The organism is Aureimonas sp. Leaf454 (assembly GCF_001424685.1).
In the GTDB taxonomy this organism is placed as follows: Bacteria; Pseudomonadota; Alphaproteobacteria; order Rhizobiales; family Rhizobiaceae; genus Plantimonas.
The window spans coordinates 281,781-339,451 of record NZ_LMQT01000019.1 but is presented as its reverse complement, the minus strand read 5'-3'; the positions used below and the strand labels follow the sequence as shown (position 1 = coordinate 339,451).

Genomic DNA, 57,671 nt, shown 5'->3' with positions numbered 1-57,671 from the left:
GACGCGGCTTTCCCTATTTCTGGCTGCGCTTCGGTCGGCAGGCCGGACCCGAGGTCGAAGGCTCGGATCTCGGCGCGCTTCTCGCCGGCCGCGTGTCCGTGACGCCGCTTCATCTGGACCTGACGCATCACGCGCTTCGCGATGAGATGCGCCGGTCTTTCGTCTGAGGGAACGACGTCGATGGCGCCCACAGGTTCCCAGGCATCCTTCTCGACCGGCGGTCCGCGCGACCGGGAGGATTTCGCCTCCTTCATCCTGCGCCTCCGGTCCGATCAGATCAGCCAGCCGCGCCTCCTGGAAGCGCTGGAATTGGTGCCGCGGCGCCTCTTCCTGCGCGGTGGGATCGCGGATGCCTATGGAGACCGATCCCTTCCGATCGACTGCGGCGAGAGCATGCCGGGCGCGAAGTCGGCGGCCCGCCTCGTTCATCTTCTCGGCGTCGAACCGACCAGCCGGATCCTCGAGATCGGGACCGGAACCGGTTACGTGACGGCGCTGCTCGCCCGCCTCGGCACCCGCGTGACGACGCTCGAGCGCTACAAGACGCTCATCTCCGCGGCGGAGGAGCGTCTGCGGGGCCTCGGACTGACCAATGTCGTCTTCGTTCAGGAGGACGGACGGGAAGGGTACCGCGATGGGGCCCCCTACGACCGGATCATCGTACACGCCGCGATGGAAACACTGCCGCGCACGTTTCTGGAGCAGCTGGCCCAGCATGGTCAGATCATCTGCGCGCTGGGACCTGCGACCGGCGCGCAGAGCCTCGTCCGCCTTCTGAAGGTCGGCAGCCGCCTGGAACGGGAGGATCTGGGACCGGTACGCTATCAGCCTCTTTCTTTCGGCGTGGCGACCGTCCTCTGAATTGCTCGGAACGTGATTTTTGCGCGTATGATGAACGAAAAATGCATTTAGATGCCCGGTGCTTAACGCGTCGGTAAGTTTAACGCGGTTGAATGAACCCATGATCTTGTTGGATCCCATGGGGACGTCAATGCGTATGGATGTGCTGAAACCCTTCCGAGTCCGTCTTGTCCGCTCCGTCGCGCTTCTGACGGTGGCGGGACTCACGGCCGGCTGCAGCGCTGATGTCGCGCGCTTCGACGACGGTTTCTACACGGGCTCCGTGCCCCAATCGATTCCGCAGTCCCGGGTTGCCCGCGGCGCGCCCGCCAATCTCGACCAGATGGCGACGGGCTCCGTTCGACCGAGCGGCATCGGCAACAATCCGGGTGCCGGCATGCGCGAGACGGCGATGCCATCCTACGGGCAGGGCGGTGACGGCCAGGACGGCGGATACGGGCAGGCCGCGCCGGTCCGAACCGCTTCGGTCGAACGCACCATGTTGCCGCCGCCGGCCGCGGCCTCGAGCCAGCCGGAACCGGTCTATGCCCGGCCCGCCGAACCCGCGATGGCGCCCGTGACCGCGGCGCAACCCATGCCGGCCTCGCAGCCGGCGCCGGTTTCGCAGTCCATGCCCGCCGCGTCGTCCGCCCCGGGCAAGCCGGCGAAGGCGGGCTGGAGCGACACCGGCAACCGTGTCGCGCTTCGGGGTGGCGAGACGATCGACACGCTGGCCGACCGCTATGGTGTTCCGGCGAAGGCGATTCTCGCCGTCAACGGGATGAAGAGCGCCGCCGACGCGCAACCCGGCCAGTCCATCGCGATCCCGACCTATTCCTATGGTCAAAGCTCCAAGCAGGCCGCCAGGGGACCCGCCGGCCAGACGCTCGGCGCGCCGCCCAGCCCCTTGCGCGTTCCCTCAGCCTCGGAGCCGGCGCCGGCGCCGGTGATGGCCGCCGCCCCGGTGAAGCCCGCCGTGAAGGGCTCGACGATCGTCGTGGAGTCCGGCGATTCGGTGCTCGGCATCGCCCGGCGCAACGGCGTTTCGGCGAAGGCGCTGCGCGAGGCGAACGGTCTCACCGACGACCAGATCCGGATCGGGCAGAAGCTCGTCATGCCGAATGGCGCGGCTCCGGCCAAGCGTGTCGCGGCCCTCGAAACCAAGCCCGCACCTGTCAAGCCCGCGACCGCCGTGGCGGCGACCGCTCCGGCCAAGCCGCAGCCCGCAGCGGCTCCGGTCGCGGCAGCCGAGCCGGTCGTCAAGACGCCGAAAGCCTACGAACCGCCGCGCGCCGCCGAACCGGCCAAGGCGGAACCGAAGGCTTCCAAGCCCGTCGTCGCCGCCGTCGAAGCGCCGGCTCCGGCCGCCACGGCGCCGACCTCCACCGTCGAAGACGAGGCCGACACCGAGGTGGCGACCGCGACGCCGTCGGGAACCGGAATCGACCAGTTCCGCTGGCCGGTCCAGGGTCGCGTCGTCAAGCGCTTCGGCGAGAAGTCGGGCGCGCGCCGCAATGACGGTCTCGACATCTCCGTTCCGCGCGGCACGCCCATCAAGGCGGCCGAGAACGGCGTCGTCATCTATGCCGGCGACGGTTTGAAGGAGTTCGGCAACACCGTTCTCGTCAAGCATTCCAACGGCCTCGTCACGGTCTACGGCCATGCGGACGATCTGAAGGTGAAGCGCGGAGCGACCGTCAAGCGCGGCCAGGAAATCGCGACCGCCGGCATGACCGGCGACACCGAGACGCCGCAGGTCCACTTCGAGGTCCGCAAGGACTCGGCCCCCGTCGATCCGATGAAATTCCTGAAATAGGGGCCTCCAGACCCTATCGTCCGGCGCCCGGTCCTTTCTCGAAAGGCCGGGCGTCGGCATTCGCATCAGGTGTCCGCATCAGGCGTCAGGCCGTCGGGATCGCCGTCCCGAGCCGCCCCGCCAGATCCTGCACGAACTGGAACGCGACGCGACCGGACCGGCTGCCGCGGGTCGTCGCCCATTCCAGCGCGTCTCGTCGCAGGAGTTCGGCATCGACCGTGAGTCCATAGGTCTCGACATAGCCGTCGATCATCGCGAGGTAATCGTCCTGGCTGCACTTGTGGAAGCCGAGCCAGAGACCGAATCGATCGGAGAGGGAGACCTTCTCCTCCACCGCCTCGGCCGGATTGATGGCCGTCGAACTCTCGTTTTCGATCATGTCCCGCGGCAGGAGATGTCGGCGATTCGAGGTCGCGTAGAAGAGGACGTTGTCCGGCCGCCCCTCGACGCCGCCATCGAGCGCGGCCTTCAGCGACTTGTAGGAAGCGTCGCCCGCATCGAAGGATAGGTCGTCGCAGAAGAGGACGATGCGAAAGGGGGAGGCCTTCAGGAAGCTCATCAGGACGGGCAGCGCCTCGATGTCCTCGCGATGGATCTCGATCAGCTTGAGAGGCAGGGCGGACCGGGTCGGCGCCGCGTTCACCTCCGCATGCACCGCCTTCACGAGCGAGGACTTGCCCATTCCGCGAGCGCCCCAGAGAAGGGCATTGTTCGCCGGAAGGCCGGCGGCGAAGCGCGCGGTGTTGTCCGACAGGATGTCGCGCGATCGGTCGATGCCTTTCAGAAGGGAGATTTCGACCCGGTTGACGCGCAGCACGGGCAGGAGACGGGCCGGAGGCTCGAAGACGAAGCAGTCCGCGACCGTGAGATCGGGTGCGGTTCTCGGCGGCGGGGCCAATCGCTCCAGACTGGTCGCGATTCGCTCCAGAAGTCCTTCCAGCCGCTCGATCTCTGCTCCATCCATGTCCAGCATCCCCGTTGCATTCGCCGGAACCGTTCGTATATTCCGCGCAACCCGTAAAGGGGGCTCGGGAAGCCTCCGTCATCGAAGGATTTCCGGATGTTCGTTTCGCAGGCGTTCGCTCAGGCCACGGTCGCACCCTCAGTGGGAACCGGGGGCGCTTTCGGCGGAGGAAGCGACATCCTCATCTCGATCCTTCCGTTCGTCGCGGTCTTCGCGATCATGTACTTCCTCATCATTCGGCCGCAGCGTCAGCAGCTGAAGCAGCGCCAGGACATGCTGAAGAACATCCGCCGCGGCGACACCGTCGTCACCGGCGGCGGCATCGTCGCCAAGGTGACCAAGGTCATGGACAATGGCGAACTCGAGGTTCAGATCGCCGAGCAGGTTCGCGTCCGCGTCATGCAGGCCACCGTCGCGGACGTCCGCGTCAAGGGCGAGCCCACCGCGGCGAACACGAAATAGTCGTCTTTTCGGCGACTTGAACGATTGAAACGGGCGCGTGGGGCGTCCGGCGGGCTCTCTGCCCAGCCGGTCGTTCCGCGCCTTCGGCATTAGGCTGACTGGCCGGTCTTGGATCGCCAGTCCCGGGATCCGGAACGACCATGCTTCACTTCGCGCGTTGGAAGACGATCCTGATCTGGCTCGCCGTCTTCGTCGGCTTCCTCTTCGCGGCTCCGAACGTCGTTCCGCAGAGATATCTCGACCAGATGCCCGGCTTCGTGCCGAAGCAGCCGATGACCCTCGGCCTCGATCTGCAGGGCGGCTCCTACATTCTTCTCCAGGTCGATCGCGCTTCGCTCGTCAATGCGCGCCTTCAGAGCGTACGGGCCGATGCCCGCCAGGCCTTGCGCACCGCGAAGATCGGCTTCACCGGCCTCTCCGACAGCGGCAGCGTCATCGACGTGACGATCCGCGATCCGGCGCAGCTGGCAGCCGCCAGGGCCGCGCTGCAGCCTCTCGTCCAGCCCGTTTCCAGCAATCTCCTGTCCGGCACGTCGGTGACCGAGATCGCGATCGCCGAGCCGCGTCCCGGCACGCTGCGTCTGTCGCTGACGGACGAGGGCATCGAGTATCGCCTGTCCTCGGCCTCCCAGCAGTCGGTCGAGGTGGTGCGTCGCCGCGTCGACGAACTCGGCACGACCGAACCCCTGATCCAGCGCCAGGGTTCGGACCGGATCATGGTTCAGGTTCCGGGTCTCCAGGATCCGCAGCGTCTGAAATCCCTGCTCGACCAGACCGCGCAGCTGACCTTTCGCCTCGTCGACACGTCGACCTCTCCGGAGGAGGTCGTTCGCGGAGGACGGCCGCCGGCCGGCACCGAGCTCCTCTACACGAACGACACGCCGCCGCAGCCGATCATCGTCCAACGCGACGTCATGATCTCGGGCGAGAATCTGAACGGCGCGAGCGCGGGCTTCGAGAGCCAGTCCAACCAGCCGATCGTCAACATCAGCTTCGACGCCCGCGGCGCTCAGCGCTTCGGGGCCGTAACGCAGCAGAACGTCGGCAAGCCCTTCGCCATCGTCCTCGACAACACGGTCTTGTCCGCGCCGAACATCCGCGAGGCGATCCTCGGTGGACAGGCGCAGATCTCGGGCAATTTCACGGTGGAAAGCGCCAACGATCTTGCCGTTCTCCTGCGCGCCGGCGCGTTGCCCGCGACCCTCGACATCATCGAGGAGCGAACGGTCGGGCCGGGTCTGGGAGCCGATTCCGTCGCCGCCGGCCAACTGGCGGGCGTGATCGGTGCGATCCTCGTCGTCGGCTTCATGTTCGCGACTTACGGCTTCCTCGGCTTCCTCGCCAACATCGCGCTGCTCGTGAACGTCGTCCTGATGATTGCGCTCCTCTCGGTGCTCGGCGCCACGCTGACCTTGCCGGGAATCGCCGGCATCGTCCTCACCATGGGCATGGCCGTCGATTCCAACGTCTTGATCTACGAGCGCATCCGAGAGGAGAGGCGGCTCGGCGCCAGCGTCGTGAAGGCGCTGGATTCGGGTTTCCACAAGGCGCTCGGCACCATCATGGACGCCAACGTCACGACGCTGATCGCGGCGGCGGCCCTGTTCTTCCTCGGCTCGGGACCGGTGAAGGGCTTCGCGGTCACGCTGGCCATGGGCATTCTGACCACGATCTTCACCGCGCTCACCTTGACCCGCTGGATGGTGGCCTTCTGGTACAAGCGCCAGCGTCCGAGGGAGGTCCCGAACGGCTTCCTCCGGATGGTTCCCGACAACACCAAGTTCGGCTTCATGCGCATCCGCAAGATCGCATTCGGCACGACCGCGGCTTTGTCGCTGCTCTCGATCGTGGGCGTCGGCCTCTTCAACCTCAATCTCGGCATCGATTTCACCGGCGGAACCGTCATCGAACTGAAGTCGAAGGGCGAGGCGGCGGACATCGGCGCGCTTCGCGAGGAGTTGCAGCCGCTGCTCGAGGGCGAGGTTCAGGTGCAGGAGTTCGGCTCCCCGCGCGACGCCTTGGTCCGCTTCGCCGCGCAGCCGGGTGGAGAGCTCGCGCAGCAGGACGCGCTGAACAAGGTGCGGGGCGTCCTGCAGGACGGGTATGACTTCCAGCGAACCGAGGTCGTCGGTCCGACCGTTTCCAACGAATTGGCCTATGCCGCCGCCTTCGGCCTCCTCGGCTCGATGGCCCTGATCTTCCTCTACATCTGGTTCCGCTTCGAATGGCAGTTCGCGCTCGCGGCGATCGTCGCCACCATGCACGACGTCATCATGGCGGTCGGGTTCCTCGTCGTCACCCGCTTCGAGTTCAATCTCTCGACCATCGCGGCACTTTTGACGATCGTCGGCTATTCGCTGAACGACACCGTCGTGGTGTTCGATCGAATCCGCGAAAACCTGCGCAAGTACAAGAAGATGCCGCTGACGGACCTGATTGACCTCTCGATCAACGAGACGCTCGGTCGCACGATCCTGACCGCTGCGACCGCCGTGCTCGCCCTCCTGGCGCTGTTCCTGTTCGGCGGCGACGTCATCCGCACCTTCGTGGCGCCGATGCTCTTCGGCATCCTGGTAGGCATCTATTCCTCGGTCTTCGTCGCCGGTCCGATCCTCGTCTACTTCAACCTGCGCGCCGCGCTCGACAAGCCTGTGGCGAACAAGCCGGTCGGCACGACGGCCGTGACGCCGAAGGCTTGAGCGGCGGCATGACGAAGGGCATCGAGATCCGGCAGGCGCATTTCCCCGGCCGGGCGCCGATCGAGGCATACGGAAACGGAGGTTTCCGCTTCGCCTCCATGTCGCACCGCGGATCGATCCTCTGCCTTCCGTCCGGCATATACGGATGGGAGGCGACGGCCGGAGAGCCATTCTCGGGCGAACGGCTTCTGAAGCTCTTCGAAGAGGCGGACGAGCTGAAGTTCGTCCTGTTCGGCACCGGGGCCGACATCCGGCGCATTCCGCCGGCACTCGCCGAGCGTCTGCGGCGCGCCGGCCTTTCCGCCGATCCGATTTCGACGGGCGCGGCCGTGCGGACCTTCAACATCATGCTGTCCGAAGGGCGTCCCGTCGCGGCCGCCCTCGTCGCGGTCGACTGACCATGGCGGACGCGGGCTCGACGCCGGGACAGGCAGGCAGCGCCGTCGCCTATTGCAAGGATCTGGTGCGGCGTGAGGATCCCGACCGCGCCGTCTCGATCGCCTTCGCAACAGCGGACCGGCGCGAAGCTCTGACGGCGCTCTACGCGTTCAACATCGAGACGGCCCGCATCCGCGAGCAGATCAGCCAACCCTTGCCGGGCGAGATCCGTCTGCAATGGTGGCGCGACACGCTGGAGGCTGCGGGTGCCGCCGATGGCGGCTCGCCGGGCCACCCCGCTGCCGAGGCATTGGGGAAGGCGATTCGGCAGCACGGCTTGCCGTTCCCGGCCTTCGACCGCTTCATCGAGCAGCGCATCTTCGATCTCTATGACGATCCCATGCCCTCCCGCAGCGAATTCGAGGCCTATGCCGGCGGCACCGCCTCGACGCTGATCACGCTCGCCTGTCTCGTTCTCGATCCCGCCAGCGCCCGGCAGGCGTCCGATGCGGCGGGCCATGCCGGCGTCGCGCAGGCGGCCGCGGGTGCCCTTCGGCTCCTGCCGATCCACCGCAGGCGGGGCCAGGTCTACCTGCCGGCCGATCTCCTCGACGCAGCCGGCTGTTCGCGGGACGCGCTGCTGGCCGGTGAGGGGGAGCCGACGGCGCGTGCCGTCGCCGCCATGGCGGCGTTCGCGCGCGAGCACCAGTCGGCCTATCGCGCGGCGGCGTCCGGCCTTCCCGCATCGCTGCGTCCGGCTTTTCTTCCGGCCGAGTTGACGTCGGCCTATCTCGACCGGCTCGAGGCTCAAGGGGCAGGGGTGGCGACCGCAGAACGTCCCGTCGCGATGGGTCCTTTCAGGAGAAGCTGGCTCTACTGGCGCGCCATGCGGCGTCCGTCCAGCAGGCCGACGTGAGGAAGCATCGCGGGCTCGCCGGACGTCTGGCGGCCTCGCTCGCCAGAGGGGCGACCCTGGCATCGTCGCGCTTTCCGGTGGCCGCGGCGCTGGTCGTCTTCCTGTCGCTCGTCCTCAATGCGGGGATCGCCGACATCTCGATCCTGCCGGACGCGACCGTCGATGTCTGGTCGATCGCGATCTTCACCGCGGCCGCTGTCTCGGTTCTGGTGCGCCTTTCCCTCGAGGCTCGCGGAGCCGGGACGTTCGCTCTGTCCCTCGGCCCCTTGGCGGCGGCGGTTTCGACGGGGTTCGTCGTTCGCTATGCCGAACCTCTCGGGGTCAACGCGCCGGCCCTCGTCGCGTCCCTGACCCTCGCCGTCCCGCTCGCGCCCTTCGTCGGGCGGTCGGACAACAACCGATTCTGGACCTTTGTCCTCTGGACCTTCGTCGGCATCGTCCTCGCGTTTCTCGCGGTCCTTCTCTTCGCGCTCGGCCTGACGGCGATCCTTGCCATGGTTCGCTTTCTCTTCGAGGTCCACGTCTCGTCGGATGCCTACGAACACATCTTTGCAACCGCGCTGACGCTCGTCGGACCGCTGATGGCGCTCGGACGCGTCCCGACGGATTTCGACGAAACGACCGAATTGTCCGCCGGCGACCGGATGGCGCAAGGCGTCCGCCTGCTCGTCGACTGGGTCGCGGCACCGTTGGCGCTTGCGACCGCGCTCGTTCTCCATCTCTACGCCGCCAAGATCATCCTCATCGGTGCGTTGCCGCGGAACGAGGTCGGCTGGATCGTCACCTCCTACGCCCTGTTCGTGCTGTCGTTGCGCGTCGCGGCTGATCCGTTTCTCAGGGACGGCCGGCTTTTCACACGCGGCTTTGCCCGGGCCTGGGCCTGGCTGCTCGTCATGCCCCTCGCGCTTCTCGGCATGGCGGCCGCGCAGAGGATCTCAGCGGAGGGCTGGACGGTCGAGCGCTACTATCTCGCGCTCGGCGGCCTCGCCATCGGCGTCTGCCTCGCAGCGCAGCTCGTCGCGCGGTTCCGGGCAAACATCCGGTTGATGGCGGCGATTCCCCTCACGCTGCTGGCGCTGTCGTCCTTCGGCCCCCTGGGGGTCGCCGATGTCGTCGGCCGCAGCCAGTCCGCGCGTCTCGGCGCTCTGCTCGACGGGACGGGTCGTGTGCAGCCGGGCCGGGCGAACGAAGCGAGGAGCCGGATCCAGGCTCTGTCCGAGGTGGACGAACTCGCGCGGATGGCCGAGCTCCTTCCGTTGGAGCGGCGACGCGAGCTCGCGACCGCGACCGGAGACAGGGACCTCACGGTTCGGGACGCGGCGGAGCGCGCCATCGGCGCCGGTCCCGAGATCGCGCCACCGGAGACGGCGACGAAGGTCTTCGCTTCGACCGGTTCGACGATTCTCGCCATCAACGGTTTCGACATCGCTCTGACCGATCGCACGATCCTGCGCGGCGGCTCGGGCGCGGGCATCGACGGCGTCACCGCTTTTCTCGACGGCTCCGATCTCGTTCTTGCCATCGGCGCGTCCACCCGACGCTTCACGCTCCGACCCCTCCTGTCGGCGGTGACGTCCGAGGCCTTCGAATCCGCGGCGGACGATACGGACCCTGTCACGCTCGATCTCAGCAGCGCCGAGGGACACGTCGTCCGTCTCGCTCTGCAGCGCTTCGTCGTCGAGGGTGACGCGGAGATCGTCCAGGCGACCGGAACGATTCTCCTGCGCAAAGCGGACTGGCCGGGTTCGAGCCTATTCGGCGGCGGCCCGAAATCCGGAATCGCCCAGCCAGGCGGCGCAGTCGGCGAGCGCACGCGCTGACATCGCACGGCGGCGCTGGATCACCTTCTCGCGCCCGCGCATCCGAACGCCCTCGACCTTCGGAGCGGAGACCGGCGGGAACAGCCCGAAATTGACGTTCATCGGTTGGAACGAGCGTTTGCCGCCGTCTTCTTCCGCCAGGAGATGCCCCCCCGTGATGTGGGCGAGAAGCGCGCCCATCGCGGTCGTCGGTGGCGGCGCGACCGCGACCCCGCCGACCGCTTCAGCGGCTGCGAAACGGCCCGCGAGGAGGCCGATCGCCGCCGATTCCACATAGCCCTCGCAGCCGGTGATCTGTCCGGCGAAGCGGAGCGAGGGACGGGAGGAGAGGCGCAGGGTGCGGTCGAGCAGGCGTGGGGAATCGAGATAGGTGTTGCGGTGAAGACCGCCGAGCCGGGCGAACTTGGCCTCCTCCAGCCCGGGAATCGTGCGGAAGAGGCGGACCTGCTCGGCATATTTCAGCTTCGTCTGGAAGCCGACCATGTTGTAGAGCGTTCCAAGGGCATTGTCCTGGCGCAGCTGCACCACCGCATAGGCCTTGATATCCGGCTGATGCGCGTTGGTCAGGCCCATCGGCTTCATCGGGCCGTGGCGAAGGGTCTCCGCGCCACGCTCGGCCATCACCTCGATCGGCAGGCAACCGTCGAAATACGGCGTGTTCTCGAAGTCCTTGAAACCGGTCTTCTCTCCGGCCACCAGACCCGCGACGAAAGCCTGGTACTGCTCCTTGTCGAGAGGGCAGTTGATGTAGTCCTTGCCCGTGCCGCCCGGCCCGACCTTGTCGTAGCGCGACTGGAACCAGGCCTTCGACATGTCGATGGAATGGGTGTGGACGATGGGCGCGATCGCATCGAAGAAGGCGAGCGCATCCGCGCCCGTTTCCGCGCGGATCGCGTCGGCCAGCGCCGGCGACGTCAGGGGGCCCGTCGCGATGATCGTCGGACCCCACGCCTCGGGCGGCAGGCCGTCGATCTCCTCGCGGCGAACCTCGATCCGTGGATGGGCCGCGATCGTGCGGGAAACGTCCTCGGCAAAGCCGTCGCGATCGACCGCCAGCGCACCGCCGGCCGGCACCTGGTTGGCATCGGCGCAGCGCAGGATCAGCGAACCGGCCAGCCGCATCTCCGCATGGAGCAGGCCGACGGCATTGGTCTCGGCGTCGTCGGACCGGAACGAGTTGGAGCAGACGAGTTCGGCAAGACTGGTGGTCTTGTGCGCTTCGGTTTCCCGGACCGGCCGCATCTCGTGCAGAACGACGGAGCAGCCGGCTTCGGCAGCCTGCCAGGCGGCTTCGGATCCGGCGAGCCCGCCGCCGACGATGTGGAGAGGTGTGTTTCGCATGACGGGCAGTCTACCACCCGCCACGCGGCGAGGAAACGTCGGCCCGAAAACAACAACACCCGCCGGGGGAGGAGCCGGCGGGTGTCGTTTGTGAAGTCTGCGGTGGGAGGAGGAAACCGCAGACTCTGATTCGCATCGGTTCAGGGAGGAGATGAACAGACGCGAAATCCGGAAAGGTTCAGCCGATCGACTGACGAGCGATCGAGGGAATGTCGGTGCGCGCGATGCCGAGATCGGACAGTTCGCGCTGCGAAAGACGGTTCAGCTCCGAAACTGTCTCGCGGTAGCGACGCCAGTTGCTGTAGGAGCGGACGATGTTCATGTTACACCTTGATTAAATCGATTGAAGCGGTTGAGATCTCTCGTTCGCTTCGATGATTTGAAGTTAGGTTTGCTGGACCCTTTTCACCAGCGCATATCCTGCATAGCTGAATTGCGCGTTGTGCAATGCAGCAAGGGTCGAAGAATCCAGCAATTCCGGGCCTCGTCGTCACGCAACGTGTCAGTTGCGTCAAAGACGTGAGGCTACCTTCATACGATCTTCATCAATTTCAGGGCCGTGTCTTGAAAGAGACGTCGGGAATGGTTCGCCGAGAGTGCAGCGCAATCGGATCGTGCGAGCCCCTGGGCAGCCGTAAGGCCATGCCGTCAGACCGAATGGGCCTTTAATCTCCCGGATGCCGGTGATATGGAGGCGCGCGCTGCAGAGCCATGGGTTCCGCGGCGTGTCGCGGGTGTGGCGGAATTGGTAGACGCACTAGATTTAGGTTCTAGCGCCAAAAGCGTGGGGGTTCGAGTCCCTCCACCCGCACCATGCGCAGAGCCGCTCGACGGCTCGCACGGCATGATGGTGCGCTCGTCGTCGGGGCCTGCGCGGCACATGAGGGTTTCGGTTTTCGCGGGTCCGGTCGGGCTTCGTCGAAGGCGGTTTGACACATCGGATGGACCAGGCGGGCCGAGGGGTTCGCCGGTCGCAAGAGATCGAAGGTTCTGAGATGCAGGTGACTGAAACCAAGGCCGAGGGCCTGAAGCGCGAGATCGAGATCGTCGTCCCGGCGTCGGACCTCGAGGCGCAGCTGCAGACCAAGCTTCACGAAGCGTCGGGTCAGGCCAAGCTGAAGGGTTTCCGTCCGGGCAAGGTGCCGCTCGCGCATCTGCGCAAGATGTACGGCCGCTCCATGATGGCCGAGATCGTCAACCAGATCGTCAACGAGACGCCGCGCTCGGTGATCGCGGGCCGGAACGAGCGTTCCGCGATGCAGCCCGAGATCGGCATGTCCGAGGACGAGGGCGAGGCCGAGAAGGTTCTGGCCGGAAAGCAGGACTTCCGCTTCACCGTTTCCTACGAGACGCTGCCGACCTTCGAGCTGAAGGAGACGAGCGGCATCAAGATCGAGCGGCCGATCGTCGAGATCGCGGACGAGGAGGTCGAGGAGCAGGTGAAGCGCATCGCCGAGAATGCGCGCGAATACGAGCCGAAGGACGGCGCCGCCGAGAGCGGCGACAAGCTGACGATGAGCTTCGTCGGCAAGATCGACGGCGAGGCCTTCGAAGGCGGCTCCTCCGAGGAGTCCAGCCTCGTCCTCGGCTCGAACACGTTCATCCCCGGCTTCGAGGATCAGCTCGTCGGCGCCGCAGTCGGCGAAGCGAAGTCTCTGACGGTCACGTTCCCGGATGACTACAGCGCGCCTCATCTCGCCGGCAAGGAAGCCGTGTTCGATGTCGTCGTGAAGTCGATCTCAAAGCCTAGCGATCTCGAGCTCGACGACGAACTGGCCAAGAAGCTCGGCATCGAGTCGATCGAGCGGCTGCGCACCGTGGTTCGCGAACAGATCGAGAGCCAGTACGGAATCCAGACCCGTCAGAAGGTGAAGCGCCAGCTTCTCGACGCGCTCGACGGCGAGTACAGCTTCGAGCTGCCGCAGAAGCTCGTCGAAGCCGAGTTCGGCAACATCTGGAACCAGGTGACGCAGGAACTCCAGCAGAACGGCAAGAGCTTCGAGGACGAGGACACGACCGAGGAGAAGGCGCGTGAGGAGTACCGGCGCCTCGCCGAGCGCCGCGTCCGTCTCGGCCTCGTCCTGTCGGAGATCGGCGAGAAGGCCGGCGTCCAGATCACGGACGAAGAGCTGCAGCGCGCCGTCTTCGAGCAGGTTCGCCGCTATCCCGGCCAGGAGCAGCAGATCTACGAGTTCTTCCGCTCCAACCCCGAGGCGGTCGCGAGCCTGCGCGCCCCGATCTACGAGGAGAAGGTCGTCGACCACCTCCTCAACGAGGTCGAGGTGACGGACAAGACCGTCAGCAAGGAAGAGCTGATGAAGGACGAGGGCGAGGACGACGTTCTCACGGCCTGAGACGAGGACAGCCCATCACGACGAGAGGCCGGCCCAGCGCCGGCCTTTTCGTTTGCCGGTGCCGGGACAGAAAGAGACGTCAGGATGACGTCTTCTCATCGCTCGTTCACCTCGTCGCAGGAGGAGGGGCGCACGTCCCTTGCATCGACGCGGGCCCAAGCCCTATCTACGGCGAAGATTCCCGCCTCATGATTCGAAAGGGGCGCAGGTCCTGCGCCCGCCACACCAGAAGCTGAGAGACCCTCATGATCCATCCCGTGGAAAGAGCGATGAACCTCGTTCCGATGGTCGTCGAACAGACCAACCGCGGCGAACGCGCTTACGACATCTTCTCCCGGCTTCTCAAGGAGCGCGTGATCTTCATCACCGGCCCGATCGAGGACGGGATCGCGACCCTGGTCTGCGCGCAGCTTCTCTTCCTCGAGGCCGAGAACCCGAAGAAGGAGATCGCGCTCTACATCAACTCGCCGGGCGGCGTGGTGACCAGCGGCATGGCGATCTACGACACGATGCAGTTCATCCGGCCCGCCGTCTCGACCCTGTGCATCGGTCAGGCCGCGTCGATGGGCTCGCTGCTTCTTTGCGCCGGGCACAAGGACATGCGCTTCGCGACCCCGAACGCCCGCATCATGGTGCACCAGCCCTCGGGCGGCTTCTCCGGCCAGGCCTCCGACATCGAACGCCACGCTCAGGACATCATCAAGCTGAAGCGTCGCCTGAACGAGGTCTACGTCAAGCACACGGGCCAGGATTACGAGACCATTGAGAAGACGCTCGACCGCGACCATTTCATGACGGCGGACGAGTCGCAGGCGTTCGGCCTGATCGACAAGGTTTACTCCTCCCGCGACGAGCTGGAGGCGGCGGTACCCGCTTCCTGATCGATCAGACGGGGCGCCCGCTTCGTGGATCGGACCGGGCGCCGCTTCGTTTCGTTGAAATGACGGGCTCGCCTTCAGGATCGCTCAAGGTTCCTGTTGCAGCATCGAAACTGAGAAAAAGTGTCACATAGGCGCGTTTCAGCCGCTGAGCGCCGCAGTTGCAATCGATGCGACGTGGCATAACATGTGGGTCTGGATGGCCGTCGTCGGATGCGACGATGCCCGGACGGACCGGACCGGAAGGATAGACGGATGAGCAAAGTGAGCGGCGGCGACTCCAAGAATACGCTCTATTGCTCTTTCTGCGGAAAGAGCCAGCATGAGGTCCGCAAGCTGATCGCGGGTCCGACCGTGTTCATCTGCGACGAATGCGTCGAGCTCTGCATGGACATCATCCGCGAGGAGAACAAATCCTCGATGGTGAAGTCCCGCGAGGGCGTGCCGACACCGCAGGAGATCATCGCGGTCCTCGACGATTACGTGATCGGCCAGTCCTTCGCCAAGAAGGTCCTCTCCGTCGCGGTCCACAATCACTACAAGCGCCTCGCGCATGCGGCCAAGAACAACGACGTCGAACTGGCGAAGTCGAACATCCTGCTGATGGGCCCGACCGGCTGCGGCAAGACTCTGCTCGCCCAGACGCTCGCCCGCATCCTCGACGTGCCCTTCACCATGGCCGACGCGACCACGCTCACCGAGGCGGGCTATGTCGGCGAGGATGTCGAGAACATCATCCTGAAGCTTCTGCAGTCGGCCGACTACAACGTCGAGCGCGCGCAGCGCGGCATCGTCTACATCGACGAAATCGACAAGATCTCGCGCAAGTCCGACAATCCCTCGATCACCCGCGACGTATCGGGCGAGGGCGTTCAGCAGGCGCTTCTGAAGATCATGGAAGGCACCGTCGCCTCCGTGCCCCCTCAGGGTGGCCGCAAGCATCCCCAGCAGGAATTCCTGCAGGTCGACACCGCGAACATCCTCTTCATCTGCGGTGGCGCCTTCGCGGGCCTCGACAAGATCATCTCCGATCGAGGCCGCAAGACCTCGATCGGCTTCGCGGCCAACGTCTCGTCCCCGGAGGACCGCCGCACCGGCGATCTCTTCCGCCAGGTCGAGCCGGAGGATCTCTTGAAGTTCGGCCTGATCCCTGAATTCGTCGGCCGCCTCCCGGTCCTGGCGACGCTCGAGGACCTCGACGAACCCGCTCTCGTGCAGATCCTGGTCCAGCCGAAGAACGCCTTGGTGAAGCAGTATCAGCGGCTCTTCGAGATGGAGAATGTCGAGCTGTCCTTCCACGAGGACGCGCTGAAGGCGATTGCCCGCAAGGCGATCGACCGCAAGACTGGTGCGCGTGGCCTGCGCTCCATTATGGAATCCATGCTGCTCGACACGATGTTCGACCTGCCGACGCTGGAAGGCGTGCAGGAGGTCGTGATCTCCGAAGAGGTGATCGATGGCAAGGCGCGTCCGCTCTACATCTACGCCGAGCGCAAGGACGAGAAAGAGAATGTCAGCGCCTGATCCGGTCCGGTCTGTTCGCTGACGAGCTTCAGCCCGCTCCGGTCGTCTGCCGGGGCGGGCTTTTTCGTACCCCGCCCGTGCGTGACACCATGCGGAACGTCGATCGCGGAACGGATGCGCATCGTGCGTGAATCATTGAAGCTGCAGGACGGAAAGCCAATATAAGTCGGGCAATTTGGCGTCCGCACGGATGCTCGATACGAGGTCCGTGCCAGACGGCCTGAAGCGACGGATGTCGCAGAAAGGGTAATCATGTCGAAGAACCATCCCGGCGGGAGCCAAGAGGGCCAGACGCTCTATCCGGTGCTGCCGCTGCGCGACATCGTCGTGTTTCCGCACATGATCGTGCCGCTCTTCGTCGGGCGGGAGAAGTCGATCAAGGCGCTCGAAGAGGTCATGGGATCGGACAAGCAGATCCTCCTCGTGACGCAGAAGAACGCGAGCGACGAGGATCCGGCGCCCGAGGCGATCTACGATCTCGGCACCATCGCCAACGTGCTGCAACTGCTGAAGCTGCCCGACGGCACCGTGAAGGTGCTGGTCGAGGGCATGACGCGCGCGCGCATCTCGGCCTTCTCGGATCGCACCGACTGGCACGAGGCGGCGGCCGAGATCGTCGACGAGGTCGAGGAAGATCCGGTCGAGATCGAGGCTCTGGCCCGTTCCGTCGTCTCCGAGTTCGAGAACTACGTCAAGCTGAACAAGAAGATCTCGCCCGAGGTCGTCGGAGCGGCTGGCCAGATCGACGACTATTCCAAGCTTGCCGACACCGTCGCCTCGCATCTCGCGATCAAGATCGGCGAGAAGCAGGAGATGCTCGGTCTGACCTCCGTCCGCGATCGGCTGGAGAAGGCCCTGTCCTTCATGGAGGCCGAGATCTCGGTTCTGCAGGTCGAAAAGCGCATCCGCTCCCGCGTCAAGCGGCAGATGGAAAAGACGCAGCGCGAATACTACCTGAACGAGCAGATGAAGGCGATCCAGAAGGAGCTCGGCGACGGCGAGGAAGGCCGTGACGAGGCCGCCGAGATCGAGGACCGGATCAAGAAGACCAAGCTCTCCAAGGAGGCGCGCGAGAAGGCGACGGCCGAGCTGAAGAAGCTGAAGCAGATGAGCCCGATGTCCGCCGAGGCGACCGTCGTGCGCAACTATCTCGACTGGCTGCTCGGTTTGCCCTGGGGCAACCGCTCGAAGATCCGAATCGACCTGAAGCGGGCCGAGGCGATCCTCGACGAGGAGCATTACGGGCTCGACAAGGTGAAGGAGCGGATCGTCGAATATCTCGCGGTGCAGAGCCGTCAGAACAAGCTGAAGGGTCCCATCCTCTGCCTCGTCGGTCCTCCGGGCGTCGGCAAGACCTCGCTCGCCAAGTCGATCGCGCGAGCCACCGGGCGTGAATATGTCCGTATGGCGCTCGGCGGCGTGCGCGACGAGGCCGAGATCCGCGGTCATCGGCGCACCTATATCGGTTCGATGCCCGGCAAGGTCATCCAGTCGATGAAGAAGGCCAAGAAGACCAACCCGCTCTTCCTGCTCGACGAGATCGACAAGATGGGCCAGGACTTCCGCGGCGATCCGTCGTCGGCCCTTCTGGAGGTGCTCGATCCGGAACAGAACGCGTCCTTCATGGACCACTATCTGGAGGTCGAGTACGACCTGTCCTCGACCATGTTCGTGACGACGGCGAACACGATGAACATCCCGGGTCCTCTTTTGGACCGCATGGAGATCATCCGGATCGCCGGTTATACGGAGGACGAGAAGGTCGAGATCGCGCGCCGGCATCTGCTGCCGAAGGCGATCCGCGACCATGCGCTGAAGCCGGAGGAGTTCTCCGTCTCGACCGACGCCCTGCAGGAAATCGCACGGCGGTACACCCGCGAGGCAGGCGTGCGCTCGTTCGAGCGGGAGTTGATGACGCTTGCCCGCAAGGCGGTGACGAAGATCCTGAAGGGTGAGGCAACCTCGATCGAGGTTTCCGCGGCGAACCTCGCCGATTTTCTTGGCGTGCCGAAGTACCGGTATGGCGAGGCGGAGGCGGACGATCAGATCGGCATCGTGACAGGTCTTGCCTGGACCGAGGTCGGCGGCGAGCTTCTGACGATCGAAGGCGTCATGATGCCCGGCAAGGGCAAGATGACCGTCACGGGCAATCTGAAGGACGTGATGAAGGAGTCCATCTCGGCGGCGGCATCCTATGTCCGCAGCCGCGCCAGCGACTTCGGCATCGAGCCGCCGCTCTTCGAGAAGCGGGACATCCACGTGCACGTGCCGGAAGGGGCGACCCCGAAGGACGGACCGTCGGCCGGCGTCGCCATGGCGACGGCCATCATCTCGGTGATGACGGGCATCCCCGTGAAACGCGACATCGCGATGACCGGCGAGATTACGCTGCGGGGGCGGGTGCTTCCGATCGGCGGTCTGAAGGAGAAGCTGCTCGCCGCGCTGCGCGGCGGCATCAAGACGGTTCTGATCCCGGAGGAGAACGCCAAGGATCTGGTGGATATTCCGGACAACGTGAAGAACAATCTCGAGATCATTCCGGTCTCGCGGATCGGCGAAGTGCTGGCGCATGCCCTCGTTCGCAAGCCGGAGCCGATTGAGTGGACGGAGCCGACGACACCTCCCGCCGACCCCGCCAAGACGGGCGCGGAGGCGACCGCGGCGATCGCTCACTGAGCCGCTTTTTACGTTGGAACTGACAGAAAATGCCGCTCGAGAGGGCGGCATTTTCTTTGAAAAGCCCGGAAATGTTGGGTTTTGGAGCCCAGCTGTCTTGAATGATGGGTCCGACTCGCTCATCGTTCCGCCGAGTCCAAGTGGCTTTCCATCGACTGAGGAGAAGATCCGATGAACAAGAACGAGCTCGTTTCCGCTGTGGCCGAAAAGGCCGATCTGTCCAAGCAGCAGGCAACTGATGCCGTCGACGCCGTTTTCAATGTGCTGGAGACGACCATGGCCAAGGGCGACGACATCCGTCTCGTCGGCTTCGGCACCTTCTCCGTCAGTCATCGCGCGGCCTCGAAGGGACGCAACCCTTCGACGGGCGCGGAAGTCGACATTCCCGCGCGCAACGTTCCGAAGTTCGCGGCCGGCAAGGGCCTGAAGGACGCCGTCAACAAGTAAGTCGCCGATGCGGCGCGGCGGGTGGCGAAGACCGAGAGCCTCGGTCGCAGGTTCGCTTGGAACCGTCCCCCTGCTGTGCCCCGGTCGGAGCATACGGAAAAGAGGCCGCTGGACCGCAAGTCCTCGCGGCCTTTTTCTTGGGGCGAGCGTTCCGGAAGGCGGAAGGCGGAAGGCGGAAGGCGGAGGGCGCGGCGTGCGGCAGGCCGTCGCGAGCCCTTGCCTCAGTCGTCGGCGAGATCGGGAAGTCCGGCTTCGATCTCGGCCCGGCGACCATCGAGGAAGGGTGGTATCTGCAGCGTTTCACCAAGGCTGTCCGCCGCCTCGTCCACGGCAAACCCCGGCTGATCCGTAGCGATTTCGAAGAGCACGTGGCCGGGCTCCCGGACATAAACGGACTTGAAGTAGCGCCTGTCCTTCTGCTCCGTCGGCACGAGCCCGTGATGGGAAATCATGCGTTCGACCATGGACGTCTGGGCAGCCGCATTCTCGGCGCGAAAGGCAACGTGGTGGACGGAGCCACGGCCGGGACGCGGCTTCAGGAAACCTCCGACCGCTCGGATGTCGACGACGCCGCCGACGGTTGCGCCCGGCAGACGAAACCGGCGCGTGGTGCCTTCGACGGCGGTCTCGCGATAGCCGAGGACGTCGGTCAGCACTGCGCTCGTCGGTTCGGCGTCTTCCAGGAGAAGGCTGACGCCGTGAAGACCGCGGATGGCATGATCCGCCGGGACCTCGCTTCCACCCCAGGCGGGTTGCGTCTCGATGCCAGGCACTCCTGTCAAGGCGAGAGACGTGCCTTCCGGATCCTTGAAGGCGATCGTCCGCTCGCCGAAACGCCTCGTCAGGCCCTGATTCTCGACGCCTTTGGCGAGGAAGCGATGGGTCCAGTAGCCGAGCGAATGCTCCGGCACACACCAGACAGTCTCCTGCACCTCGCCGACCCCGAGGCGTCCGGCGGCCGCATCCTCGATCGGGAAGAAGGTCAGGAGCGTGCCGGGCGAGCCCGTTTCATTTCCGAAATAGAGATGACCGATCGACGGATCGTCGAAATCGACGGTTTTCTTGACGAGACGTAGACCCAAAACTCGCGTGTAGAAATCAATATTGCGCCGCGCCTCGCCCGTGATGGCGGTGACGTGATGGATGGCACCGTTCATGGCTTCTGATTCCCCGGCGTCTGTGGTCAGGCAGACTTATTTCTTGATCGAACGAAATCCCGTGGGGTTTGTCGAGGGACCGCGATCGATCCCGAAGTTCGTTTCATGGGGAAAGAGGACGCGCGTCGTGAAGACGGATGACGCCGGCGGGTCGGACCGCCTCAACCATCCCACCGAAACGACCCACCAAACTTGCGAAGGCGACCGTCCCGTCGATCGGCGCCGGCATCGTGAGAGCGGTCGCCGCCTCGGCTGATCCTCGTCGCATCCGGAAGGCGGCCCGGAGGGCCGGCCGGATGTTCCGCGATGAAAGAGCTTCCACGTCCCGGTCTCGCCGCACTCGCCGTGCCTCCTCGCCACGGCTACGAGCACATCAAGCCATCGGAAAGCGCGTCCTCGCCCGACTGATCAATCCATCAAAGCAGTAGACTTCTCAAAGGAGGTGTTGCACCCTGTCCGCATGGGATGGGAATGCGGAGGCAGGGCCTTGGTCGGATGCTCTTTCCACACAGGCCGGCATCAGCCGGCGGCGACCTCGACCGAGGACGTGAGTCCTGTGGGCGCCGACAAGGGTTGGGCGACCATCGACAGGAGCCCGGCCGCCTGTCCGACGGAGACGTCGCCGTTCCACCTCCTGCAGGATCATCCGCCGGTCGGCGGGCGAGATCGACGCTCCGAAAGCTGCCGAACGGCTCGCAGGATAAGGGCTCCGTCTCTTCCCGTTGCCCTGAAATCAGGCTACGCCGATCCATGGAGTGGACGATCCGGACGTCGCAGAGCGAGGAACGGAGCCGAGTTTGCAGGGGCGTTCGATGCTGACGATGAAGGGAAAGTATGGTCTGAAGGCCATGGTCTATCTCGCATCGGTACCAGCCGGCCGCCTGACGCAATCGGTCGAGATGGCGACGGCCGACACGATCTCGAAGAAGTTCCTCGACGCTATCCTCGGCGATCTGCGCAATGCCGGTCTCATCTATGCCCGAAAGGGACGAAACGGCGGCTACGGCCTGTCCCGACCGCCGGCCGACATCAAGGTCGGGCACATCCTGCGGGTGGTGGACGGTCCGCTCGCACCGATTTCCTGCGCGAGCCGGACGGCCTACCGCCGCTGCGACGACTGCCGCAGCGAGGACCATTGTGCGGTTCGTCTCGTGATGCTGGAGGTCCGCAACGCGATCTCCGCGGTTCTCGACGAAAAGACGCTGGCCGAACTCGCCGCGATGCCGCACCTCGTCTCGGAAGGGCTCGACGACCTCGCCATCAACGCGTGACGTCCGACCCTTCGAATTCCTCGGATCAGCGGTCTGGACTGCGCGCATGACCGCCGGACACGTCATCGTCGTCGGCGGCGGCGCCAGTGGCGTGATCCTGGCCGCCCATCTCCTTCGCGCATCGGACCGCCGGCTGCGGGTGACGCTCGTCGAACGTCGGGCGGAGATCGGCCAGGGTGTCGCCTACGCGACGACCGAGCCCGACCATATCCTGAACACGCGGGCCGGCTCGATGAGCGCCTTCGCAGACGACGGCGAACACTTCTGGCGCTGGTTGCTGCAGTCGGAAGCGGCCGACGACATTCGGTGCTCGGACCCCTTCTGCTTCGTTCCCCGCCGGCACTACGCGGCTTATCTTGCCGATCTCGTGAAGCCTTGGCGCGCGGACACCGGCGATGGAAGGCTCTCCGTCGTGCGGGGTACCTGCACCGCGATGCGGACGACGCCGACCGGTGTCGCCGTCGAGGTCGGGGGCGCGACCCATATCGGTCACTGCGCGGTTCTGGCCACGGGGCATCAGGTGCCGGAATTTGCAGCCAACAGTCCTTATGTCGACGCCTGGACGACACCGGAGGCAGCGGGGATCCGGCCGGAGGATGCGGTGCTGATCCTGGGAACAGGCCTGTCGATGGTCGACACGGTGATCCAGCTGGCCGGCCGTGGACATCGGGGGTCGATCACGGCCTTGTCGCGCAGGGGACAACTGCCCCGCGTCCACCGTCGCAATGCGCCGCTGCGGATCGATATCGCCGACATGCCGCTCGGCACCGACATCTCCTACATCCTGCGCTGGTTCCGCAGGACGGCGGCCTGGGCGACCGAGCGCGGCGGCGACTGGCGCGACGTCGTCGACGGCGTTCGCCCCCACACGGCCACGCTCTGGCGTTCGCTGACCCCCGCCGCACGCTCCCGTTTCCTGCGCCACGCCCGAACCTGGTGGGAGGTGCATCGGCACCGGCTTCCGCCGGAAAGCGAGACGCGCATCCTGGCTGCCATCGCGACCGGACGACTGGACCTCGTCGCGGGCCGCTTCGTCGACCTGGAACGGCATGGCGATGCCATTCGCGTCACGTATCGCCGCCGCGGCTCGGTCGAGGTCGCGACGATGTCCGTCGCTCGCGTGATCGACTGCACCGGCATCCTGCGGGATCCCCGGTCGAATCCAGCGGGCCTGCTGTCCCATCTCATCGCCGATGGTCTCGTCCGACCCGATCCGTTGAACATCGGAATCGAGGTCGACGACGACGGCGCCGTCGTCGGTCGCAGCGGCGCCTCTTCGAGCCGCATCTTCGCGGTCGGACCGGTGACGCGGGCGCGCGACTGGGAGATGACGGCCGTCCCCGATATCCGGGTCCAGTGCGCGGTCCTCGCCCAGCGCATCACCGCCGCCTTATCGGCGCCATCGACGTCCTGAAACCTTGGCGACACAACGGTTGGGACGTGTCCTGTCCGTTTCGCGCGACCGCCATCCGGCGGGGTCGACCATTCAGGCGCGAAGCTTCCTGCCGGCATCAGGCCATGCGCCGCCCGTCGACGATCAACGTCGTGTCTTTCGTGTTCCGTGGATTCCGGAGAGGGAGCATTCCGCCAAACGGGGCTTGCAAGGTGTTCGCGTGTTCCATCTGCGACCGATCGACCGCATTGGGTTAGCGGGTTCCTACCAGCCCGGCGGAACATAAAGGGGTGATGCCAGCGACGAACGGCGGGGATGCGAGAGGCCGGGCGGCCAGGCAAGGCCCGAATAGGGGACCGGCCCCCGATCGAGAAGCGGGCTGTAGAAGGCGTCGTCGGCAAACGCATGCGGCCAGCGGGCGAAGAGAAGGCGCTCGGCGCGTTCACGAAGGCGGATCTCCGCCGGGCTTTCGATCTCTGGATCGTCGTTCGACAGGACGAGCTGCGCATCGGGAGCGAGGATGAGCCGACGGCCGAGCGCACGGAGCTTCAGGCAGAGATCGATATGTCCGCCGAAGCGGGGAAAGAGTGCCGCATCGAAACCACCGAGGCCAAGAAAATCGGCGCGGCGCAGCAGAAGGCATTTCGGACCCAGCGCCGAGACCTGCCGTGCGATGTGAAGCGCGTCGCCCATGCCGGGATCCCCGGTCATCCGGTCGCGGAAGGCCGGCACGGCGCGCCCCGCGGGCCGCAGGACGAGGCCCGCCTCCACGATCGCCCCGAGCGGCGAGGCGATGATGGGTCCGACGGCGCCGGTTCGGGGATCGGCGAAGCGGCTTGCCATCTCGTCGAGCCAGTCCGCCCCGTCCGGCCGAAGCCCGACATCGAGGAAGCAGACGAGTTCGCTGTCCACCCTTGCGGCCGCGTGCGTCAGGCGCGCGGCCCATCCCTGTCGTGATTCCGTCTCGAACAGCGCGATCCCGTCGAGCTTCAGCCGCTCGCCGAGCACCGAGTCCGGATCCCGCGCGATCACGACGAGATCGGCCCGACCTCCGGTTCGACAGGCCTCCAGGGTTTCGAGAGCGGAGGTGATGTCGCTGTCTTGCCCGTCGGCGGCGTCGAGCAGGATCGTGATCGCCGGGCGCGCGACGGCTTTGCGGCGAACCCGGATGGCGGGGAGGCTGGCTTCCGGCCGCGTGTGCACGTCGGCGGCGATGTCGCGCGCGGCGAGATGGGCCAGCGCCGCCTCCGCGAGCGCTTCGTTGAGACCGGGCAGATCGAGGACCGGAAGGCGGCAGGCGATGCCGGGAACATGGAGATGCGCCGACAACCCGCCACCGCTCTCGAGCGGCGACAGGAACAGGCGGAAGAGTTCGGCGATCCCTCGACGCGCCGCCTTGATCGCGGTTCCCCGCTTCAGGGCGAAGGCGAGCCCGGCCGAGCCCTGCTCGCGAAAGCGCTCCTCGTCGAACGCCGGCAGGAGAAGCGGCGACACCGACCCGTCGGGGCCTTCGAGGAGAAGGTCGCCATAGGCGATCTCCGCGGCGGGATCGGCTTCGAGGGCTGCCGCGAGGCGCGCGGCGGCGCCCGGCCGGAACGTGGTGCCCGCTGCAGCGAGCACGAGAATGGGGCACGACAGGCCGGGGCCTTCGAGGAAACGGACGAGATCGCCGGCATCGAACCTCGTCGGGCCGCCATCGGGCGCGAGGACAAGGCCGACATGGCCGGTCAGGCCGGGACTTGCCAGCGTCTGGCGTCCCGCCGCGTCCGGTCCGACCGCGGCGACGGCGAGCGGCCTGGCGAGGCGCGGACCGGCGGGCGCTGGAAAGAACCGCACATCCCATGTCTCGAACGCCGAGAACGGCACGGCATCCGGACAGGCGAGATCGAAGAGCTGGCCCCGCGCGGTCTCGTCGCGAAGCTGCGACCGGCTCGCAAGCTCGGCTTCGAGCCCATCGGCGAACGCGAGAAAGGCGACGGGGCTGCCGGACAGAGCCCGCTCGCCGTGACGCACCTCGATCCGCCGGGCGGCACCGTCGGCGAGAAAGCGCGGCAGCGTCAGCGTGAAGGCGGCTTCGATCGAGCGCGCGCCGCCCTCCGAGACGTCCCGCCAGGCATCGGCTTTGGCATGCGCGATGCGCTCGCCGTCGAGATAGGCTTCCACGAGCGGTGGCCGGCCGGTCGGATCTCGGCGAACCCAACCGCCGAGGCGAAGCCCGCCCTGCCATTCGACGCAGCCCGGTCGCTGCCGCGCGATGTCCGGCGCGTCCGAGGCAAGCTCTAGCTCCCGGACCGGGCTTTCCGGGCGGTTGGCGATCCGCACGCCGAGGTGCCGGATGTGGATCAGGACCTCCGGATCGACCGTGAAACGGAAGCCATTGCATCCGTCACCCTCTCCGGAAGGGACCGCGTCGAAGAGCTCGGCGCGTTGCAGCCCGGCAGGTTCGCCGTCGAGGAGAAGTTCGACGATCAGCCGACGATCCGGCGCCTCGGGATCGAACGCCCGACCCGCGAACTCGCGGTCGCCGACGCGTCCGATCGTCAGTTGAAGCCCTTCGACCGGAACGGGACGGCGAAGGCGAGGGGTTTGCGACGCAGCGTCGTCACGCCGCCGCCGCTTCGAGGCGATGAGCGAACCAATCGGCGGTCGCGAGGGCGTTTGCTGCGTCACGAGCGTGTGGATCCAGAAAGAGGGATGAGGAGGCGGGCGACAGCTGACCGAAGGTCCAGTCCGCGACGGCCAGCGGCAGCGCGTGCGAGACGGCGACGCGCTCGGCTTCCGCAAGACAGGACGAGGCCGGGGCGAGGACGATGGCTTCGATTCCCAGGAGGCGCAGGATTTCCGCTTCCTCTTCCACGGGCAGCGGACCGGTGACGAAGACGTTGCCCCGTCCCATCAGCCCGAGCGCATCCAGCGCTTGCCCGAGAACGACGACGCGAGCCGGGGAGGCTCTGGCATGGAGCACGGCCGAAAGCGCGCGCGCGAAGGCATCGGAGCCGGACGACGGATGCGGGCACAAAAGCCCGATCGACGGCGGCGCATGGGACGGACGGGACGGGAGGCTCCCGGTCGATCGTGCGGGTCTCGCGTCGACGAGCACCATCCCGGCCGGCAGGCTCGGTTCGGCTTCGAGCACGGAAAGGCTCTGCGTTTCCAGCGCCACGGCCTGACGCAGCCGATCCGCGAGAGGGGTCGAAGCCAGGGCGATGCTACCGAGAAGGGAGCTCCGGCCCGGCGCGGCCGAGGGTCGGACATCGCCGAAGATCAGGTCGATCGGACCGCGCGTCGAGCCGAGGGCCGCGACGAGGCCGTCCGGCGGAGCCTGCGAGCCGAGCCATTCCATCGGAGCGGCCGGCAAGCCCGCGAGATAGGCGGCGAGGCTCGGCTCCGCGTCGCGAAGCGCAAAGCGCAGGGATTGCGGCGCGGCGCCGTTCGGTCCGAGGATGCGAAGGATCGGCTCGCCCTCCCAGTCGGACCAGAGAAGCTGTCGCGCCATCCCGCCGTGATGGGCCAGTCGCGTTCTGAGGAGCGGGCAGGTCGCCCGAGCGACGAGAAGCGGCAAGGCCTCGTCGCTGGCCAAGTTCGCCTCGATGGCCATCCGGGCAGGCCTCAAGGCGTCGGCGGCTGAAAAAGCCGCGCAGTCCTTGCGAGTTGCGGGAAAGCGTTCGCGCAAGATGCGAAGATTTCTGGAGACGAGCGAGGCCTTCTGTTCTCCGAAGGAGCGGGAGCCCTGATGGCCGACGAAGACCGAAACCGCGGCCACGCTGCGAAAGCCGGCCGCGCGCGCGCGCAGGCAGAATTCCATGTCCTCGAAGTAGCCCCGCCCGTAGATCCCGGGAAGGTCGCCGACGGCAGCCCTCGCGTCATGGCGAAGGTAGAGGCAAAAGCCGGTGCCGGTCGGCAGGTCCACCGGTGGCAGGGCGAGCCGTGCCGCGATGGCGTCGATCTCCGCCGCGGCTTCCGGCGCCGGCATGGGGTTTGCGATGCCGGGAAGGGGGAAGCTCGTATATTCGCCATTGTTCGACAGCGGCGTCACGGTTCCGATGTCGGGAGCCGAATAGGCGGCGTCGGCGAGGCGGTCGAGCGCTCCGGTGGGCAGGACGGCATCGGCGTTGAGGAGGAGGACGTCGGCGGGACCCGCCTCCAAGAGTCCGCGTCGGACGGCTCCGGCGAAACCGAGATTGAGGTCGTTTCGCTTCCATTCGATCGCGCCCGCGTCGACGAGCGAGCGCAGGTGCCGGGTCAGCAGGGAATCGGGCGAAGCGTCGTCGATGACGATGAGCCGTGTGCCCGGCCGGCGCTCCACCTCGGCGACGGCCGCGGCAAGGCAGGCGGCCGTGGCGTCGCGGTCGCCGTAGACCGGAACGACGATCGCCAGCGGAGCGCGGACCGGCACGGCGGCGGGCGCCGTCGATGTCGCCGGCCGATCGCTCCGACGGCTGCGGCCCGACGGCGGTGGCGCGGCGGCGAGGACTGTTCCGTCGATCTGAAGCACGACACGGCGTGCGACGTCGAACGGAAGACGCGCCTCGACGAGCGCCGCCTTCGCACCCGGCGGCAGGAACGGCAGGTCCTCGACGCGCCCGGCGAGGTCGAGGGTATAGAGGCCCGTCATCCCCTCCACATCGAGGCGAGCCGGGCCGTCCGCTCTCCAGGCGACCCAGCCGGACAGACGATCGTCGACGAGATCGAGCCGAAAGATGGCGGGGACGCCGGACTCGAAGAGAAGCGAGATCGCATCCTCCAGCGCGTGCGGCGGAGCATCCGGCGTGTCCACGAGGCGGACGGCGGCGGCGCGTCGCTCTTCCGGCGTTCCGAGGCGCAGGAGCGTGGCATTCACCACGGGGTCCAGCGGATCGGCGCGAAGCGCGGTTTCGAGATCCCTCTGCCAGAAGGACCAACCGCAGAGCCGACCGGCGAGCGCCCGGATCGTGCGGTCGGCCGGGCTGGGGGGCAGGTCGAGCCGGCACCGGCGGTCCGCGAGTTCGAACGCGCTTCGTGCCTGTCCCGACCGCATGAGCCGGGTCGCAGCCAGCGTCAGGCTCGCCGCATGGGCGTCGCGCTCGTCCAGCCTGAGGCTCGGTCCTACCGTCTTGGCGTCCATGGTCTCAAAGGCTCTGAAGCGATCGGGCCGACCATCGCCGATCGGCCTTTCCCCGGACTGGACATCGCCGCGACGGGAAATGCGACGCGTCCGCTTAACGCTTCCCTTGCGTCTGCCTGCCAAGATCGGCGGTGAGGACATCCCCGCCGTCAGAGAGGACCGTTGCGATGAACGAGGACGAGGACCTATCCGGCGACGAGGAGTCCGGCGGTTCCGATTCCAAGGATCGCGGCGGAAGCGGTGGCGGCGGCGGCGGCGGTGCCGCCAACGCGATGATGGCGGGCGGCATGACCTCCGCCACGACGATGAGCTCGGCGGCGACGCCGGCCAGCGCACAGTCCGCCGGTGGTCCGGCGACCCGGTCGAGCGCGTCCGAAGCGGACGGTGGGGCCGACGCCGCCGCGGCCGAGGACGCCGCATCGAGCCCCTCGTCCGAGGGCGGTGCGAACGCAAGCGGTCCGTCCGGCAGCACGACGAACGGGTCGGGAGCCGGCGGATCGACGCAGCAGGGCTCCGGCGCCGGGCTTGGCGCCGGCTCGGCCGGTTCCGGCGGCGGCATCGGATCGGCCGGCGGCGCGGCAACGGCGCGGGACGGCGGTGCGGGCGGTGCCGGCGGCGGCTCGCGCGATGGTGGCGATGGCGGATCCGCGTCGCCCGAAGGCGGCGGCGGTACGGCGGCGACCTCGTCCGGTGACGCTTCGTCGGGAAGCGCGAGCGCAACGGCCGAGGGCGGCACGAGCGCGGCCGCGGACGGCAGTTCGAACGGCGGCGACGCTTCAGGCGGCGAAGCGGCCTCCGGCGCGAGCTCGGTCGCCAGCACCGGTGGCGGCGGCGGCGGCTCCAGGGAGGGCAGCAGTGCGGCGGATGCCGCGAACGCATCCTCGTCCGGTGCGGCCGCGAGCGGTTCCGCGGCGTCGGGTTCGGATACCGGACCCGGCAGCGCCGGGGGCGCGTCCGGACTCGGTTCGACATCGGGATCGACGTCCGGTTCCCCCTCCGGCTCGACGTCCGGCTCCCCGGGTGCCTTCGCGTCCGGCGCTTCCACGGGTTCCCCCAACGCCGGCACGGGCGCGGCGGGCGCGGCCGGCGGCCGGTCGGCGATGTCGGGCACCGGCACGGGGACCGACGGCCTTGCGCCGAAGATGTCCGCGATCTCGCCCGTCTGCTTCTGGCCGGGCACGTCGATCTCGACGCCATTGGGTGCGACCGCGGTGGAGCAACTCCGCGCTGGCGATCTCGTGATCGTGTCCGACGGTCGAAGCCTGCCCGTGCGATGGCTCGGCCGGCAGACGCTGGTGACGGCCGAGGTCGACCCGCTGCGGGCTTTTCCCATCCGCATCCGAACGGGAGCCCTGGGCCGGGGACTTCCGCAGCGCGATCTCCTCGTCTCGCCCGATCACGCCATCTTCGTCGGCGGCATCCTGGCCCATGCCAGCGCTCTCGTGAACGGTTGCGGCATCACGCGCGAGACCGACGTTCCGGACCTCCTGGTCTACCATCATGTGGAATTGTGCGAGCACGCGCTTCTGCTGGCCGAGGGAGCGCCTGCCGAAAGCTTCGTCGACAATCCCGAGTGCCTCGGCTTCGACAATCTCGAGGAGCGGGAGACCCTTCTCAGCGGCGCACCGGCAGGACCCGAACTGCCCTGGCCTCGCGCGAAATCAGCGCGTCAGGTTCCGCGCCACATCCGGGAAGGGCTTTTGACGCAGAGCCTTGCGGAGGATATCTCGACCGATATCGCAGCCTGAACGCGGGATTCCTCAAGCCTTGGAGGCCCTCGATCTCCCGCGTCCGAACGCGGTTCGGCTCCAGTGACGCTCGGTCGTCTTGTACGCGGCGAGACAATGGATGGCGACCATGTCGAGGAGGGCCGGCCGATCGAGGATGAGCATGTCGTCGAGAAGCGATGGCGCTTCCGCAAGGCAGGTCGCGGCGGCCCGCGTGAGCAGGCCGGGACCGGTCGATAGCCACAGGATGTCGCTGTCGCCGCGCAGCACCGCTTCGACGGCAAGATCGCGAGCGCGTTCGATGACGGGATGGCGAGGGCGCGCGGCGATCAGATTGTTGCCGAGCGAGCCGAGATCCTCCTGGTAGAGAAGAAGGCCGCAACCCGAGGACATCGCGGGCGAAAGGCTCTTCAGGCAGCGATCGTCGGCATCGACGTAGAGTCCGCCCCGCTCCGCCAGCAGCGCGAGACGGAAGAGATCGGCCTTCATCGCCGGTTCCTGCGCCCGCTCATAGGCGGCAAGACCCCTCGGATCGCTGGAGGACCCGAGAAACGCACGGGCGGCCGCGTCGTCGTAGAGCCGATGCGAGAAGTTCGGATGCGCCGCGCGCCAGGACTCGATCAGCGGTTCGAGATCGCCGGGCGGCTGTGGATCGTCCCAGTACTGGTGGATCGAGGGCGGGATCGACGACTGGGCCGTCGGGCCGACGTCGAGCTTTCCCGTCCGGCGTTGCAGGATAAAGAACCGGATGGCGGCGGCCGTGTTGTCCGGATGCGCGCGGACGATGTCGGCGACGGCGTCGAGAGCGTCCTCGTCCCCAAGCGCCTGCGTATGTTGCAAGCGGGACAGAACGAGGTCGTCCATTCGGAACTCGTCGTAGAGCTGACCATAGTGGCTCTGCGAGGGATGCGTGGACTTTCCCCGAAGCCGGTTGGCCGATGCCTCGAGTTTCGAAAGATCGGCGAGACGGCGACCCGCACGGTCGAGATCGAGATCGAGCAGGGCGGCATGGATGAGCCGGTTCAGCACCCAGCCGTCGCCCGGCATCCGCTCCGCCGCCCGCTCCCCCTCCCGTACCGCGGCGGTGAAATCGAACTGCGCGGCATGCCAGAGGCAGCGCGCCAGAGCGAGGCGGCCGTCTTCGGCTGGCGTCGAAGCCGTGAGGTCGTCCAGCGAACGGCACGCCGCCTCGTAAGCGCCGGCATCGGTGAGCGCTTGGATCTCCGCGAGGGCGAGTCCGAAATGATGGGGGAAGCGTCGCCGAGCTTCGGCGAGGAGGGCATCGGCCGCATCGCGGCAGCCGCGCTGGCGCTGCATCTCGATCGTCGCGAGGGCAATCTCCGGCCGTTCCCCGAACCGCTCGATCGCACGTTGGAAGGCCGCCAAGCCGCTTTCAGTTCGTCCGAGCGTCATCTCGATCCGCGCGGCGGCCAGGGCCGGGAAGAGCCGGCCGGGCTCCTGTGCCTCGATGCGCCGATAGAGCGACAGTGCGTGTTCCGGATCGTCGCGGATCAGCGCTCGTCGCGCCTCGGCTTCGAGCCGCGACGAGCGATCGGGGTCGAGACGCGCCGCGCGGGTCAGGAGGTCGTCGGCATGGACCTCGGCTCCACCGCGAAAGGCGTCCTCGGCCGCTTCCACCAGCGGATCGACGTCGCCCGGCCATCTCAGCGCGACCGCCTCGAAGAGGCGGGAGGCCTCCAGCCAATCGCCGCGAGCCCTGGCGATCTGGGCGAGGGCCGTCGCCGCCTGCTTCTGCCGCGCCGATCCGGCGGGGAGCCCCGCCAGGACCTCCGCCGCTTCCTCGATCCGACCCGCATTGCGAAGATCCGCCGCCCGTTCGAGGCGCGCGAAACCCTCCACGGGGTCGATCGCCTCGGCGGAGTCGAGATGGCGAGCGGCATCCTCGCATCGGCCGAGCCCGCGCGCGACGGCAGCCTTGCCGATGAAGGCCCAGTAGAGATCCGGCTTGGCGTCGAGCGCCCGGTCGTAGAGCGCATCGGCTTCGGCGAGAAGCCCCCGGTCTCGGGCATCGTCCGCGAGGAGGATCAACGCTCGGGGATGAGCGGGGTTGTTCCGCACGAGGCGTTCGGCGATGCGCCGTGCCGCGGCCGGTCCGTCCAGGCGTCGCACGAGAGACGCCAGATCGACCAGCGCGGCCTCGCTCGTCGCGGGATCGCCGCCGATCTCCGACACGGCGCGTCGCGCGCGTCCGGCCTCGCCGATCGCGAGCCATTCCCCGGCGATCGCCATGCGTTCGAAAGCGTCCGGCGACGCGGCTGCCTCCAGCGCCTTCAGATGCGCCGCAGCAATGTCGGAGCGCCCGTTGAGGCGCGCGGTGCGCGCGAGACCGATCAGCGCGCCGCTGTTTCCCGGCAAGAGCATCAGGGCCTCGAGATAGCGCGTCTCCGCCTCGTCCCGCCGATCGAGCCGCAGGAGCATGTCGGCGAGCGCGTTCCGCAGGGTCGCGTCACGCGGCGCGTGCCGGATCGCGGCCTCCCAAAGGACGCAGGCACCTTGCCCGTCCCCGCGCCGGGCGGCGCTGTCGGCGGCGCGCCTGTAGGCGGGAAGAAACGTCGGCTGCCGCTCGCAAAGCTCGGCAAGGATCGCCTCGGCCTCGCCCAACCGGCCGACTCGTTCGAGGGCGGTGGCGAGGTCGAGCTGGAACCAGGCGTCGCCGGGCAGAAGGCGCGTCGATATCTGGAAATAGGCCAGCGCCTCGGCATGACGGCCCACGTCGCGCTCGAGTTCACCGAGCGCGCGAAGGCTGTGCGCCAGCGGCGTGTCGGCCGCGACCGCGACGAACGCCTCGGCCGCCGCATCCCGTTTCCCGAGCGAACGGAGGCACGCGGCGGCATCGTGCCGGTTCCAGAGGTCGCGCGGATCGAGGTTCGCCGCATCCTGAAAGTGAAGAAGCGCGGCGTCGATGTCGCCTGTCTTGCGCGCGGCGAGCCCGAGCGTCCGGCGAGCCGGCGCGAAATCGGGAGCGCTCGCAGCCAGCGCTTCGGCCTCGGCGAAGGCTTCCGCGGCGCGGCCGAGCGCGAGCAGTTCCAGCGCGATGTCGTTCCGGTTCCAGGGATCGTGCGGCCGGGCCATGGACGCTGCGCGGAAATGCTCCAGCGCTTCCGTTCGGCGCCCGAGGCGACGCGCGTCGTGGCCGGCCTTGCGATCGGCGTCGAAGCGGGATGGCGCTGCGGGGAAGGGTGTCGTGGAGGCGGGTGGCATGGAGGCCAGGACTTCGTTCGCGATGGGATCGGCAGACAGGGTCGATCATCGCGCGAAGAGGTTAACTGCTGAACACCGTGTCCTTGAACCGCAAATCCTCGAAGCCGCTGTAATTCGCGGTATAGCCGTCGTCGAACGATACGAGGGTCGACGTGCCGGACGTCGCGATATGGGCGTCCGAGAAGCTGTGGTCCTGGAAGAACAGGCTGTCGTCGCCCGCCTCGCCGGACAACGTATCGTAACCCGTGCCGAAGCCCGCCATAGCGAAGGGATCGGAGCCGTCGCCGCCGGAGACGCTGTCCGTGAGGCCGTAGGACAGAAAATGGTCGTCGCCCGCTCCGCCGGACACCGACGCGAAGGCGGACGTGTCGTGCAACTGGATCGTGTCGTCGCCCGCTCCGCCGAAGATGGTCGACGGTGCGCCGAAGATGTCGGTCTGATAGTCGCTGCCGGAGGAGGAATGGTCGACAAGCGCATGGTCGCCATGAGCGGCGATCGTGTCGCCCGCGGCGTAGAGGGTCGCGTGGTCTCCCGAGGATTCGATGCTGGCGCCGCCGCCGAGAAGCGTGTCGTTGCCGAAAGCGGACGGGATCGTATCGCCGCCGACGCCGCCGGCGTCGATCTCCGTCTGTCCCTGCGTTCCGCCGATCAGAAGGCTCTGCCCGCCGCTGCTGCCCCAGAGCGTATCCATGCCCATGCTGGCGATCAGCGTATCGCTTCCGCCGCCGGCGAAGAGAGCGGGATCGCCGCCGCCGGAGCCGGCGAAGATGCTGTCGTCGCCGAGCCCGCCATAGGCGAGCGAATGGCCGATGGTCCCGGTGATCGCATGGCCGCCGTCGGTGGCGAAGACCGTGTCGTCGCCAAGCCCCGTCAGCACGACCGGACCCGTCTCGCCGACGATCACCGCCGATTCGTCGACGCTGCCGTCCGCAAAGAGCGGGTCGTCGAGGTTTCCCGGCATCGCAGTTGGCATCGTCTCGCCTTGCAGCGAGGAGACGTCGGCGGTCCCGGTCGGCGAAACCGCGAGATCGCCGATGCCGGACAGCCCGAGATCGGAGAGGATCGCATTGATGTGGTCGTGCGCCTCGGGAGACAGGACGGACAGATTGGCGCTTTCGGCGCTCGTGTAGATCTCAGCCATCGGTCGCCCTCACCATGGCAGGCCGTCCGCAAAACGCATCGAGCCGGCGCAGGTGCGCCGGCAGGATCCGCTTCGAAGAGGCTGCGAGCCGAAGGCTCGTGAGGGACCGCATGAACGTCACGCCGCTTGCGCATCCGCGGTGGCGCGGCGGAAGACGCGCAGGCGGCTCGGCTGCATCGGCGCGATGGGCGCGATGGGCGCGGGCAGCGGCGTGGTTTGGACCTCGACGCTGTCGGCGCTCTGGGTCGTGATGTCGAGGCGAAAGCCGACGAGCGGATCGAGCAGCGAGGACCCGGTCAGTTCGATGTCGCGGCCGATGCGCGTCACGACCGGGGCTCCGAGGAAATTCGCCTCCGCTCTCAGCGCGAGATCGGGTGCGGCCTGCGGCGTCAGGCGAAGGCGAACGCCGACCAGCGGTGAGGACTTCCCACGCGACCCGGCATAGGTTCCCGCGGGGAGCCAGGGCGACCAGCCGCTGAGGCGACCGCCCGATGCCACTTGGATTTCCAGCGGGAGATCGCCGCCCAAGGCCTGGATGTCCAGTCCTTCGATGCGGCCGGGCGTGCCGGGGCCGCAGATCCAGTCTCCGCGGGCGGCGGTGAGATCGCCGCGCAGGGAGACGTGAGCGGTGACGGTGAAGTCGCAAACGCCGGCTGGCGGAGCCCGGTGATGCGATGCGGTTTCCACGACGCGCGGCGTTCCGACCGTCTTCAGCTCGAAGTCGGCAGCCAGGCTGCCGCCCGGAACCGCCGCGCGAAGCGTGACTTCGATCGTGCCGGCCGTCTCCGCGCGCAGAACGAGAGCCGAGCCGGGGGATGGAAGGGCGCCGTCGCTCGAACCCGGCGCCGCGATCATGACGATGGTCCCGGTGGTTGCCACGACCTCCGCGACGGGCGGGGGCCCGAGACGCGTCGAGCCTTCGGGGCGCGGACGATAGGTCAACATGTGCAGCCCGCGTTCCACGGACAGGACAGCCTTGCGTTCGCTTTCGCTCATGATGGGACTCCGACCTTCTTCTTGTTCCGATCTTCCTCCGAACTGCAGGGAAAGCAAGTTTACGATAAGTAAATCCATCTAATTGCATGAAACATCGGACTGCAGGATGAATGGTCGTTTAAATGGTAAAATAGTTGCTTCGCAATTCCTTAGCGCGTTGTTTACCGCGTTGGCGGGGTCCCGCGCCGCCTGCTGCGGTTTCGGACGGAAGGACGAACTCGTTTCGACCGACGGCGACGCTTGAAGCATCATGTCCGCCCCCGGACCGGACGTTTTCCTCGGAACGAAGATTGTGAGGATGGCGGCATCGATTTGATCCTTCCTTGGGGTAATCTTTGGTCAAACGTAAACAGATACGTAAGGATCGCGGCGTAATTTTATGCAATTGTCGCGAGTAAGGAAGTTCAGCCATGATAAGGGGAAGCATCGAGAACGTCACGAACGACGTGATCCAGGGCTGGATCTACTCGGAGGACGGCAACATCCGTGAACGGACGCTCCTGGCGTTTCGGGGAGAGGCCTGCGTCGGAGCGGGGCGGGTCAACATGTTCCGTGCCGATCTGGCGGATGCCGGCATGGGCGACGGCCACCTCGGTTTCACCTTCCCCATCTCGGTGTCCCCGCAGGATCTCGGATCCGTTGTCGTGAAGCTCGAAGGTTCGGACGCGGTGCTTCTCCAGAAGAGTGCCGTGGTGACGGGCATGGCCGCCTCGGCGCGCGAACTGGGCCGCAGCGAAGTGCGCGAGCGTCTTGCCTCTCTGAAATGGGCGCTGAAGCACGGCCGCACCTCGCAAGGCGATTTCGATTTCCTGCGCATTCTCTGGTCGACCGGGGTCTACGAGCGGGGTCTCGTGCGCCGCAATGCCGCCGACGACGCCGCCGTCATGGAGAAGCCGCTCGGCGTCGCCACGCAGCTGTTCGAAGCCTATCTCCAGACGGACGTGCAGACGAGCGTCGAGCGCGTGCGCAGCAGCGCCGAATTCGCGGCCGAGGCGTTGCGCCTCGCCAAGGGCCTGGGAACCGCTCCGGTCTTCGCCGTGTACACCCAGGAACGCGCCATCCTCCGGATCGTCGAGGGTTCGCATATCGGCGATCCGTCCGCGGATGCGGATCAACGGGCCGCGAACTTCGTCGACTATGCCTTGTCGCCCGAGAACGTCGTCGTCGTCGACGCGCGCGCCATGGCCGACATCCTGCTGCCGGAGGGCGGTGTCCTCTACATGATCTCCGCCGTCCCGAGCCTCAGCTGATCTCACCGATCCGCTGGCCTGACCGACGTCTCGGGCGACGGCCACGCGAGACCGGTTCCGTCCCTCCGTCCTGCATTGGCCGCGTGTCACTTCCATGCTGCAGCTCGCCGTTCCCTTGGATTACGCGTCGCCGGAATTGTCGCTGGACGGGGCAAAGCCGTGGCGTGGCGGCATCCAGGCTTTCGAGCCCCTGGTCGGCATCGACGGTTGGGCTCTCTCCGTCGAAAGTCCGGACGAGCCGGTCGAGCTGGAACTGACCGTCGGCGGCGACGTGTTCGCGCTGACGGTGTCGGACGAAGTCCGGCCGGAGATCGATCGGGCGCTCGGCGTCGCGACGCGCTGCGGCTTCCGGTTCGGTCCGGAGATCTTCGGGCGTCTCGCCCGTTTGTCGGACCATCGGCGGGACTACACCGTCGCCGTCCGCATCGCCGGAACGAACATCTCCTTGCGACCGGTAAACGGGCGCACGCCGAGCGTCGGAGAGCTCGTTCTGTCCTGGCGGGCCGCAGTCCTCGGCGCGACGACCCCGGTCGCACGGCCGGTCGGTCGAGGCGAACGGCTTCTGGCGCGTTTGTCGGCCCTGAGGACGCAGGCCGAACCTCTGCGCGATCGACCCTTGCGACCGCTGTCGGATCACGATGTCGGGCAGATCGATGCCGTGCATCCCGCGTCGGAGTCCCAGGTCTGGCTGGTCGGCTGGATGAAGCGGGGCATCGAGCCGGACCTGCCCGCCGCGATCGTCGACCGGCAGAAGTTCCCGTCCGGCATGGCGGTCCTCCAATACGAGCGCGCCGATCTTCCCACGAGTTCGGTCGGCTTCATCGCCGTGCTCGACACGGCCTGGGCGCCGCCGGTCGTGATGAAGGACGGCTTCGTCTACCTCGGACGCCAGGGCCAGTATCATCTGCGCTACGGGCCGCAGACCCGGCTGCTTCGTGCGGAAGCCTTCCTGACGGCTTTCGGCCAGGCCCAGCCGCTGCCCGGCGGGCATGCCGAGGCGATGGCGGCGCTTCTTCATTCCGGCTCGAACTGGTTGCCCGGCAATGCCGCGGCGACCGGCGTCGCGGCCGAGGCCGGAATCGACCGGTTGCTTCTGCTGCCGGGCTTCGGCTGCCTCGCCGAGGGCTGGGCGGTGAGCCCTGCCAAACGCATCGTGACCTTCCACATGAAGATCGGCGACGGCGTTCTCGTTGCGGACGAGGCCGCGACGAGCTTTCGCGCGCGTCCCGACCTCCAGTCTGTCTTCGGCAACGTCGCTTCCGTCGTCTCGCGTGCCGGGTTCGCGACGGTTCTGCGCGGCTCCATCGGCGCCGACGCCTCCGGAGCGCCGCTGCTTCGCGTGGTTCACGAGGATGGTTCGATGGCGGTGCAACGGGTGGAGCCCAAGATCCTCCGCCGTCTCGATCCGGTCGCCGACGGCGAGGAGATCCTGCGCCTCTTTCCCGCGCTTCGACACGAAGGCTTCTATTCCGATTTCCTGGCCTGCGCCGCGCGCGTCTGGAGCCAGCGGAGCGGCGACATGCAGTCGCTGGCGCTTCGCCCCGCTCGGCGCGCGATCGTGATGAGGCTCCCCTCGGACATTTCGAACCTCAACCTCTGCCTCGACCGGCTGTCGCGGCATGCCGCAGATTTTTCGCCCGACATCGGCATCGCGCTTCTGTGCGATCAGGGCCGAGCGAGAGGCGAGGCCCTCCTGCGGCTGGAGGAACTGGCGCGGCAGGTGTCCGCGCCTCTCTCGCTGTTCATGCTGTCGCACGAGAACGACGCGCTGGCGGAGCTTCCGGCGATCCTCGGCCGGATGGGCGCCGAACGCTTCGTGCATCTGGGCCGGGGGATCGTGCCGACGGCCACCGGATGGGTCGCGGTCCAGGACTATCTCGACCGACATGGCCATGCCATCGAACGGTTCGAGATCGTCGACGACGTCGGCTCGCCCGATCGGGTGGACGGCGCCGTCTCGGCCGCGGCTTTCGGATGGACGACTCCCGCGCTCCTGGAGTGGAGCCTGTCGGCGCCGCGCTTCTCGCGCGGTCTCTACAAGAACAGCGGCCTGCCGCAGACGCCGGGCCGCGACCGGGTGGCGCGGGCCGCGATGATGCGCGTGGAACGCCCGCGCGCCGCGCGCTTGGCCGACATGCTGGACGAGGACCTGCTCCGTTCGACCGAGGAGGCCGTGCGACCATGACGCTCGATCCCGGCTTCCGTTTCCCGCGCGGGGAGGGCCTTCTGCCCGAGCGCATCGCCATCGTCTCACACAGTCATCCCTCGGTGTCGAAGGGCGGCGCGGAGATCGCGGCCTATTCGCTCTACCGCGGCCTTCGCGACATCGGCGTCGACGCGATCTTCGTCGGTGCCTGCAACGTGGCGGACCGGCACAGGCTCGCCCTCGGCAGCGAGCACGAATTCGCCGTCTATTTCGAAGGCGATCGTTACGATCACTTCTTCCATCTCGCGCCGCGCGCGGTGACGGAACAGCTGGTGTCTCTCCTGCAGGCGGAGAGGATCGGCCTCGTCAACTTCCACCACTTCTTCAATCTCGGCCTCAACGCGCTGCGCGCCGTCCGCGAATTGCCCGGGATGCGCAGTTTCCTCACGATCCACGAGTTTCTCGGCATCTGTCAGAATCACGGGCAGATGATCACGCGGCAGACGCAGAGCCTCTGTGAGCGCGCGACGAACGAGAACTGCGTTTCCTGTTTTCCCGAACATCTTCGCACGCAGTTCACGCTGCGCAAGGAGACCATGCTCGGCGGCTTCGGCGACTTCGATGGTTTCATATCCCCGAGCCGCTTCTTGGCGGAACGCTTCATCGATTGGGGCCTGCCGGCGGATCGCACGACCGTCATCGAGAACGGTCTCCTCTCGACTCCGGCTCGCGATCTCCGCGCCTCGCGTTCCGGCGGTGCCTGGACCTTCGGCTTCTTCGGGCAGATCAATCCGTTCAAGGGCGTCGACGTCGTGCTCGACGCCGCCGACCTCGTCGCGAAGGACCCGGACCTCGTCCGCAACGTGCGTTTCCGCATCCACGGGAATCTGATCGGACAGAGCGAAGCCTTCAACAAGCGATTCGAGGACGCGCTGAAGACGCATGCCTTCCTGTCCTATGCCGGTCCCTATGCGAATGCGGCCGTCCATCGGCTGATGGGCGAGTGCGACTACGTCCTGATCCCCTCGAAATGGTGGGAAAATTCGCCGGTCGTCATCCAGGAGGCCTATTCGGTCGGAGCACCCGTGATCTGCACCGGCATCGGAGGCATGGCGGAGAAGGTGCCGGACGGCGTGTCCGGCCTGCACTTCCGGCTCGGCGACGCATCCGATCTGCTGCGGGCGATGCGCCTGGCATCCGATCCCGACATCGCCGCCGGGTTGCGGTCCGGCATTCCCGCGGTCACGACGGCCGCCGACATGGCCCGGCGCTACGCCGCCTTCTTCGCGCTCTCGATCGCCGGCGGCGCGGCCCCGGCGGATCGCCGCGCGCGGAGCGCCGTTCCCGCATGATCCGGGGTCATATCGATTTCGTCTCGCGGGGACGCGTCGAGGGCTGGATCTTCTGCGAGAAGCTGGCGCTGACCGGTCACACGGTGCTGGCCTTCGTCGACGACCAATGCGTCGGCGGCGGACCGATCTCCCGCTTCCGGCAGGATCTCCTCGAAGCGGGGATCGGCGACGGCGTCGTCGGGTTCGGCTTCCCGGTGGCGCTCGAGCCCTGGCACGATCCGCGAACCCTCGACGTTCGCCTCGACGGCAGCACGCTCCAGCTGAAGCAGGCCGATGCCCGGCTCGTGCCGCGCGACAGCGTCGGCGAGGATCGGCGGCGACAGGGGCGCGATCCCGCAGCGCTCGCCTTCATGCACGAGCGCGGCTGGCTTTCGCGCGCGCAATTCGAGGCTTTGAAGACGCTGGGCGAGTTCGGGGTGCATGTTCAGGCGCTGCGGCTCGAGACCCGGTCCCGCATGCATGCCGACCTGATCGAGGACGTGGCGCGCACCGCCGGGGAGCAACTCGAACTGTTTCTGATGCAACCGATCGAGATCGAGATCGTCGAAGGCGCCGGACCGGCCGACCTCGCGGCGTTTCGGCGCGAGATGCGCGCGGCCTTCCCGTTCGTGCCGCCGATCGTCGGGCTCTGGGCGAAGTCGCGCCTTCACGTGCAGGTCGCCGAGGGCTCGCATCACGACGGCACCGGCGGCGGCCGGGCGGTGGGGGGCGTCGAATACGGTTTCGGCGAGCGGCACCTTCTGCTCCTCGACCTCGATGCGGGACACACCTTCCTGGAAGAGGCCCGATCCGGCTTCACCGTCTTCGTGCCGCGCAGGCCCGCGACATGAACCCGATGCTCGCGGAAAACCCGCGCGGTCTCAGCGGCGAGCTGATGACGGCGCGGATCTACTCCCCCTTCGCCTATCCGCTGCCGCGCCAGACGCAGATCGTTCCGATCGTGGCGGCCGAGGTCGAGCGACTGGCCGCGAGCTTTCCCATCGTCTGGCGCCGGAGCGAGGCGGGGTTGGAGCTCGTGGCGTTGCGCACGCTCCTGCCGAACGGCGCCGGCTACGTGCCCGGCACGGATCGCGTCCTCTCGTTGCTGCCTTTGGTCTTCCAGGCCTACCCGTTTCTGCTCGGCGATGTCGGGGAGGGGGGCGAGAAGCGCCGGATGGTGGATGTCGCGGTCCCGGACGAGCCGACCGACGCGGGTGCCTGCATGACCGGAGCCGATGGGCGGCTGTCGCGTGGCACGGAACTGCGCCTGCGCGCGCTCGAACTCTTCGAATGGGACCGGGACCGGACCGCCGCGATCGGTGGTGCCTTGGAGACGCGCGGTCTCCTCGAACCCTGGCCGCTGCGCTTCGATCTCGGTCATGGCCGGCGCTGCGAGATCCTCGATCTTCTCATCGTCGGTCCCAAGCATTTCGACACACCGGCCCTGTCTCCGATCCTCGGGGAGCACGGCGTCGGAGCGGCGCGGCTGTTCGGTCACCACCGGCTTTCCCTGTTTCGCGCCGGAGCCCTTCTGCAGGCGGCGCAGGCGGCCGTCGCGGCGGCGGTCAAGGCGCGCTCGTCCGATGCGCGCCCGGCCGAGGCGCGCGTCGCATGAGCGGTCTTCAGCCCCTGTCGCGCTTTGCGGCGGCCCGCTGCCGCGCGCCGAGCCATTACGGCTTTGCCGGCGCCATGGGCTGGATGCCGCTGAACGACACGGAATACCTCCTGTCCGCCCATCACCTGCCACTGACCGTTCGCCTTCTCGGAGGCGAGCCGCGCCTCGGCGCGCTGATGCATCCGGACTTTCTGGCGAAGTCGGCGGTGGACGAGGCCGGGCGCTGGCAGGCCGGCTACATGCCGATCGCGCTGCGCACCTTCCCCTTTCTCCTGGCGAAGACACGGGGGCCGCGGCCGATCGACGATCTCGACGTTCTCGTCGCCAGCCGGCTTCTCGGCGAGGCCGGCGTCGCCATCTGCTCCGATCCCGCGACCGGCCAGCTCGGACCGGAACTGTCCGCCATCCGCAACACGCTCCTGATGATGCGCGCCGGGGGCGCGCGGCTGTCGCGGGCGCTCGACCTTCTGACCATCGCCGGAGTGCTGTCGCCGCTGCGCGGGACGAACGAGCGCGACTGCGCCGATCTTACCGTCGATCCCCATCGCTTCTCGACGCTCGATGACGGCACGATCGCGGCGCTCGCCCATGAGAGCTTCCTCGCGCTCGATCTCGCCAGTGCGATCCTCTTCTCGCGCCGGCATCTGTCGATCGACCGGCTGCCGCAGCCAAAGCTCGAAGCCGTCGCCCGGCCGGCCGCCTCCGCGCCCGCGCCGCAGGCCGATCCGATGGATTTCGTGCTCGCCAATCTCGAAACGATGAACTTCGCGCTCGACGGAAGCGACCTCTTCGATCACGCGGACCTTCAGGGTTGGACCACGCCGGACGAACCTCTCGCGCAAGATCGGTCGGCTATGCAGGTGTCGGAGCGTGCGGTCGCCTGATCGGCCGCCATGGACGCTGACGAGCCGAGCCTTGACCCGAAGAACCGTTCTCAACATCGGCAGCGGTCCGGCCCGGCCGGAAAAGCTGCATGCGGCCTTTCGCGGCCTGCCTTGGCGCGAGGTGCGGCTCGACATCGATCCCGCGGTTCTGCCCGATATCGTGGGAAGCATGACGGACATGGGGTCGGCGGTTCCGGACGCCAGCATCGACGCGATCTGGTCATCCCACAATGTCGAGCATCTGGCGGCGCACGAGGTGCCGGTCGCCTTCGCCGAGTTCCGCCGCGTCTTGAAGGACGATGGTTTCGCGCTCGTCACCTGTCCCGATGTGGAGGCCATCGCCGCCTTTGTCCTGAAAAAGGGCATCGACGCCGTCGCCTACCAGTCGCCGGCGGGGCCCGTCACGGCGCTCGACATGCTCTTCGGCCACGGCGCCTCGATCGCCGCCGGCCACGGCTTCATGGCGCATCGCACCGGCTTCACCGTCGAGCGGCTCGCGCGTGTCGCGCTGGAGGCGCATTTCGCGGAGGTGCGGGTGGTGAAGGGGCGTCTCGACCTCTGGGCGCTCTGCCTGATGCCGGCTTGCCGGATCGAGACGATCGCGCCGGCACTGTCGCGCACGCCGCAGGCCGACCTCGTGGCCGAGGCTCCCGTCATGGCCGTGCCGATTTCGGCATGAGGGTCCTCTTCGTCCACAACAACTTCCCCGCCCAGTTCCGGCATCTCGCCCGGCTCCTCGCCCGCGACCCCAGGAACGAGGTGCGCGCGATCGGTGCCGAGGGCGCCACCGCGCCGCGCGGCGTCACGCTTCACCGCTACAGCTTCCAGCCGGCGCAATCACCGGAAACGCATGCCTTCGCGCGGCGCTTCGATCTGGAATGCCGGCGGGCGGAGCAGGCGCTCTACGTCGCGTCCATGCTGTCGGCGAACGGGTTTCGTCCGGACGTGATCGTCGCTCATGGCGGGTGGGGAGAGGCGATGCCGCTGCGCGCGGTCTGGCCCGATGCCAGGATCATCCATTACTGCGAATACTTCTATCGCGCGCAGCATTCCGACGTGAACTTCGATCCGGAATTTCCAGGCCTCGGCGTCGATGGTCTCGTGGGATTGAACGCGCGCAACGCGACCAATCTCCTGGCCCTCGCCGATGCCGACCTCGCGGTGGCGCCGACGCAGTGGCAGAAATCGACGTTCCCGCCGGAGTTTTCCGCCAAGATCCACGTGGTTCACGAAGGCGTCGACACCGCGCTCGTCGCGCCCGACGACGATGCGCGCTGCCGGCTGGAGAACGGGATCGAGGTCGGTCGCGACGACGAGATCGTGACCTTCGTCGCCCGCAATCTCGAGCCCTTGCGCGGCTATCACGTCCTCATGCGGGCGCTCCCCGCTCTCATGAGGGCACGCCCGAAGGCGCGGATCCTCATCGTGGGGGGCTTCGGGGTGTCCTACGGTCAGCGTCCGCCGGCGGGCAAGACCTGGCACCAGATCTTCTTCGACGAGGTGGCCGGCGAGATCGACCTGTCGCGAATCCACTTCATGGGCCCGCTCGCCTATGCGTCCTATCTCGACGTTCTGAAAGTCTCGTCGGTTCACGTCTACCTGACCTATCCCTTCGTCCTGTCCTGGTCGTGCCTCGAAGCGATGGCCACGGGCTGCGTGCTCGTCGCGTCCGACACGCAGCCCGTCCGAGAGGTCGTCGAACATGGGGCGAACGGCCTCCTGGTGCCGTTTCACGCGCCTCATCGGCTGGCGGAGACGGTGGCCTCCGTTCTTGCGGACCGCGCGGGTCACGCCACGCTCGGACGCGCGGCGCGGCGAACGGTCGTGGATCGCTTCGACACCGCTACGGTCTGCCTGCCCGCGATGATGCGCCTTCTCGAGGACCCGCCGCGAGGACCTGAGGTCAGACGGGGCGAGGTCGTGGAGCCCGGTGTCTGGCCGATGGGTTAACGGTCCCGTCAGCAAGCGTTGCTTCATACAATTCGATTAAATTTAGCCGTCTCGACCGGCTGCCGGACGGGCGTGCAGGGTCGAAGATCCCTGCGGCTCCTCATGGAAAAGAAGGCGTCTCCAGGACCATGCGCGCAGCACTCGTCAAGTATTCCGGCCGCCGGATCGGCAATCATCGCGCCGTCTGGTTCGAGTCCACGTTCGAGTCGACGCTCGAGCGCTACTACAACACCGGCGACATCTGCGTTTATGACTCGACGCTGCGGCTCTTGAACTACACGTCCGGCACCGAGGTGAACATCGACGAGCCGGTGAGCGAGGAGGCCGTCGCGAGGATCAAGGCGAGCTGCGACTTCATCCTGCTTCGCGGTTCCAACTACATCCACGAGGAGATGGACTGGGGTCATTTCCTCGCCTGGATCGAAGCGCTCGACATGCCGGTCCTGTGCATCGGCGTCGGGGCGCAGGCCGAGCAGGAACGTCCGATCATTCTGCCGACCGAACACCGGCGCGTCTGGCAGGCGATCGCCGATCGCACGCCCTCGATCGGCGTTCGCGGCGCCTTCAGCGCGGAAACGCTGCATCGCAACGGCATCCACAACGTCGAGATCGTCGGCTGCCCGTCCGTCTTCCGCGGTCTCGACCGCGACCTGAAACTGCGCCATGCGCCGGACGGGCCGAAGCGGGTGACCTTCTCGCTGCGCCGGGAGATCGGCTCGACCTACGCCGTCGATCCCGTCGCCTTCGCCGCGACCCAGAAGCGCATCATCGCCAAGCTCGACCTCGTTTCCGACCTCTACCTTTCCTGTCACGGAGAGCCAGAGGAGAAGGCCTTCTTCTTCCGCGCCCCCCGCCACATGGAGGCCGCGCGCGCCAAGCTCGTCGCGGAGGGCTGGTTCGACGAGACCACCGGCCAGACGTTGAATCGCCTCTATGAAAGCCGCCTCTACTATGTCGGCGCGCCCGGCGACTACGACGTCTACGCGCCACAGTTCGACGCCGCGCTCGGATACCGCGTGCACGCGGTGCTGCCGGCGGTGGCGGTCGGCGTCCCCGGCGTCCTCTTCTCCTACGACACGCGCTCGCGCGAGCTCGCCGAGACCTTCGATCTCCCGATCTTCAGTCCGGAGGCCTTCGAACGGCAGACCTTGGCGCAAGCGCTCGCACCCGCCCGCTTCGATCGCTTCCAGGCGCTCTTTCCCGAACGCTACGATCGTATGAAGGCCTTCATCGAGAAGAACGGCGTCAAGACGCGCATGTAACGGACACGCGGCGATCGCCGGTCCCGACCGTTCGGCCGGTCGGTTTCCCGCGACGACCCGCCTTCTTCGAACGTTCCGTTGCGTCGATCGAACGCGTCGATCTTTCATCGACTTCGACATTCCGCAGCATCATGACAATTGAATCGAATGGATTTGCGGACCCTTCAAGCGTTTCCGGCACAGTAGTCCGTGTCAAAGCGTCACCTTCCGAAGGGAACAAGATGAAATCGATCGCGCAGCGCAACGATATGGCCGAACGTTGTTTCCTGATGCAGGAGGAGCGCTCCTTCCGCAGCCGGGCGAAGATCGATCGCGAGATCGGCCACTGGATCGCCGGGCGTCTTGGTTTGTCGCACGAATCCGCTCAGGACTTCGCGGAGGAAGCGGTCGCGGCCGGCATCCGCTCCGTCGGCGGACGCGGCGGATTCGACCACCTGTCCCGCTTCGTGGACCGAGCCGGCCTCCATGTCGAAGCGCTTCGCACCCGCTATTCCATCGCGCTCGCCGGCGCCTCGCTGGCGCCGCTGTCCCTTGGCGATGCCGATGTGATGCTGGCCTGAATCGAGGCCTGCGAGCGCAGCTGGGACGCGTCGCGATCGACCCTCCGGAGGGATCCCCGGATAGCGCCGGCGCGAACGCGGCTCCCGTCGACGCCTTCCCCAAGGGCCGGTTCCGCCCGCTCGGCCCGCTCTGTCGAGATTAGGCAAAGTTTTACACGGATCTGACAAGGTTCATCTGAAAACGCCGCAGCGGCTCCATCAGGACTGCGCGGCGCGATACCGGAAGAAGAACCTCGACACCTGTGTCCAACACCGTGCCCCGAGTGACGCGATCACACGATCGACGTGCTTCGAACCGCCGGGGCGCCGATGGGACCGGCGGGTCGATCGCGTCGCGGTGCGGCGGGTGAAGCCCGTCCTCTCATCGCCCTTGCTCGGCATCGTTCGTGACTTCTCCGCGGGTTACGCGGGTCTGTTCGCGTTCGGCTTCTTCTTTCCCTTCCTCTTTATGGCGATGTCGCTCGTGCCGATGGGCATCATCGAGCGTGTCGGAACGAGCCGCAACGCCTCGACGCTGACGGCCTTGGTCGTCATCGCCGTCGTACTCGCCGTCACCTACACGCTCTTGGAGGGCATCCGATCGCAGGTGCTCGATCGCATGGGCACGGTCATCGACCAACGCCTGACGCGCATCTGCTTCGACGCGTTCAACCGCGACAAGACCTCGATGGCCGGCGGAACGGCGGCGCAGGCGCTCGCCGATCTCCAGACGACGCGTCGCTTCCTGGCGGGGCCGTCGCTTTCGGCGATGATCGACGCGTTCTGGTCGCCGCTCTTCGTCGTGGCGATGTTCATCATCTCCGCCCCGTTCGGTTTCCTGATCCTCGGCCTCCTCGCGCTCTCCGCCGCCATGTCGGTCGCCACGCACTACGCCGTCTCGGGGTCCCTGAAGGCCGCCCAGCATTGCGACGGGGAGGCCAACGAGTTCGCCCTGGCCGTCTCGCGCAATGCCGAGACGCTGCGCGCCATGGGCATGCTGCCCTGGCTCACCGATCGCTGGTACCAGATGCACCGCGACGGACTGGGTTGGCGCCATGCCGCCCAGGCCCGCGCGGCGCGCATCGGCCTCATCCCGCGGATGCTGCAGAACGGACAGATGATCATCGTCTACGGTCTCGGCGGCTTCCTCTTTCTCGAGGGCCTGATCCACATCAGCGTGCTCTTCGTCATCCTCATGCTGATGATGCGCGCGCAGGGCCCGCTCCAGTATCTCATCAGCAACTGGAGCCAGATACAGTCCTTCGTCCTCGCCTCGCGCCGCCTGGACGCGCTGCTGCGGGCCGTGGAGAGCGCGCCGCGCCACCTCCAGCTGCCGATGCCGACCGGACCGCTCGTCGTCACGCGCCTCGTCGGCGGGCCGCAGGGGCTGGAGAAGCCGGTCATCCAGGATGTCTCCTTCGTCCTCCATCCCGGCCGGATCATGGGCATCGTCGGCCCGAGCGGCGCGGGCAAGTCCTGCCTGACGCGCCTTCTCGTCGGCATCTGGAAGGCCCGGCGCGGCACCATCGTCTTCGGCGAGCAGGATCTCTCGCATTGGAGCCAGGACGATCTCGGCCGCTTCGTCGGCTACGTTCCGCAGGACGTCGAGTTCCTGCCGGGCACGGTGGCGGAGAACATCTCGCGCTTCGATCCGAATGCTTCCAGCGAGCAGATCCTCGCCGCGGTGGAAGAGAGCGCGATCCACGATATCATCCGTGGCCTTCCCAACGGCTACGCGACGCGTCTGGGAACAGGCGGCCACATCCTGTCCGGCGGCCAGCGCCAGCGTCTGGCGCTCGCCCGCGCGGTCTACGGCGCGCCGAAGCTCGTCGTGCTCGACGAGCCGAACTCCAATCTGGATGCCGGCGCCGAGCAGATGCTCGGCCGCACGCTCCGGGCGCTGCGCGACAAGGGCACGGCCGTCATCGTGGTCTCCCACCGGATCAGCCTGCTGGGGTTCTGCGACGACATCCTCGTCCTCAACGAGGGCGCCGTTCAGGCGCTCGGCACGCGCGAGCAGATCTTCAACCGCCTGCCGCGCTTCAGCGGCGAGCCGGCACCGGCGCCGCCACCTATTCTCGATCTCCGACGCGCGGAGGGCTACGGCCCATGAGCGCGGTCGCCGTCGTCCTCTCCACCGCACCGGAGCCCGCCACCGACTGGCGGGCTTCGCTGCGCGCCGGCTTCCTCGTCCTCTTCGTCTCCGTCGGGCTGGGCGGAAGCTGGGCCGCTCTGGCGCACATCGATTCCGCCGTCGTCGTTCAGGGAACCTTCTCCGTGGAGGCCAACCGCAAGACGATCCAGCATCTCGAAGGCGGCATCGTGTCGGAGATCCTGGTTCGGGACGGAGACCGGGTGGAGGAGGGGCAGACGCTTCTGCGTCTCGACACGACGCGCTTCGAGGCGACGGCCACCTCGATCTCCAAGTCCCTGGCAACCGCTCTCGCGACCGAAGCAAGGCTCGTCGCGCAGCGCGATCTCGTGGACTACATGGTCGTGTCCGACGAGGTGAAATCCTTGCTCGGTTCCAGCGAGGACAGCGAACTCGACGACAATCACCGCGAGTTCGAAATTCGCAAGCTCGTTCTGAAGAGTTCGATCGAACTCCTGGAAACGCAAGCGAAACAGATCCGAAACGACATCGAACAAACGCGTCTCGACGGTGCCTCGGCGGCCGCCCAGCTGGACACCGTGATGAAGGAGCTGAAATCGGTTCGCCCGCTTCTCGCTAAGGGTCTCGTGCCGATGAGCCGCGTGACGGCTCTGGATCGACAGAAGCTTCAATACGAGAGCATCGCCGCCAAGTCGCGCAACGATGCCAAGAAGGCGGCGGACAAGATCGACGAGCTGGAGCAGCGCGGCGAAGCGCTGCGACGCGACTACCGGCAGGAAGCCTCCAACGCCCTCATCGAGCTCGGCAAGCAGATCTCGCAGTTGCGCCAGGAGCGGCAGGTTGCGCTCGACATGCTGTCGCGATCGGCCATCCGCTCGCCCGCGGCCGGCGCGGTCCAGCAGATGCGCGTCTTCACGCTCGGCGGGGTCATCCGGCCGGGCGAGCCGATTCTCGACGTGGTGCCCGATTCCGATCGCTTCGTCGTGAAGGGCAAGATCGCGCCCTCCGATATCGACCGGGTGAAGGAGGGCATGGTCGCTCAGATCAATCTCGGTGCCCTGATGAAGTACAAGCGCCAGATGATTTCCGGCACGCTCCGCTACGTCTCGCGGGATGCGATCGCCGAAGCCAATCCGAGCATTCCACCCTATTTCTCGATCGAGGTCTCGGTCGGACGCGACGACGTGCCGGAGGATATCCGCGACAAGCTTTCCGCCGGCATGGAGGCCGCCGTCATCCTGCCGGCCGCCGGTCGCACCGTCCTCGAATATCTAATCGCGCCGGTGGCGGAAAACCTCGACGAAGCCTTCCGCGAGAGGTGAGGCGGCGATGAGGGTGCTGGTTGTCGCGCATGGACATCCCGATTTCGGCCCCGGTGGCGGAGAGCTCGCAGCCCACACCCTCTTCGAAGGGCTGAAGGCCCATCCCGACGTGTCGCAGGCGCGCTTTCTCGCCCGAACGGGAGAGCCGCGCCTGCCGTCCGGGGCCGTCGGCCGCCTTCGTCCCGGCGAGCATCTGATCCGTCGCGACATCGCGGACTGGCCGCGCCTCGAAGCCTGTCCGGACGCGCCGCCGCCGGGGCGGGGGCTCGCCGACTTCCTGTCGGACGCCGCGCCCGACGTGGTCTTCCTCCACCATGTGGTCCATCTCGGGCTGGAGATCGTCGACGACATCCGCTCGACCCTTCCAGACGCCCGCATCGTCCTGACGCTGCACGACTATCTCGCCATTTGCCGCAACGAAGGGCTGATGGTCACGCGTCCGCCGGGTCCGGATCCGGCGCCGCTGTCCGGCACCTTGTGCCGCGAGAGCGGGATCGACGCCTGCGGCCGGTGCTTTCCCGAGGGCGCACCCTTGATCCACACGGAGCGACGGGAGCGGTTCCGCCGGGCCTTCGCCCAGATCGACGCCTTCGTCGCGCCATCCGCCTTTCTCGCCGAACGCTATGTCCGATGGGGCATCGAACCCGAACGCATCCACGTGATCGCCAATGGAACGCACGCGCCGGGCCGACCCGTCGCGCCGCCGTCTTTCGGCGCCACGCTTCGTCTCGGCTTCTTCGGTCAGGCGCGGCCGTCCAAGGGCCTGCACGTCGCGCTGGCGGCTCTTCATCACCTGGAGCCGTCCGTGCGCGCACGGATCTCGCTCGATCTCAACGTGAGCCGCCTCGAGGCGCAGGACGCCTGGTACCGGACCCTCGTGGAGCGGCTTGCCGCCCCCTTGGTGCAGGACGGCTCGCTGCGCTGGCGCGGCGCCTTCGCCCGGAACGATCTCTCGGACCGCATGGCGTCCGTCGACGCCGTCCTGGTGCCTTCGACGTGGTGGGAGAACGCTCCGCTCGTGATCGGCGAGGCTTTCGCGCATGGTCGCCCCGTGCTCGGTTCGCGTCTCGGCGGCATCGCGGAAGCGGTGCGGGACGGCATCGACGGCTGTCTCTTCACCCCCGGCGATGCGCGGGAGCTCTCGGGTCTGCTCGCGCGCCTGTCCGAGGAAGCGGTCACCGGTCGCGCGATCGCGGCAGGGGTCCGGGCGCCGGCGACGGTCGCCCAGTCGAGCGATGCGCATCTCGCTCTCGCCCGCTCGATCGGGGCGGGCCTTCACGTCTGAACGGGGGAACTTCGGTCTTGCGACCGCAGAAGGGTGTCGCCGGTCGTTTCCGATGTCTAAGGGAGAGCCTGACGCCCGACCGGCGCGCCGGGTCCAACCCATGGTCGAAGGAGCTCTCTTGGCGGCTGACCCCATTTCCGTTCCCATCTTCGACGGACACAACGACACGCTCCTGCGCCTCATGAACGATCCGACGGGGCAGGCCTTCGATCGCTTCTTCGACGGCGGAGAGCCCGGTCACATCGACGCGGTGTCGGCGAGGGCAGGCGGCCTGTTCGGCGGGCTCTTCGCCATCTTTCCGCCGTCGACGGGCGGTCTGTCGCTATCGGACGCGATGAGCGTCGCGCCCTATCGCCTGCCGTTTCCCGACACGCCGGGGCGGGACGAGGCGACTGCCTCGACGTTTCGGATGGTGTCGATCCTTCTGAGACTGGAAGCGCGCTCTCAAGGAGCGTTGACGGTCTGCCGCTCCGTCGCGGACATCGAGACCGCGAAGGCCTCGGGTCGTCTGGCCGCCGTCCTTCACATCGAAGGCGCCGAGGCAATCGACCCCGACCTCCATGCGCTCGACGTTCTCCACGCCGCCGGGCTCCGCTCCATCGGTCCCGTCTGGAGCCGGCCCAACATCTTCGGGCACGGCGTGCCCATGGCCTTCCCGTCCTCGCCCGATGTGGGTCCGGGGCTGACGGAAGCCGGCATCAGGCTGGTGCGGCGCTGCAACGCGCTTCGAATCCTCGTTGACCTCTCGCATCTCAACGAGAAGGGTTTCGACGACGTCGCTCGCCATTCCGACGCTCCGCTCGTCGCGACCCATTGCAACGCGCACGCCCTTTCCACGCACAGCCGCAACCTGACGGATCGGCAACTCGCGGCGATCCGGGCGTCCGGCGGGCTCGTCGGTCTCAACTTCGCGACGGCCTTCCTTCGCGCCGATGGCCAGATGAACGAGGACACGGGTCTCGACGTGATGATCCGCCACCTGGATCATCTCGTGCGACATCTCGGCGAGGACGGGGTCGCCCTCGGCTCGGACTTCGACGGGGCGATGATCCCGCGCGGCATCGCAAGCGCCGCGGGCCTTCCCCATCTCGTCGCCGCAATGGTCGCTGCCGGCTTCGGCGGGGAGCTCATCGAGAAGATCGCCTGGCGGAACTGGCTTCGCGTCCTTCGCCTCACCTGGGGAAATTGAAAGCCGAACCATCGATCGGATGCACGGGGAGGGGAAGGAGAGGCGGAACTGCGGGCGGCCCGGCCGCGTCTTTCTCCTGGAAACCCTGCAGGTTGCTACTCCCGGCAGCCCCGAAGATCGAGGAACGTCATTGCCGAGCGCCCCACCGGAGCCCATCCATGGAGACGACCGTCTCCCTTCGGTCCGAGTCACGAGCTACAATCTCGAAACGCGGGAAGACGGCGGTTTTCTCGGCGACAAGGTGAGCGAGACGGCCTTCCGCAAGCTTCTCGACGATTGGCGTCAAAGCTTTGCCGGCCGCGATGAGGATCCGCTCGGCTCGACGCCCACGGACGAGATCCGCCGTGAGGATCTCGACAAGACGTTCGAGGACGAGGAAGCGCCCGCTGCCGATCTGCTCGGCGGCGCGGCGGATGAGTTTTCGCAGGAACTGGCCGCCGTGCTCGGGCGCTTCCTGCTCACGCCGGGCTGGGCCGGTGTCCAACGCATCGTGTGCGGCGGCGGCTTTCAGTCCAGCGCGGTCGGCCGGGCCATCGTGCGCCGTGCGAGCGGGCTTCTCGCCGCCGATAAAGGTGTCACGCTGCGCAGTCTGAAGCACGATCCGGACGACGGCGGCATGATCGGATGGGTCCATGCCGCACCGACCCGCTTGCTGCGGGACGGCGAAGGAATGCTGGCGGTCGATGTCGGCGGTACGAATCTTCGATGCGGCATCGTCCGCTTCAACCGCGATGCCGCCGGATCCTGTGCGCAGGCCGACGTTCACACCCGCCGGAAATGGTGCCACGCCGACGAAGAACCCTCGCGCGAGGACGTGATCGACGCGCTTTGCGGCATGCTGGTCGAGATGGCCGCGAAGGCGAAGGACGACGGGCTTCGCCTGGTTCCGCTCGTTGGTCTGTCCTGTCCCGGCATCATCCTGCCGGACGGCCGCATCCATCACGGCACTCAGAATCTGCCGGGTGACTGGACGGACGACGACTTCAATCTTTCCCTGGCCGTCGCGGCCGGTCTGGCCGAAGGGGACGATCGACCGCCGGTCGTTCTCGTTCACAACGATGCCGTCGTTCGAGGCCTGAGCGAACGGCCTTTCATGCGCGACGTCGAACGTTGGGGCGCCATCACGATCGGTACGGGACTGGGGAACTGCAGCTTTCTCAACACCGGGGAAGAAAGCGGAGCCGTCGAGGCCGGTTGATGCGAGCGAAGATGCGCGAGCGCTCTCAGTCCCCGCCGCCGACATCACCGGCGCGGTCGCGGCGCCAATAGGCGGCGACGAGATGCCGGTGCCGCGCCAAGCCGATCTCCTTGCGCAGATAGGCTCGGATCGCGCGAAAGTCGGTGAACTCGCAACCGCACCAGACGAAGACGTCGTTGCCGAACGCGGGCAGATCCAGCGCGCGCAGCGCCGGCGGCAGGAGATCGCAGGAGCCGGCCGGGCGGCCGCCGCGATGGAGATAGACGATATCGGCTGCGGCCTTCGTCGCGAGCGTCAGCTCGTCGGCGGGACCATCGACCTCGATGACGGCCTTGACCGTCGCCGTTGCCGGAAGCTCCTCCAGCATGCGCGCGATGGCGGGCAGCGCGGTGTCGTCCCCGAGGAGGATGAGCGTCGAAGCCGGTCCGATCTCGCCGCCGCCGGGTCCTGACATGCCGACGATGTCGCCGGGCCTGGCGCCCGTCGCGAAGCGCGAGCCCGGCGTTTCTTCTCCGGAATGCAGCACGATGTCGATATCGACAAAGCCGGCCGCGGGATCGATCCGCCGGATCGTGTAGACGCGGTGCTCCAGCCTGTCCTCGCCCTCCGGCCAGACGATCCGCCCGTCGGACCCGAGCGTCGGCCAGACCGGCTCGCGACCGGCGGGCGGGAAGATCAGGCGGACGTGGTGACCGCCCTCGGCGAAGCGCCCGAGGTCTCTGCCGGCCAGCCGGATGCGTCGCATGTGCGGCGTCAACGTTTGGGCTGACACCACCCGCATTGCCCGGAAGAACGGGGGGATGGTTCCGGTCACGCCGTCGCCCGTCCAGTGGATCTCGGGCGCCGGCACGGGGGCGAACTCGTGGACGTGTTCGGCGACGCCCATCTTCATGTAGGCGAGGTAGATCTCGTCGGAGGCCTTGGCCTCGACGACGAGCCGCCGCCCTTCGGCACCGAGCCGGGCTTGCCCGAACCCGAAATCGACCGCTCCCGTGCCGTCGGCGTAGCTCACATCGCCATGTTCGGAGAAGTGCTCGCAGAGATCGGCGAGAAGACGAACGGCATCGGCGACGATGATTTCGGTGCGGGCGTGCAGCATCGAATGGATCCCTTCCGCCCCTCACGAACCGCTCGATCGCCATTGCCGACGATCGGTGGCGGATCACGAACCGCGCGCGGCTCGGCCGAGACGGGCACAATCTCAGCCGCTCAACGCCTAATTAAACATGACTACGATTGTCAAGTTCAGGATCGTGGTTCGGTTCGATGACGTGGGAGGCGCGGGATGGGAGGGAGGCGGCGAACCAGGCCGTTGGGAGCGACCGGTCCACCGCCTCCTGATCAACGATCGCATCGGCCGGATCCGGTTCGACGAGGTCGTGCGACAAGGCTGACGCAGGATCGACTCATCACGCCGCGGCTGGGGCCGCATCACCCGAATGAGGGATATTGTCGCAATCGCGGACATTTGCGGCTGGTTTTTGATGAATTTCGCCCGGCCTGGGATCAAGCCGAGGTCGGATCGAGCGTTACACCCTGGTCTTTGCCGGTGCCGCATCGGCTTCGATCGAGCCAACGCTCGGTTCGAAGCGGCGAAGAGCGCTCGGCAGGATGCCGGCGGCCGCCAGCGCGGTCGCGACGAACAGAGCCGCGGTGTTCGGACCCGCGGCGACGAGACCGTAGATCACCGCGAGCAGTGCCGTTCCCATGGACTGGCCGACCAGTCGCGCGGTGGACTGGATGCCGCTCGCGCCGCCGCTCCTCTCGCGCGGGGCGCTGGCGATCAGCACCTTGTTGTTCGGGGTCTGGAAGATGCCGAAGCCGAAGCCGGCGATCACCAATCGCCAGATGAGATCGATGTCGGTGGGATCGTTGGGCAGGAGCGCCAGCGCTAGGAGACCGCCGGCGAAGACGAAGAGCCCGACGGCTGCGAGCTGACCCGGCGGGTACCGATCCGCCAGCCGCCCGGACAGGACGGCCGCGAAGGCCGTCGCGATGGGCCAGGGCGACATGAGGAGCCCGGTCTCTGCAGCCGAGCGTCCGAGCGTGTCGTGCAGCAGGAACGGCAGGCAGATGAAGGCGATCGCCTGCGCGCTGAAGGAGCAGATCGACGTGACGGCCGACAGGGCGATCACCGGCAGCCGCAGAAGGTCGACGGGCAGCATCGGAGCCGGCATCGAGAGCTGCGTCCGCGTGAAGGCGATGCCGATGGCGAGGCCCGCGCCGATCTGCAGAAGCGCGAGGCTGACGCCTTCGGCGTGCCCGAGACCGTTCACCCCGGAGATCACGAGACCGAAGGTCGCGGCGCTGAGAAGGGCGCTCCTGACGTCGAACCGGCGACCGGACCGCTCGGTCTTCGGCAGGGTCCGGTGGCCGATCAGGAGCGTCAGGAGACCGATCGGCACGTTGACGAGGAACAAGCTCTGCCAGGACGCGACGGACAGGATCACGCCGGCGATCGAGGGGCCGGCGGCCGAGGAGACCGCCACCGTCATCGCGACATATCCGAGCGCGCGGCCGAGAAGGCTTTGCGGAAAGACGAAACGCACGAGCGCGATGTTGATGCTCATGATCCCCGCGGCCCCGAGGCCCTGCAGCGCGCGCGCGGCGACCAGCGTCGGCAGCGATGCCGAGAGGGCGCAGAGGAGGGAGGCGGCCGTGAACAGAGCGACGCCGCCGAGATAGACCTTGCGATAGCCGACGATCTCGCCGAGCGAGGCGAGCGGCAGGAGCGCCATGGTGACGGCGAGCTGGTAGGCGTTGACGATCCAGATCGCGTCCACCGGCTCGATGCCGAGATCTGCGGTGATCGGCGGCAGAGCGATATTGGCGATCGCTCCGTCGAGGACCGCGACGAAGGTCGCGATCGCGATCGCCGAAAAGGCCAGCGTCCGCTGTGGCTTGGCCAAGCCATCCTGAAGAGGCATCCGTCATTCCGTCTTGATCGATGGGGGCCGGGTGTCGCGCGGCGTCGCGAGGGGGGTAGGATGTCCGGGCACCCGCTTCAAGCGCAATCGAGGCCGTCCTCGGCTCGAACGGAGGGGAGGGACGGATGTCGTCGGGACGACCCCCTCTGCCGGTCCTGAGGGAGCCGAGACGTCGCCGGCGCGATATCGAGAGGTTCCGGGCGCAGCCGGCGCGGCGCCTGCGGCAGATCGTCGAAGCAATCAGCTCGACCCGAGACAAGGCCCTTATCATGTTCTTGAGCGTCTTCGACCTCTACAAGATCGGCATCGGTCCCTCGAGCTCGCACACGATGGGGCCGATGACGGCAGCGGCGCGGTTCCTCGCCGAGCTGAAGGACGGACGCTGGCCGCGTCCCCACGACGCCGTGGTCGCCCGGCTGCGGGTGATCCTGCACGGCTCGCTCGCCTTCACCGGCGTCGGGCATGCGACCGACCGCGCGGTGATGCTCGGCCTCGCCGGCTTCGTGCCCGCCACCGTCGATCCGGACGCCGTCGATGCGGTCGTTGGAGGCATCGCGGCCGAGGGCCGTGTCCAGCCGGACGGGCATCCCGCTTATGCTTTCGAGCCCGTGCGGGATCTCGTCTTCGATCGCAAGACGCCGCTGCCGGGCCACGCCAACGGGATGGCCTTCGAGGCGCTCGACCGGAACGGCGCGTTGCTCCTTCGCCGGATCTACTACTCGATCGGCGGCGGCTTCGTGGTCGACGAGGATGAATTGCAGCGCAAGGACTCGGCCCTGCCGACCGAAAGCACGACGGCGATCCCGTTTCCCTTCTCGACAGCGGGCGAGATGCTGGCCATGGCGGATCGGTCCGGCCTGTCGATCGGAGAGATGCAGCGCGCGAACGAGCGCGTCTTCCTGTCCGAGCGCGACCTCGACGAGCGCCTGGACGCCATTGCCGGGGTCATGGCCGACTGCGTCCGGCGCGGCCTGAAGCAGGACGGCATCATGCCGGGCGGGCTGAAGATTCGTCGCCGCGCCAAGGCGATCCACGAGCGGCTCGAGGCCGACGCCCAGCGCAACGTCTTCCAGCCGCTCATGGCGAATGACTGGCTGTCGGTCTACGCCATGGCCGTCAACGAGGAGAACGCCTGCGGGGGGCGCGTGGTCACCGCGCCGACGAACGGCGCGGCCGGCGTCGTGCCCGCCGTCATGCAGTATGTGCGTCATTTCCACGCCGAAGCCGGCAAGGCCGAACTTCGCACCTTCCTCCTGACCTCGGCGGCGATCGGCGCGATCATCAAGCGCAACGCCTCCATCTCCGGCGCGGAGGTCGGCTGCCAGGGGGAGGTGGGTTCCGCCTCCGCCATGGCAGCCGCGGGGCTGGCGGCGATCATGGGCGGTTCGCCCGCCCAGATCGAGAACGCCGCCGAGATCGCGCTGGAGCACCATCTCGGCATGACCTGCGATCCCGTGAAGGGGCTCGTTCAGGTCCCCTGCATAGAGCGCAACGCTTTCGGTGCGGTGAAGGCGGTGACGGCAGCCTCGCTCGC

Annotated in this window: 43 protein-coding genes and 1 tRNA gene (2 of these 44 cut by a window edge); 33 read left to right on the top strand and 11 right to left on the bottom strand. The window is 67.3% G+C overall.

The features are described 5' to 3' along the window. The 3 genes from surE to ASG43_RS13020 all read left to right on the top strand — a co-directional run. Nucleotides 1–167: the 3' end of a 5'/3'-nucleotidase SurE gene (gene surE / locus ASG43_RS13030; RefSeq protein ID WP_056505533.1), read on the top strand. 589 nt of this gene lie to the left of the window's left edge; only the last 167 of its 756 coding nucleotides appear in the window; the start codon falls outside the window, past its left edge; its stop codon occupies nt 165–167. Nucleotides 168–180: 13 nt separating this feature from the next. After that, nucleotides 181–861 (top strand): protein-L-isoaspartate(D-aspartate) O-methyltransferase, encoded by a 681-nt coding sequence (locus tag ASG43_RS13025; RefSeq protein WP_056505530.1) that lies wholly within the window; start codon nt 181–183, stop codon nt 859–861. Nucleotides 862–991: 130 nt separating this feature from the next. Then, nucleotides 992–2,656: a peptidoglycan DD-metalloendopeptidase family protein gene (locus ASG43_RS13020; RefSeq protein WP_162244722.1), complete on the top strand. Its 1,665-nt coding sequence runs from the start codon at nt 992–994 to the stop codon at nt 2,654–2,656. A gap of 85 nt (nt 2,657–2,741) precedes the next feature. On the opposite strand, the gene ASG43_RS13015 is transcribed toward ASG43_RS13020, so the two are convergent. Further along, nucleotides 2,742–3,620, bottom strand: coding sequence for an ATP-binding protein (locus ASG43_RS13015; protein WP_056505863.1), 879 nt, complete (start codon nt 3,618–3,620; stop codon nt 2,742–2,744). A gap of 96 nt (nt 3,621–3,716) precedes the next feature. Between ASG43_RS13015 and yajC the strand changes: the two genes are divergently transcribed. The 5 genes from yajC (at nt 3,717) to ASG43_RS12990 (ending at nt 9,895) form a co-directional block, all read left to right on the top strand. Then, nucleotides 3,717–4,082 carry a preprotein translocase subunit YajC gene (gene yajC, locus ASG43_RS13010; protein ID WP_056505524.1) on the top strand — a complete coding sequence of 122 codons (366 nt, stop codon included), beginning with the start codon at nt 3,717–3,719 and terminating at the stop codon, nt 4,080–4,082. A gap of 140 nt (nt 4,083–4,222) precedes the next feature. Continuing rightward, nucleotides 4,223–6,781, top strand: coding sequence for a protein translocase subunit SecD (secD, locus tag ASG43_RS13005; protein WP_056505521.1), 2,559 nt, complete (start codon nt 4,223–4,225; stop codon nt 6,779–6,781). Nucleotides 6,782–6,789: 8 nt separating this feature from the next. Then, nucleotides 6,790–7,179, top strand: a complete 390-nt coding sequence (locus tag ASG43_RS13000; protein ID WP_056505520.1) for an Mth938-like domain-containing protein — start codon at nt 6,790–6,792, stop codon at nt 7,177–7,179. A 2-nt stretch (nt 7,180–7,181) separates the two neighbouring features. Then, entirely contained in the window at nt 7,182–8,075 is an 894-nt protein-coding gene (locus tag ASG43_RS12995; protein WP_056505517.1) for a phytoene/squalene synthase family protein, read from the top strand. Continuing rightward, nucleotides 8,072–9,895, top strand: a complete 1,824-nt coding sequence (locus ASG43_RS12990) for a DUF4153 domain-containing protein (RefSeq protein ID WP_056505515.1) — start codon at nt 8,072–8,074, stop codon at nt 9,893–9,895. The genes ASG43_RS12995 and ASG43_RS12990 overlap by 4 nt, the downstream gene beginning before the upstream one ends. Here ASG43_RS12990 and trmFO read toward each other — a convergent pair. Together trmFO and ASG43_RS22215 are read right to left on the bottom strand one after the other, a co-directional pair. Beyond that, the gene (gene trmFO, locus ASG43_RS12985; RefSeq protein WP_056505513.1) at nt 9,827–11,236 is read right to left on the bottom strand and encodes a methylenetetrahydrofolate--tRNA-(uracil(54)-C(5))-methyltransferase (FADH(2)-oxidizing) TrmFO; all 1,410 of its coding nucleotides are present in this window, start codon (nt 11,234–11,236) and stop codon (nt 9,827–9,829) included. The two genes, ASG43_RS12990 and trmFO, sit on opposite strands and share 69 nt — an antisense overlap. Before the next feature lie 178 nt (nt 11,237–11,414). After that, a complete protein-coding gene (locus ASG43_RS22215) occupies nt 11,415–11,558 on the bottom strand; it encodes a DUF1127 domain-containing protein (RefSeq protein WP_082490872.1) in 144 nt (47 codons plus the stop codon). Nucleotides 11,559–11,966: 408 nt separating this feature from the next. Between ASG43_RS22215 and ASG43_RS12980 the strand changes: the two genes are divergently transcribed. The 6 genes from ASG43_RS12980 to ASG43_RS12955 all read left to right on the top strand — a co-directional run bounded on the left by ASG43_RS12980 (nt 11,967) and on the right by ASG43_RS12955 (nt 19,115). Beyond that, nucleotides 11,967–12,050 (top strand) — tRNA-Leu (locus ASG43_RS12980). Nucleotides 12,051–12,231: 181 nt separating this feature from the next. Continuing rightward, entirely contained in the window at nt 12,232–13,590 is a 1,359-nt protein-coding gene (gene tig / locus ASG43_RS12975) for a trigger factor (RefSeq protein WP_056505509.1), read from the top strand. A gap of 245 nt (nt 13,591–13,835) precedes the next feature. After that, nucleotides 13,836–14,471, top strand: a complete 636-nt coding sequence (locus ASG43_RS12970) for an ATP-dependent Clp protease proteolytic subunit (protein WP_056505506.1) — start codon at nt 13,836–13,838, stop codon at nt 14,469–14,471. 252 nt (nt 14,472–14,723) lie between these two features. After that, nucleotides 14,724–15,992: an ATP-dependent Clp protease ATP-binding subunit ClpX gene (gene clpX / locus ASG43_RS12965; protein ID WP_056505503.1), complete on the top strand. Its 1,269-nt coding sequence runs from the start codon at nt 14,724–14,726 to the stop codon at nt 15,990–15,992. Between the two features lie 252 nt (nt 15,993–16,244). Further along, entirely contained in the window at nt 16,245–18,668 is a 2,424-nt protein-coding gene (gene lon, locus ASG43_RS12960) for an endopeptidase La (RefSeq protein WP_056505502.1), read from the top strand. A gap of 171 nt (nt 18,669–18,839) precedes the next feature. Then, the gene (locus ASG43_RS12955; RefSeq protein ID WP_056505498.1) at nt 18,840–19,115 is read left to right on the top strand and encodes an HU family DNA-binding protein; all 276 of its coding nucleotides are present in this window, start codon (nt 18,840–18,842) and stop codon (nt 19,113–19,115) included. A 221-nt stretch (nt 19,116–19,336) separates the two neighbouring features. Here ASG43_RS12955 and ASG43_RS12950 read toward each other — a convergent pair whose 3' ends face one another. Then, on the bottom strand, nt 19,337–20,272 hold the full coding sequence (locus tag ASG43_RS12950; protein WP_056505495.1) for a ring-cleaving dioxygenase: 936 nt from the start codon (nt 20,270–20,272) through the stop codon (nt 19,337–19,339). A gap of 812 nt (nt 20,273–21,084) precedes the next feature. Here ASG43_RS12950 and ASG43_RS12940 point away from each other — a divergent pair. Both ASG43_RS12940 and ASG43_RS12935 read left to right on the top strand, forming a co-directional pair. Further along, nucleotides 21,085–21,543 carry an Rrf2 family transcriptional regulator gene (locus tag ASG43_RS12940; RefSeq protein ID WP_056505490.1) on the top strand — a complete coding sequence of 153 codons (459 nt, stop codon included), beginning with the start codon at nt 21,085–21,087 and terminating at the stop codon, nt 21,541–21,543. A 46-nt stretch (nt 21,544–21,589) separates the two neighbouring features. After that, complete coding sequence (locus tag ASG43_RS12935) at nt 21,590–22,957, top strand: FAD/NAD(P)-binding protein (RefSeq protein WP_056505488.1); 1,368 nt, start codon at nt 21,590–21,592, stop codon at nt 22,955–22,957. A gap of 243 nt (nt 22,958–23,200) precedes the next feature. Here ASG43_RS12935 and ASG43_RS12930 read toward each other — a convergent pair whose 3' ends face one another. Both ASG43_RS12930 and ASG43_RS12925 read right to left on the bottom strand, forming a co-directional pair. Continuing rightward, nucleotides 23,201–25,606, bottom strand: a complete 2,406-nt coding sequence (locus tag ASG43_RS12930) for a hypothetical protein (protein ID WP_056505487.1) — start codon at nt 25,604–25,606, stop codon at nt 23,201–23,203. Continuing rightward, nucleotides 25,539–28,040: a glycosyltransferase gene (locus ASG43_RS12925; RefSeq protein ID WP_056505484.1), complete on the bottom strand. Its 2,502-nt coding sequence runs from the start codon at nt 28,038–28,040 to the stop codon at nt 25,539–25,541. The genes ASG43_RS12930 and ASG43_RS12925 overlap by 68 nt, the downstream gene beginning before the upstream one ends. A gap of 167 nt (nt 28,041–28,207) precedes the next feature. Here ASG43_RS12925 and ASG43_RS23745 point away from each other — a divergent pair, with 167 nt between their 5' ends. Further along, nucleotides 28,208–29,788 carry a Hint domain-containing protein gene (locus ASG43_RS23745; protein WP_056505481.1) on the top strand — a complete coding sequence of 527 codons (1,581 nt, stop codon included), beginning with the start codon at nt 28,208–28,210 and terminating at the stop codon, nt 29,786–29,788. 12 nt (nt 29,789–29,800) lie between these two features. On the opposite strand, the gene ASG43_RS12915 is transcribed toward ASG43_RS23745, so the two are convergent. The 3 genes from ASG43_RS12915 to ASG43_RS12905 all read right to left on the bottom strand — a co-directional run bounded on the left by ASG43_RS12915 (nt 29,801) and on the right by ASG43_RS12905 (nt 35,126). After that, nucleotides 29,801–32,989 carry a tetratricopeptide repeat protein gene (locus tag ASG43_RS12915; protein ID WP_056505478.1) on the bottom strand — a complete coding sequence of 1,063 codons (3,189 nt, stop codon included), beginning with the start codon at nt 32,987–32,989 and terminating at the stop codon, nt 29,801–29,803. A gap of 61 nt (nt 32,990–33,050) precedes the next feature. After that, nucleotides 33,051–34,130, bottom strand: coding sequence for a hypothetical protein (locus ASG43_RS12910; protein WP_056505475.1), 1,080 nt, complete (start codon nt 34,128–34,130; stop codon nt 33,051–33,053). A gap of 117 nt (nt 34,131–34,247) precedes the next feature. Next, nucleotides 34,248–35,126, bottom strand: coding sequence for a hypothetical protein (locus tag ASG43_RS12905; RefSeq protein ID WP_056505474.1), 879 nt, complete (start codon nt 35,124–35,126; stop codon nt 34,248–34,250). A gap of 410 nt (nt 35,127–35,536) precedes the next feature. Here ASG43_RS12905 and ASG43_RS12900 point away from each other — a divergent pair, with 410 nt between their 5' ends. The 15 genes from ASG43_RS12900 (at nt 35,537) to ASG43_RS12830 (ending at nt 53,210) form a co-directional block, all read left to right on the top strand. Next, a complete protein-coding gene (locus tag ASG43_RS12900; protein WP_056505471.1) occupies nt 35,537–36,376 on the top strand; it encodes a hypothetical protein in 840 nt (279 codons plus the stop codon). Between the two features lie 94 nt (nt 36,377–36,470). Then, on the top strand, nt 36,471–38,561 hold the full coding sequence (locus ASG43_RS12895) for a hypothetical protein (RefSeq protein ID WP_056505468.1): 2,091 nt from the start codon (nt 36,471–36,473) through the stop codon (nt 38,559–38,561). Continuing rightward, nucleotides 38,558–39,874: a glycosyltransferase family 4 protein gene (locus ASG43_RS12890; RefSeq protein ID WP_056505465.1), complete on the top strand. Its 1,317-nt coding sequence runs from the start codon at nt 38,558–38,560 to the stop codon at nt 39,872–39,874. Before ASG43_RS12895 ends, ASG43_RS12890 begins: the two co-directional genes overlap by 4 nt. Continuing rightward, the gene (locus tag ASG43_RS23145) at nt 39,871–40,704 is read left to right on the top strand and encodes a hypothetical protein (protein ID WP_056505462.1); all 834 of its coding nucleotides are present in this window, start codon (nt 39,871–39,873) and stop codon (nt 40,702–40,704) included. Before ASG43_RS12890 ends, ASG43_RS23145 begins: the two co-directional genes overlap by 4 nt. Then, entirely contained in the window at nt 40,701–41,468 is a 768-nt protein-coding gene (locus ASG43_RS23140) for a SapC family protein (protein ID WP_162244721.1), read from the top strand. The genes ASG43_RS23145 and ASG43_RS23140 overlap by 4 nt, the downstream gene beginning before the upstream one ends. After that, nucleotides 41,465–42,352, top strand: a complete 888-nt coding sequence (locus tag ASG43_RS12875; protein WP_056505456.1) for a SapC family protein — start codon at nt 41,465–41,467, stop codon at nt 42,350–42,352. Before ASG43_RS23140 ends, ASG43_RS12875 begins: the two co-directional genes overlap by 4 nt. Nucleotides 42,353–42,383: 31 nt before the next feature. Further along, the gene (locus ASG43_RS12870; RefSeq protein ID WP_244488086.1) at nt 42,384–43,031 is read left to right on the top strand and encodes a methyltransferase domain-containing protein; all 648 of its coding nucleotides are present in this window, start codon (nt 42,384–42,386) and stop codon (nt 43,029–43,031) included. Then, nucleotides 43,028–44,302 (top strand): glycosyltransferase, encoded by a 1,275-nt coding sequence (locus tag ASG43_RS12865; RefSeq protein WP_082490871.1) that lies wholly within the window; start codon nt 43,028–43,030, stop codon nt 44,300–44,302. Before ASG43_RS12870 ends, ASG43_RS12865 begins: the two co-directional genes overlap by 4 nt. Nucleotides 44,303–44,430: 128 nt before the next feature. Next, nucleotides 44,431–45,564, top strand: coding sequence for a polysaccharide pyruvyl transferase family protein (locus tag ASG43_RS12860; protein WP_056505453.1), 1,134 nt, complete (start codon nt 44,431–44,433; stop codon nt 45,562–45,564). 221 nt (nt 45,565–45,785) lie between these two features. Beyond that, the gene (locus tag ASG43_RS12855; protein ID WP_056505450.1) at nt 45,786–46,124 is read left to right on the top strand and encodes an ATPase inhibitor subunit zeta; all 339 of its coding nucleotides are present in this window, start codon (nt 45,786–45,788) and stop codon (nt 46,122–46,124) included. A 346-nt stretch (nt 46,125–46,470) separates the two neighbouring features. After that, entirely contained in the window at nt 46,471–48,216 is a 1,746-nt protein-coding gene (locus tag ASG43_RS12850) for an ATP-binding cassette domain-containing protein (protein WP_156386679.1), read from the top strand. Next, nucleotides 48,213–49,538 (top strand): HlyD family type I secretion periplasmic adaptor subunit, encoded by a 1,326-nt coding sequence (locus tag ASG43_RS12845; protein ID WP_056505444.1) that lies wholly within the window; start codon nt 48,213–48,215, stop codon nt 49,536–49,538. Before ASG43_RS12850 ends, ASG43_RS12845 begins: the two co-directional genes overlap by 4 nt. Nucleotides 49,539–49,545: 7 nt before the next feature. Continuing rightward, a complete protein-coding gene (locus ASG43_RS12840) occupies nt 49,546–50,823 on the top strand; it encodes a glycosyltransferase (protein WP_056505441.1) in 1,278 nt (425 codons plus the stop codon). Nucleotides 50,824–50,923: 100 nt separating this feature from the next. After that, the gene (locus ASG43_RS12835; protein ID WP_056505440.1) at nt 50,924–52,012 is read left to right on the top strand and encodes a dipeptidase; all 1,089 of its coding nucleotides are present in this window, start codon (nt 50,924–50,926) and stop codon (nt 52,010–52,012) included. 130 nt (nt 52,013–52,142) lie between these two features. Further along, complete coding sequence (locus tag ASG43_RS12830) at nt 52,143–53,210, top strand: ROK family protein (RefSeq protein WP_056505437.1); 1,068 nt, start codon at nt 52,143–52,145, stop codon at nt 53,208–53,210. 25 nt (nt 53,211–53,235) lie between these two features. On the opposite strand, the gene ASG43_RS12825 is transcribed toward ASG43_RS12830, so the two are convergent. Next, nucleotides 53,236–54,309: a siderophore-interacting protein gene (locus tag ASG43_RS12825; protein WP_056505435.1), complete on the bottom strand. Its 1,074-nt coding sequence runs from the start codon at nt 54,307–54,309 to the stop codon at nt 53,236–53,238. A gap of 430 nt (nt 54,310–54,739) precedes the next feature. Continuing rightward, on the bottom strand, nt 54,740–56,137 hold the full coding sequence (locus tag ASG43_RS12820; RefSeq protein ID WP_056505432.1) for an MFS transporter: 1,398 nt from the start codon (nt 56,135–56,137) through the stop codon (nt 54,740–54,742). 269 nt (nt 56,138–56,406) lie between these two features. On the opposite strand from ASG43_RS12820, the gene ASG43_RS12815 reads away from it, so the two are divergent. Next, on the top strand, nt 56,407–57,671 hold the 5' portion of the coding sequence (locus ASG43_RS12815) for an L-serine ammonia-lyase (protein WP_056505429.1). 136 nt of this gene lie beyond the right edge of the window; the window shows 1,265 of its 1,401 coding nt (coding positions 1–1,265); it begins with the start codon at nt 56,407–56,409; its stop codon lies beyond the right edge, outside the window.

What these genes read in the sequence shown, in the direction of transcription:
- ASG43_RS12900 (WP_056505471.1), top strand. Translation starts at nt 35,537, where the DNA reads ATGATAAGGGGAAGCATCGAGAACGTCACGAACGACGTGATCCAGGGC.
- ASG43_RS12855 (WP_056505450.1), top strand. Translation starts at nt 45,786, where the DNA reads ATGAAATCGATCGCGCAGCGCAACGATATGGCCGAACGTTGTTTCCTG.
- ASG43_RS13000 (WP_056505520.1), top strand. Translation starts at nt 6,790, where the DNA reads ATGACGAAGGGCATCGAGATCCGGCAGGCGCATTTCCCCGGCCGGGCG.
- tig (WP_056505509.1), top strand. Translation starts at nt 12,232, where the DNA reads ATGCAGGTGACTGAAACCAAGGCCGAGGGCCTGAAGCGCGAGATCGAG.
- ASG43_RS12840 (WP_056505441.1), top strand. Translation starts at nt 49,546, where the DNA reads ATGAGGGTGCTGGTTGTCGCGCATGGACATCCCGATTTCGGCCCCGGT.
- yajC (WP_056505524.1), top strand. Translation starts at nt 3,717, where the DNA reads ATGTTCGTTTCGCAGGCGTTCGCTCAGGCCACGGTCGCACCCTCAGTG.
- ASG43_RS12895 (WP_056505468.1), top strand. Translation starts at nt 36,471, where the DNA reads ATGCTGCAGCTCGCCGTTCCCTTGGATTACGCGTCGCCGGAATTGTCG.
- ASG43_RS23140 (WP_162244721.1), top strand. Translation starts at nt 40,701, where the DNA reads ATGAACCCGATGCTCGCGGAAAACCCGCGCGGTCTCAGCGGCGAGCTG.
- ASG43_RS12955 (WP_056505498.1), top strand. Translation starts at nt 18,840, where the DNA reads ATGAACAAGAACGAGCTCGTTTCCGCTGTGGCCGAAAAGGCCGATCTG.
- ASG43_RS12905 (WP_056505474.1), bottom strand. Translation starts at nt 35,126, where the DNA reads ATGAGCGAAAGCGAACGCAAGGCTGTCCTGTCCGTGGAACGCGGGCTG.
- trmFO (WP_056505513.1), bottom strand. Translation starts at nt 11,236, where the DNA reads ATGCGAAACACACCTCTCCACATCGTCGGCGGCGGGCTCGCCGGATCC.
- ASG43_RS12935 (WP_056505488.1), top strand. Translation starts at nt 21,590, where the DNA reads ATGACCGCCGGACACGTCATCGTCGTCGGCGGCGGCGCCAGTGGCGTG.
- ASG43_RS13020 (WP_162244722.1), top strand. Translation starts at nt 992, where the DNA reads ATGCGTATGGATGTGCTGAAACCCTTCCGAGTCCGTCTTGTCCGCTCC.
- ASG43_RS12860 (WP_056505453.1), top strand. Translation starts at nt 44,431, where the DNA reads ATGCGCGCAGCACTCGTCAAGTATTCCGGCCGCCGGATCGGCAATCAT.
- lon (WP_056505502.1), top strand. Translation starts at nt 16,245, where the DNA reads ATGTCGAAGAACCATCCCGGCGGGAGCCAAGAGGGCCAGACGCTCTAT.
- ASG43_RS12825 (WP_056505435.1), bottom strand. Translation starts at nt 54,309, where the DNA reads ATGCTGCACGCCCGCACCGAAATCATCGTCGCCGATGCCGTTCGTCTT.
- ASG43_RS12915 (WP_056505478.1), bottom strand. Translation starts at nt 32,989, where the DNA reads ATGCCACCCGCCTCCACGACACCCTTCCCCGCAGCGCCATCCCGCTTC.
- ASG43_RS12835 (WP_056505440.1), top strand. Translation starts at nt 50,924, where the DNA reads ATGGTCGAAGGAGCTCTCTTGGCGGCTGACCCCATTTCCGTTCCCATC.
- secD (WP_056505521.1), top strand. Translation starts at nt 4,223, where the DNA reads ATGCTTCACTTCGCGCGTTGGAAGACGATCCTGATCTGGCTCGCCGTC.
- ASG43_RS12875 (WP_056505456.1), top strand. Translation starts at nt 41,465, where the DNA reads ATGAGCGGTCTTCAGCCCCTGTCGCGCTTTGCGGCGGCCCGCTGCCGC.
- ASG43_RS12970 (WP_056505506.1), top strand. Translation starts at nt 13,836, where the DNA reads ATGATCCATCCCGTGGAAAGAGCGATGAACCTCGTTCCGATGGTCGTC.
- ASG43_RS13025 (WP_056505530.1), top strand. Translation starts at nt 181, where the DNA reads ATGGCGCCCACAGGTTCCCAGGCATCCTTCTCGACCGGCGGTCCGCGC.
- ASG43_RS23145 (WP_056505462.1), top strand. Translation starts at nt 39,871, where the DNA reads ATGATCCGGGGTCATATCGATTTCGTCTCGCGGGGACGCGTCGAGGGC.
- ASG43_RS12995 (WP_056505517.1), top strand. Translation starts at nt 7,182, where the DNA reads ATGGCGGACGCGGGCTCGACGCCGGGACAGGCAGGCAGCGCCGTCGCC.
- ASG43_RS12845 (WP_056505444.1), top strand. Translation starts at nt 48,213, where the DNA reads ATGAGCGCGGTCGCCGTCGTCCTCTCCACCGCACCGGAGCCCGCCACC.
- ASG43_RS12950 (WP_056505495.1), bottom strand. Translation starts at nt 20,272, where the DNA reads ATGAACGGTGCCATCCATCACGTCACCGCCATCACGGGCGAGGCGCGG.
- ASG43_RS12820 (WP_056505432.1), bottom strand. Translation starts at nt 56,137, where the DNA reads ATGCCTCTTCAGGATGGCTTGGCCAAGCCACAGCGGACGCTGGCCTTT.
- ASG43_RS12940 (WP_056505490.1), top strand. Translation starts at nt 21,085, where the DNA reads ATGCTGACGATGAAGGGAAAGTATGGTCTGAAGGCCATGGTCTATCTC.
- ASG43_RS12925 (WP_056505484.1), bottom strand. Translation starts at nt 28,040, where the DNA reads ATGGACGCCAAGACGGTAGGACCGAGCCTCAGGCTGGACGAGCGCGAC.
- clpX (WP_056505503.1), top strand. Translation starts at nt 14,724, where the DNA reads ATGAGCAAAGTGAGCGGCGGCGACTCCAAGAATACGCTCTATTGCTCT.
- ASG43_RS12890 (WP_056505465.1), top strand. Translation starts at nt 38,558, where the DNA reads ATGACGCTCGATCCCGGCTTCCGTTTCCCGCGCGGGGAGGGCCTTCTG.
- ASG43_RS13015 (WP_056505863.1), bottom strand. Translation starts at nt 3,620, where the DNA reads ATGGATGGAGCAGAGATCGAGCGGCTGGAAGGACTTCTGGAGCGAATC.
- ASG43_RS22215 (WP_082490872.1), bottom strand. Translation starts at nt 11,558, where the DNA reads ATGAACATCGTCCGCTCCTACAGCAACTGGCGTCGCTACCGCGAGACA.
- ASG43_RS12910 (WP_056505475.1), bottom strand. Translation starts at nt 34,130, where the DNA reads ATGGCTGAGATCTACACGAGCGCCGAAAGCGCCAATCTGTCCGTCCTG.
- ASG43_RS12865 (WP_082490871.1), top strand. Translation starts at nt 43,028, where the DNA reads ATGAGGGTCCTCTTCGTCCACAACAACTTCCCCGCCCAGTTCCGGCAT.
- ASG43_RS23745 (WP_056505481.1), top strand. Translation starts at nt 28,208, where the DNA reads ATGAACGAGGACGAGGACCTATCCGGCGACGAGGAGTCCGGCGGTTCC.